Genomic DNA, 57,671 nt, shown 5'->3' with positions numbered 1-57,671 from the left:
CCCGGATCTGGGCTTTGTCGATAAGCTGGTGTTTGACCTGCAAAACAAGCTCGATCGCATCATCAGCTGGGGCCAGCAGGCTATCGATCTGTGGATCGGCTACGACCGCCATGTACACAAGTTTATTCGTACCGCCATCGACATGGATAAGAACCGCGTGTTTGCTCAGCGTTTACGCCTGTCGGTGCAAAACTATTTCGATCAGCCGTGGGCGCTGACCTACGCCAATGCCGATCGTCTCTACGATATGCGCGATGAAGAGATGACGCTGCGTAATGACGAGGTGATGGGCGAGCTGCCGCCGGAAATGGAATACGAAGAGTTTAATGAGATTCGCGAGCAGCTGGCCGCGATGATCGAAGAGGCGCTGCAGATTTATAAGCAGGAGCAGAAGCCGCTCCATCTGGCCACGGTGATGCGCGACTATCTGTCGCAGTATCCGCGCGCGCGCCACTTTGATCTGGCGCGTATCGTCATCGATCAAGCGGTGCGACTCGGCGTGGCCGAAGCTGATTTAGCCGGTCTGCCTGCGCAATGGCAGGCCATTAATGATTACGGAGCCAAGGTGCAGGCACATGTCATCGACAAATATTGAACAAGTGATGCCAGTCAAACTGGCATTGGCTCTGGCAAACCCGATTTTCCCGGCGCTCGATAGCCAGTTACGCGCGGGTCGCCACATTGGCATTGAAGAGCTGGATAATCACGCCTTCCTGATGGATTACCAGGAATATCTCGAAGAGTTTTACGCGCGCTACAACGTTGAGCTGATCCGCGCGCCGGAAGGCTTCTTCTATCTGCGTCCGCGTTCAACCACTTTGATTCCGCGCTCGGTGTTGTCCGAGCTGGATATGATGGTGGGCAAAATTCTTTGCTATCTCTATCTCAGCCCGGAACGTCTGGCGAATGAGGGGATTTTTACCCAGCAAGAGCTGTACGACGAACTGCTGTCGCTGGCCGATGAGAGCAAACTGCTCAAGCTGGTCAATCAGCGTTCTACCGGTTCCGATCTTGATCGCGCCAAGCTGCAGGAAAAAATGCGTGCGTCGCTGAGCCGCCTGCGTCGTCTCGGCATGGTGTGGTTTATGGGCAACGACAGCAGCAAATTCCGCATCACCGAATCAGTGTTCCGCTTTGGCGCCGACGTGCGCAGCGGTGACGATGCGCGTGAAGCGCAGCTGCGCCTGATACGTGACGGTGAAGCGATGACGCTGGAAAGTGCGCCGGCTGCGACTGAGAACGATGAAGCAGATAACGATATTGACGCTGAAAGCGACGCGAGTGATAACGCGGAGGATGAACAAGCATGATTGAACGCGGTAAATTTCGTTCGCTAACGCTGATCAACTGGAACGGCTTCTTTGCCCGTACTTTTGATCTTGATGAACTGGTCACCACGCTTTCGGGCGGTAACGGTGCGGGTAAATCCACCACCATGGCCGCCTTCGTGACGGCGATGATCCCTGACCTAACCTTGCTGCACTTCCGTAACACCACCGAAGCCGGTGCGACATCGGGTTCGCGCGATAAAGGCCTGCACGGTAAGCTGCGCGCTGGTGTCTGCTATTCGGTGCTGGATGTGGTCAACTCACGCCATCAACGCGTGATTGTTGGCGTACGTCTGCAGCAGGTAGCGGGACGCGATAAAAAGGTCGATATCAAACCATTCAGTATTCACGGCTTGCCGAGCGATTCACAGGCTACGGATATGCTGACCGAAATCCTTAATAACCGCCAGGCGCGCGTGTTGCCGCTGACGGAAGTAAAGGAGCGCGTGGAAGCACAGGAAGGCGTGCAGTTCAAACAGTACAACTCGGTCACCGATTACCATGCGGTGCTGTTCGAGCTCGGCGTGGTGCCGCGTCGTCTGCGTAACGCCAGCGATCGCAGTAAGTTTTATCGCCTGATTGAAGCTTCGCTGTACGGCGGTATCTCCAGCGCTATCACCCGTTCACTGCGCGATTACCTGCTGCCAGAAAATGGCGGCGTGCGTAAAGCCTTCCAGGATATGGAAGCTGCACTGCGGGAAAACCGCATGACGCTGGAAGCGATTCGCGTCACCCAATCCGATCGCGACCTGTTTAAGCATCTGATCTCGGAAGCCACCAACTACGTTTCCGCCGACTACATGCGCCACGCCAACGAGCGTCGAATTCACCTCGACGGCGCGCTGCAGCTGCGTAATGAGCTGTTTACCAGCCGCAACCAGCTGATTTCCGAGCAGTATCGCCACATTGAAATGGCGCGCGAGTTGGCCGAGCACAGCGGTGCTGAGAGCGATCTGGAAAGCGATTATCAGGGCGCTAGCGACCATCTGAATCTGGTGCAAACCGCCATGCGCCAGCAGGAAAAAATCGAGCGTTATGATGCCGATCTGGAAGAGCTGACCTATCGCCTCGAAGAGCAGAACGAAGTGGTTGCCGAAGCGCGCGAAGTGCAGGAAGAGAATGAAGCACGCGCCGAAGCGGCTGAAGTGGAAGTCGATGAGCTAAAAAGCCAACTCGCCGATTTCCAGCAGGCGCTCGACGTGCAACAGACGCGGGCAATCCAGTATCAGCAAGCTTTGCAAGCATTGGAAAAGGCGCGCACGCAGTGTCAGCTGCCTGATTTAACCATCGATAACGCGGCCGAATGGCAGGAAACCTTCCAGGCGCGTGAAGAAGAAGCCACCGAGCGCCTGCTGCGTCTGGAACAGAAACTGAGCGTCGCCGAAGCGGCACACAGCCAGTTTGAGCAAGCGTTAGCGTTAGTTACCAGCATCGCCGGTGACGTCAGTCGTCAGGATGCGTGGCAAGTGGGGCGCGAATTACTGCGCGACGCTGGCAATCAGCGCCACCAGGCCGAACAGCTTTCCTCGCTGCGTCTGCGCCTCAATGAATTAGAAACCCGTCTGCGTGAGCAGCATGATGCTGAGCGTTTGCTGGCGGATTTCTGCAAACGTCAGGGCCAGCAATACGATGCGGATGCGCTGGACGGCTTGCAGCGTGAACTCGAAGCGCAGATTGAGCAACTGAATAGCAGCGTTGCCGATGCCGGTGAACGCCGCATGTTGATGCGTCAGGAGCTGGAGCAGCTGCGTGAACGCATCACTGCGCTGACCGCGCGTGCGCCACACTGGCTGGCGGCGCAGGAAATCCTGACGCAGCTGAGCGAGCAAACCGGTCAGGAGCTGAGCAGCAGCCAGCAAATCACCGAATTTATGCAGCAACTGCTGGAGCGCGAGCGTGAAACCACGGTTGAGCGCGACGAGCTGGCCGCGCGTAAGCGCGAAGTTGAACAGCAGATTGAACGTCTGAGCCAACCGGGCGGTGCGGAAGATGCGCGACTGACGCAGCTGGCGGAACGTTTTGGCGGCGTGCTGCTGTCGGAAATTTATGATGACGTTACGCTGGATGATGCACCGTACTTCTCGGCGCTATACGGTCCATCGCGCCACGCCATCGTGGTGCCAGATCTGTCGCTGGTGCGCGACCTGCTCGACGGTTTAGACGAGTGCCCGGAAGATCTCTATCTGATTGAAGGCGATCCGCAAGCCTTTGACGACAGCGTATTTAGCGTCGAAGAGCTGGAAAAAGCGGTGGTGGTGAAAGTGGCTGAGCGTCAGTGGCGCTACTCCCGCTTCCCGAAAGTGCCGCTGTTTGGTCGCGCGGCGCGTGAAAACCAGCTTGAGTTGCTGAACAACGAACGTGAACAGCTGGCTGAACGTTATGCCACGCTGTCGTTTGATGTACAGAAAACCCAGCGTCTGCATCAATCCTTTAGCCGCTTCATCGGCAGCCATTTAGCGGTGGCGTTTGACGAAGATCCGGAAGCGCAGATTCGTCAGCTTAACAGCCGTCGTGGCGAGCTGGAGCGGGCGCTGGCGCAGCATGAAAATGACAATCAGCAGCAGCGCGCGCAGTTTGAGCAGGCAAAAGAGGGCGTCAGCCAGCTGAACCGCCTGTTGCCGCGCGTAAATCTGCTGCTCGACGACACGCTTGGCGATCGCTGTGAAGAGATCCGCGAGCGCGTTGAAGAAGCACAGGAAGCCGCGCGTTTCCTGCATCAGCACGGCAGCAAACTCAGCAAGCTGGAGCCGCTGATTGCGGTACTGCAAAGCGATCCGCAGCAGCACGATCAGCTGCAGCGCGACTATCAGCAGGCACAGCAGCAGCAGCGTGATGCGCGTCAGCAAGCCTTTGCGCTGACCGAAGTGGTGCAGCGCCGCGCGCACTTCAGCTATGAAAGTTCGGCTGGCATGTTGGGTGGCAACAGCGATCTCAACGAACAGTTGCGTCAGCGTCTGGAGCAGGCGGAAGGCGAGCGCAGCCGCGCACGCGAACGTCTGCGTGGACATCAGGCCCAGCTGACGCAGTATTCGCAGGTGCTGGCTTCGCTAAAAAGTTCATACGATGCCAAACGCGACATGCTGAAAGAGTTGCAGCAAGAGATGCAGGATATCGGCGTGCATGCCGATGCCAGTGCAGAAGAGCGCGCGCGCATTCGTCGTGATGAGCTGTATAGCGCGCTAAGCCACAACCGTGCGCGTCGCAACCAGCTGGAAAAACAGATCACCTTCTGTGAAGCCGAAATGGACAGCCTGCAGAAAAAACTGCGCAAGCTGGAACGCGATTATCATCAGATTCGTGAGCAGGTGGTCAGCGCGAAAGCGGGCTGGTGCACGGTATTGCGTCTGGTGAAAGAGAATGGCGTTGAACGTCGTCTGCATCGTCGCGAGCTCGCCTATCTCAGCGGTGATGAGCTGCGTTCCATGTCGGATAAGGCGCTGGGTGCGCTGCGTCTGGCGGTGGCGGATAACGAACATCTGCGCGATGTGCTGCGTATGTCTGAAGATCCGAAACGTCCGGAACGTAAGATTCAGTTCTTTATCGCGGTGTATCAGCATCTGCGCGAACGTATTCGCCAGGACATCATTCGTACCGACGATCCGGTTGAAGCCATCGAGCAGATGGAGATTGAGCTGAATCGTCTGACCGAAGAGCTGACGGCGCGTGAACAGACGCTGGCAATCAGCTCACGCAGTGCGGCGAACATCATTCGTAAAACCATCCAGCGCGAGCAAAACCGTATTCGCCAGCTGAACCAGGGGTTGCAGGCGGTAAGCTTTGGTCAGGTGCGCAGCGTGCGCCTCAACGTGAACGTGCGTGAAGCGCACTCAACGCTGCTGGATACGCTGTCGGAAGAGCATGAACAGCATCAGGATCTGTTTACCAGCAACCGCTTAACCTTCTCGGAAGCGCTGGCGAAACTTTATCAGCGCCTGAATCCGCAGATCGATATGGGCCAGCGCACGCCGCAAACCATTGGCGAAGAGCTGCTCGACTACCGCAACTATCTTGAGATGGAAGTGGAAGTGAACCGTGGTACTGACGGCTGGCTGCGTGCAGAAAGTGGCGCGCTCTCTACCGGTGAAGCGATCGGTACCGGGATGTCGATTCTGGTGATGGTGGTACAGAGCTGGGAAGAGGAATCACGTCGTCTGCGTGGCAAAGATATTTCCCCGTGTCGTCTGCTGTTCCTCGATGAAGCGGCACGTCTTGATGCGCGTTCGATCGCCACACTGTTTGAGCTGTGCGAACGTCTGGAGATGCAGCTGATCATCGCGGCGCCAGAGAACATCAGCCCGGAAAAAGGCACCACCTACAAACTGGTGCGTAAAATGTTCAATAACACCGAACATGTGCATGTGGTTGGGCTGCGCGGCTTCTCGGCAAATCCTGCAGCGAGCAAGGATCAAAGTCCTAAGGTCGGTCTTGAATATGAGAATTCATAGCGCTTAATCTGGTTAAAAAACAGCACTACGTTTAATCTGTATGCGGCATCTGCACTGAGAGGCAGATGCCGTTTTTTATTCGTATACTCAACATTATGAGTATGGCTGTACATGGCGATCACAGGGCGCTATGTCATTGGTGAGAAGGGGGCAGGGATGTTGCTAAACAATAAGAGCAAAATGAGTCGTGCTGCAGTAGCACTCGGTTTGTCACTGGTACTAACGCCGCAGGCTGTGAGCCATGCGGCCATCACCTCCACGCTACCCAATTTAACGCACCACAGTTCGATGTCGGTTGCTGCCAGCCAGCAGCAGATTCAGCAGGCGTTCAGCGCCACTGAACAACCTTTCTATTTGCCCGGTTTAGCCGGTATTTATGCGTCGCGCGATATGGCTCCGCTATGGCAAGACCCGCAAGCGGTGCAGGCTTTCCAGCAGCAATTGGCGGAAGTGGCGCTCTCTGGCGTGCAGCCGCAATTCACCCGCTGGGTTGAGCGTCTGACCAATCCGAACATCAAAGGCCTGGCGCGCGACATCGTGCTCAGTGATGCGATGCTTGGCTATCTGCAGTTTGTTGCCAATGTGCCGACACAGGGCGAAACCTGGCTCTACAGCAATGTGCCTTACAAGCTGACCATGCCATCTCTGGCGGCCATCAATCAATGGCAAAATGCGGTGAACGGCGGCGGCAGCCGGACTTTTGTGGTCTCGTTGCAACCGCAGCATCCGCAATATGCGCCGATGCATAATGCGCTGAAAACGCTACTCACCGACGATCGCCCATGGCCACAGCTGCGTGATACCGTTACGCTACGCCCAGGGCAGATCAGTAATGATGTGCCTGCGCTGCGTGAGATTCTGCAACGCACCGGCATGTTGACCGCCAGCCATAGTACTACGCCAACGCCGGCGGAAGACGCGGTGCCAACTGCGCCGGTTCCGGTGAGCCAAAGCAATCAGCCGGTGGCGGTGAGCCCGTCTGCGGCAAACTTTGATGATATTGATGCGGCTCCGGCACTCGCTGCGACGCCTGAAGTGGCCAATAATGTGGCTGCTAATCCGACGGCAACCGGACCCAACGTGTATGACGCTGCGCTGGTGGAGGGCGTTAAACGCTTCCAGCACTGGCAGGGACTGGCCGATGACGGCGCAATTGGTCCGCGTACCCGTGAATGGCTGAATGTGCCGCCGCAGATGCGTGCTTCGCTGCTGGCGCTCAACATACAGCGCCTGCGTCTGCTACCGGATGATATGCATAACGGCATCATGGTGAACATTCCCAACTATTCGCTGACCTACTACAACAACGGCGCCACCATTTTGTCATCACGCGTGATTGTGGGTCGTCCTGACCGCAAAACGCCGCTGATGCGTAGCGCGCTGAATAATGTGGTGCTCAATCCACCGTGGAACGTGCCAACCACGCTGGTGCGCCAGGATATTGTGCCGAAGGTGAAACAAGATCCGACTTATCTGTATAAGCACGGTTATACGCTGTTGTCGGGCTGGAGTGCGGATGCGGAAGTGATCGATCCTTCGATGATTGACTGGCGTATGGTGTCGGCTGCGAGCTTCCCGTATCGCATTCGACAGGCGCCGGGCGCAACCAACTCACTGGGTCGCTACAAATTCAACATGCCGAGTTCGGATGCGATTTATCTGCACGATACGCCGAACCATAACCTGTTCCAGCGCGATATTCGTGCGCTCAGTTCGGGCTGTGTGCGCGTGAATAAAGCCTCAGAACTGGCCGATCTGCTGTTGCAGGATGTGGGCTGGAACGACGGCCGTATCTCAGACACCTTGAAAGAGGGAAATACCCGTTACGTGCCGATTCGCCATCGTATTCCTGTGAACCTTTACTATTTAACCGCATGGGTCGCAGATGACGGCCAGCCGCAATATCGTACAGATATTTACAATTATGATAATCCCGCCCGTTCCGGTAGTCAGGTACTGCATAAAGCCGGTCAGTTGTTACTCTAGTAATTGATTTGGCTGTTTTCTCTTCACATGAATTTAACCAAGACCAGTCTCGAAAATTTGATTTTGAGCTGGTTTTGGTCTTCTGCAACATATTCTGGGTTGACTGAGTCTTAGGCGGACGTTAATGTTCGGCCTTGTGTACTTTTCGCACATATTTTATCCGCTTTAGATTAGGTAACCTCGCTTCATGGCTAATATTGATTCTCAACGTCGTCGATTACTCTTGATTGGAGGCGCAGCAGCAGGATTATCACTGCTTCCTGACTCCGCTCTGGCTTCGCTTTCCACCGCCCGCCCACGAGTATTGACGCTTAGTAACCTTCACACCGGTGAAACCCTTAAAACGGAGTTTTTTAACGGTAAGCGTTATGACAAGGATGAGTTAGCCCGCTTAAATCACTTCTTCCGTGATTACCGCGCCAATCAGGTGAAGACCATCGATCCCCATCTTTTTGACCAGCTTTACCGCCTGCAAACATTGCTGGATACGCGTAAGCCGGTGCAGTTGATCTCGGGTTACCGCACCTTAGCCACCAACACCATGCTGCGTGAATCGGGCCCGGGCGTGGCGAAAAAAAGCTATCACACTAAAGGACAAGCGATGGATTTCCACATTGAGGGAATTTCGTTGAGCAATGTTCGCAAAGCGGCGTTATCTATGCGCGCCGGTGGTGTAGGATATTACCCGCGCAGCAACTTCGTACACATAGATACCGGGCCCGCAAGGCACTGGTCCTGATACCGGCAGCGCTGCGTGTGTCGGTCATGGAGCGCTATGAACTACCAAATTATTCCGGTTACGGCTTTTTCCCAAAACTGTTCAGTTATATGGGATGACGAAACCCAACAAGCCGCACTGGTCGATCCCGGCGGCGATGCGGAAACCATCAAAGCCGTGCTGGCAGAACGTGGTTTAACGCCGTCGCAGATCCTGCTCACGCATGGACATCTTGATCACGTTGGTGCCGCTGCCGAGCTAGCGGCACATTATCAGGTGCCCATTGTCGGTCCGCATCCGCTCGATGCTTTCTGGTTAGATAATCTGCCCACACAAAGCCGCATGTTCGGTATGCCCGAGTGCGCGCCGCTCACGCCCGATCGCTGGCTGGAAGAGGGTGAAACTGTGCAGGTTGGCAATGTCACGCTGGAAGTGCTGCTTTGTCCGGGCCATACGCCGGGACATATTGTGTTCTTTGATCGTGTAGGGCGTCTTCTGATTTCGGGAGATGTGATTTTCAACGGTGGCGTTGGACGCACCGATTTCCCGCAGGGCAGCCACAGCGACCTGATCGATGCGATTAAAACCAAGCTGTTGCCGCTAGGCGATGATGTGACTTTCGTGCCGGGGCACGGGCCTATCTCGACGCTAGGCCGCGAACGCATCAGCAATCCGTTCCTGCAAGAATAAAAAAATGGGCCCTTTTGGCCCATTTGTCGTTATTTGCCGCCTGATTTATAAAACTGCGACAATCGCCTCACACAGCGCCGACATATTATCTGGCGTCATGCCTGCCACATTAACGCGACCCGAGTTCACCGCATACACGCCAAACTCCTCACGCAGACGCACTACCTGATCTTTGGTCAGGCCGCTGAATGAGAACATGCCGTTCTGCTTGATGATGAAGCTAAAGTCTTGATTAGCGCCTTTCTCCGCCAGTGTGTTCACAAACAGCTGACGCATGCGCTGGATGCGCTGACGCATATCGGCCAGCTCCTGAATCCAGATGGTGCGCAGCGCGTCATTGCTGAGGATGGTGGCGACGACCGCCGCGCCGTGTGACGGCGGGTTAGAGTAGTTGGCGCGAATGGTGTATTTCACCTGGCTAAACGCAGTTTTGGCCACGTCGCTGCTCGCTGCAACCAGCGTTAATGCACCTACACGCTCATTATACAAACCGAAGTTCTTCGAGTAAGAGCTGGCAACAATCAGTTCCTGATGTGATGCGGCAAAAATACGCAGCCCTTGCGCATCTTCATCCAGACCGCGAGCAAAGCCCTGATAGGCGAAATCAAACAGCGGCAACCATCCTTTCTCTAGCGACAGTTGCGCCAGCTGTTGCCATTGCTCTGCAGACGGATCAACGCCAGTTGGGTTGTGGCAGCAGCCGTGGAACAGCACTACATCGCCTGCTTTGGCTTCCTGCAGCGATGCCACCATGGCGTCGAAATCCAGGCTGTGGCTTGCGGCATCGTAATAATCGTAATCACACACTTCAAGGCCAGCAGCGTTGAAGACATTGTTATGGTTAGGCCAACTTGGGTTGCTCACCCAAACGCGCTTGACGCTGGTCTGGTTTGCCAGAAAATCTGCCGCTACGCGCAGGGCGCCGGTACCGCCTGGCGTTTGTGCGGTGCATGCGCGACCCGCAGAAATCAGCGCGCTCTCTTTGCCGAACAGCAACTCCTGCGTGCATCGTGCGAAATCCGCCAGACCATCAATGCTCAGGTAGTTCTTGGTGGTTTCATTTTCCAGCAAATACTGCTCAGCTTTTTTAACACTGGTGAGGACCGGCGTTTTACCGGTTTCATCTTTATAAACACCAATGCCAAGATTGATTTTATTCGGCCGGTCATCGGCACGAAAAAGGTCAGCCAGTCCCAGAATAGGATCGGCGGGTGCGGCAGAGATCGATTCAAACATGAGTCAGTTCCGTTTAGGTGAACTTTAGCGAAATGAGCTATCAGGTTAACGTCAGTCGGCACGCTTGCCAACCGCTGATATAAAAAAGAAATATGTCGGTGAGATAAAGTAGATAAGCTAATTGCGAAGCCGATCACTGAAATGCAAAACGGAGCCCGAGGGCTCCGTTTTTAGGTATTACGCAATGCTAATCGGGTGATTAGAACTGGTAAACCAGACCAACGCCAACGGTGTCATCAGTAGAGATGCCAGCCGCGCGGGTGAAGTCGTTTTCGTCCATCAGGTTGATTTGATAATCAACATAGGTAGACATGTTTTTGTTGAAATAGTAGTACGCACCAACAGAAACATATTTGTAGATGTCTTGATCACCCCAGGTCTCGATGTCCTTACCTTTAGACTGGACGTATGCCAGGGATGGACGCAGACCGAAGTCGAACTGGTACTGAGCAACTGCTTCGAACTTCTGCTCTTTATTGATTGCGCCGCCTCGGGCTGGAGCAATATCGGTAGCATCAGTTGAAATCCAGGTTGAATTACGGGTTTCACCGTACATTGCTGCCAGGTACAGGTTGTTCGCATCATATTTCAGAGCGGTTGACCATGCGTCAGCTTTTTTGCTGCCGTTGCCATAGAAGGACGCTTCCTGGCCATTGGTACGGTCTGAAGAGGTGTATGCAGCAGAAACGCCAACACCGATGTCAGAGGTATAGGTCAGAGAAGAACCCCAACCGTCGCCATTGGCGCGACTCAGGCTGCGGCTGTTAGCGTTAGTGCCTTCTTCATTTTTACCCTGATACTGAACAGCAAACGCCAGTCCATCAACCAGACCGAAGAAATCGTTGTTACGATAAGTCGCCAGACCATTCGAACGACCAACCATGAAGTTATCAGAGTAACCAGAGTCACCACCGAATACTGGCAGAACGTCGGTCCATGCCAGCGGATCGTAACCTACACCGTAGTTACGGCCGTAGTCGAACGAACCGACATTGGCAATTTTCAGACCGGCAAAGCCCAGACGGGTTTTGTTGCCATTTTGAGCATCGCTAGCGCCTTCAGAGTTGTTAGCCTGAATGTTGTATTCCCACTGGCCGTAACCGGTCAGTTGGTCATTAATCTGAGTTTCACCCTTGAAGCCGAAACGCACATAAGTCTGGTCGCCGTCTGAACCTGAGTTATCAGAGAACTGATGACGCGCATCGACTTTACCGTACAGGTCCAGCTTGTTGCCGTCTTTATTATAAATTTCTGCTGCGTTTGCTGCACCAGCAGCCAACAGAGCTGGGATAACCACTGCAAGAATGTTGCGCTTCATCATTTTTTATTACCCTCATTGGAGTTATTTGGACATCTGCCACTGCTGCCAAGAAATCTTTACAGAACCTTGAAAGAAGTTTGATGTCTCCTGTGTCTGCACGCATCTTTCCATCACAGGGTTGCTAATTCTAGCCCGAAGATGATTCAAATCTCGCAATTAAGTATCAAAAGGAAAAATTGTATGACAATTTGTAAAAATTCGGGAACTTTGTGAGAGAACTCTAAATTTACAAAAATAAAAAAAGGCCGGCTAGGCCGACCTCTTTATATATATGAATTACTTATAATTAATCGCTAAATTTAGAAATTCGCGTTGCGAGGGGTACGTGGGAAGGGGATAACATCCCTTACATTTTGTACGCCGGTGACATAGGCGATTAATCGTTCGAAACCTAATCCAAAGCCGGCATGTGGCACGGTGCCGTAACGGCGCAGGTCACGATACCACCAATAATCTTCTTTATTGAGGCCCATTTCTGCCAGACGTGCATCCAGCACATCCAGACGCTCTTCACGCTGTGAACCCCCGATGATTTCGCCGATGCCCGGCGCGAGAACATCCATCGCCGCTACGGTTTTGCCATCTTCGTTCATGCGCATATAGAAGGCTTTAATGTCTTTCGGGTAGTTTTTCACTACCACCGGTGCCTTGAAGTGCTGCTCGGCGAGATAACGCTCGTGTTCGGATGAGAGATCCACGCCCCAGGAGACCGGGTTCTCGAAGCTCTGGCCGCTTTTCAGCAGGATTTCAACCGCATCGGTGTAATCCACCTGAGCAAAGTCGGTCTGTACGAAACGCTCCAGTCGCGCAACCGCATCCTTGTCTACACGCTCAGCAAAGAACGCCATGTCGTCGGCGCGCTCATTCAGCACAGCCTGGAACACATACTTCAGCATGGATTCTGCCAATGCGGCCGCATCATCCAGCGTCGCGAACGCCACTTCCGGCTCCAGCATCCAGAATTCCGCCAGGTGACGGCTGGTGTTGGAGTTTTCGGCGCGGAAAGTCGGACCAAAGGTATACACCTTAGACAGCGCACAAGCGTAAGTCTCGGCGTTGAGCTGGCCCGATACGGTCAGGAACGCTTCTTTACCGAAGAAGTCTTTATCGAAATCGATTTTGCCCTGCGGATCGCGCGGCAGGTTTTCCAGGTCCAGCGTCGAAACGCGGAACATCTCGCCAGCACCTTCGGTATCCGAAGCGGTGATCAGCGGAGTCGAAACCCAGAAATAGCCGTTTTCGTGGAAGAAGCGATGCAGCGCCTGCGCCAGCGTATGACGCACGCGCGCCACGGCGCCTACAAGGTTGGTACGCGGACGCAGATGCGCCACTTCTCGCAAATATTCGATGCTGTGACGTTTCGCCGCCATCGGATAGGTATCCGGATCGTCAACCCAGCCGGTAACTTCAACGTTAGTCGCCTGCAGCTCGAAAGCCTGGCCTTCGCCCGGCGATTCGACCACTTTACCGGTAATGATTACCGAGCAGCCGGTGGTCAGACGCAGCACTTCATCCTGATAATTATTCAGAGAATTATTGACGACGGCCTGAACGGGATTAAAGCAGGAACCGTCGTAAACGGCGATAAAGGAAAGACCAGCTTTGGAATCTCTTCGGGTACGCACCCAACCACGTACGGTGACTTCACTGTCAACCGCGACACGGCCGTGCAGTACATCCGCTACAGGCACAACGCTCATAAAGTTCTCTCTATATATAAAAGAAGGTGGATAAAAGCCCTTTTTCAGGGTTTTGCTATGTTACTTGCGAGCCCACAGGAAACAAGCAAAATTGCCGGGTAAACAGGAGATTTGTTGCGTGAGAGCAGGGCGCAAGCGCCCTGCTATAAGAATCAGCTGGCTCTTTTAACCAGCGGCAGATCGAAGGCTTTGCGCAAGGCGCGCACGAAGGCTTTATCCTGGCAAATGGTTTTGCCGGGGCTGTCGGAGAGTTTTGCCACCGGTTTGCCATTGCAGCTCACCAGTTTGATCACGATATTCAGCGGCGTAACGCCCGGAATATCGCAGGACAAGCGCGTCCCGATACCGAACACCACGTTGGCACGTTGGCCGAAGTGACGATAGAGCGCCAGCGCTTTGTCCAGATTGAGGTTATCCGAGAACACCAGCGTTTTGCTTTTGGGATCGATATCCAGCCGCTGATAGTGCGCAATGGCTTTTTCACCCCATTCCAGCGGATCGCCGGAGTCATGGCGCAGGCCTTGATAACGATGCGCAAAGCCCGGGCCAAAATCGCGCAGGAAAGCATCCATGGTAATGCAGTCGGTTAAAGCAATACCTAACTGATCGTCATACTCATCCAGCCAGGATTGCAGCGCCGCACGTTGGCTGTTCGCCAATACCGGGCTGATTTGCTGGTGCGCCTGGAACCATTCATGCGCTTGTGTACCCACCGGATTAAGCTGCAGGCGACGTGCCAAATCGTAGTTGCTGGTGCCCACCAGCCACGGAAACTCCGCTTTAAGCGTAGCGACGATCGCTTCCTGTACCGCTTTGGAGTAGCGGCGACGGGTGCCGAAATCCATTAGCTGGAAGCGCGACATATCCCAATCGCCGACCTGCTGACGGAAATTCGTAAGCTTGTGCTGCAAGTGCGCAACCGCCTGATCCACCCCCATCTGCGGCGTGCGATGGCGATGCACCACCTCACTGATCAGCGCCAGCAACGGCACTTCCCACAAAATCACTTCACGCCACGGCCCGCTGATCTGAATGGTCAGATGGCCGTTGTTGTTACGTACGTTGACTTGTGAGGGATCGAGGCGGAACTGGCGTAGCCAGTCAAGGTAATCGCGTTGGAAGAAAGGCAGCCCGCTGAGGTAGTGATACTCATCGTCGCTCAGGGCGAGCGTTTGCAGGGTTTCAATTTGTGCGCGGATCTCGTCCGCATAAATACCGAGCAGTTCGTCGCCACGGCAGCGAAATTCCGCCGTAACCGGGACATCATAATAGCGATGATAGACGGCCTGCTGCATGTGAAGCTTATACGCATCGGTATCAAGCAGCGTGGTCAAAATCGGGGAAGCATGTCCAGTCATGGTGCGTTTCAGCATCCTCTTCCGCGGAGCAGAGCCCGGTGTTCAACAAAGTCATAAAGACGCAGGAGTATAAAACAGTAATGACCGCGATCACACCATAATTGCGGGTGGCAGGTCGAGGGTCATTTGTGCCATTGTTAATGAATTGTAGCCTTTTCAACGAACGCACGCATTGACCGTGGCAACAGAGGCACAACCCGCTTAGACTTTGACGGGTCAACATATTAACGATTTAACGATGCGAGAAGGACTCATGACGCAACAGCCGCAAATTAAATATCGCCACGATTACCGTGCGCCGGATTACACCATCACCGATATCGACCTGACTTTTGATCTTGATGCAGCTTCGACGCGCGTCACGGCGGTCAGTCAGGTGAAGCGTATTGGCGCTGCCGATGCGGAACTGCGTTTAGATGGCGAAGATCTCACGCTGGTATCGCTGGCGGTGGATGGCAATCCGTGGTCGCATTACCGCGAAGAAGAGGGCGCGTTGTTCATTAGCCAGTTACCGGACAACTTCACTCTGACCATCATTAATGACATTCATCCGGATAAAAACACCGCGCTGGAAGGGTTATACCAATCCGGCGATGCGCTTTGTACCCAATGTGAAGCCGAAGGTTTCCGCCATATTACGTGGTATCTCGATCGCCCAGACGTGCTGGCGCGCTTCACCACCACCATTATTGCCGATGCCGCGCGTTATCCTTATTTACTCTCCAACGGTAACAAGCTGGAGAGCGGTCGCCATGAAGATGGCCGCCATTGGGTGAAGTGGCAAGATCCGTTCCCGAAACCGTGCTACCTGTTTGCGCTGGTGGCGGGTGATTTCGACGTATTACGTGATAGCTTTACCACGCGTTCAGGCCGTGATGTGGCGCTGGAGATCTTTGTCGATCGCGGCAACTTTGATCGTGCTGATTGGGCGATGACCTCGCTGAAAGCCAGTATGAAGTGGGATGAAGAGCGCTTTAACCTTGAGTACGACCTCGACATCTTTATGATCGTCGCGGTGGATTTCTTCAATATGGGGGCGATGGAGAACAAAGGACTTAACGTCTTCAACTCTAAATATGTGCTGGCGAAAGCCGAAACTGCCACCGACAAAGATTACCTCGGCATTGAAGCGGTGATCGGTCACGAATATTTCCACAACTGGACCGGCAACCGCGTGACCTGCCGCGACTGGTTCCAGCTCAGCCTGAAAGAGGGGCTGACAGTATTCCGCGATCAGGAGTTCAGCTCCGATCTCGGTTCGCGCGCGGTGAACCGTATCGATAACGTACGTGTGATGCGCGGTGCGCAGTTCGCGGAAGACGCCAGCCCAATGGCGCATCCGATCCGTCCGGATCAGGTGATCGAAATGAACAACTTCTACACCTTAACGGTGTATGAGAAAGGGTCAGAAGTGATCCGCATGATGCACACCTTGCTGGGCGAAGAGAATTTCCAGAAAGGCATGCAACTCTATTTCGAGCGTCACGATGGCAGCGCCGCCACCTGCGATGATTTCGTGCAGGCGATGGAAGATGCCTCGAACGTCGATCTGTCGCAGTTCCGCCGCTGGTACAGCCAGGCGGGCACGCCAGTTCTGACGGTGCGCGATGACTACAATCCAGAGCTGGAACAGTACACGCTGCACGTCACCCAGCGCACGCCGGCCACCGCCGAGCAGAAAGAGAAGCTGCCGCTGCACATTCCGCTGGATATCGAACTGTACGATAACGAAGGCAAGGTGATCCCGCTGCAGCATAACGGTCATCCGGTGCATCACGTGCTGAACGTCACCGAAGAGTTCCAGACCTTTATTTTCGATAACGTTTACTTCCAGCCGGTGCCATCGCTGCTGCGTGAATTCTCTGCGCCCGTGAAGCTCGACTACAAATGGAGCGATGCGCAACTCACCTTCCTGATGCGCCACGCGCGTAATGACTTTGCGCGCTGGGATGCGGCGCAAAGCCTGCTGGCAACCTACATTCGCCTCAACGTCGCACGTCATCAGCAGGGCCAGCCGCTATCGCTGCCGCTGCATGTGGCAGATGCGTTCCGCGCTGTGCTGCTGGATGAGCAGGGCGATCCGGCGCTGAAAGCGTTGATTCTTTCGCTGCCGTCTGAGAATGAAATCGCTGAATTGTTTGATGTCATCGATCCGCTGGCGATCTCAGCAGTACGCGATGCGCTGGTGCGCACGCTGGCTAAAGAGCTGAGTGACGAATTCTTTGCGCTCTATCTGGCCAACCAAAGCAGCGAATACAAAATTGAGCACGCGGAGATTGGCAAGCGCACGCTGAAAAATGTCTGCCTCGGTTACCTGGCCTTCGCCGATGCGGCACAGGCGGACAAGCTGGTGCAGGCGCAATATCAGCAGGCAAACAACATGACCGATGCGTTAGCGGCGCTGTCTGCAGCGGTGGCGGCGAACCTGCCGTGCCGCGATACGCTGCTGGCGGCCTACGATGAGCGCTGGCATCAGGATGGTCTGGTGATGGATAAATGGTTTGTGCTGCAAGCCACCAGTCCAGCGGCGGACGTGCTGAGCAACGTGCGTGAGCTGCTGAATCACCGTTCGTTCACCATGGGCAACCCGAACCGTATCCGTTCACTGATTGGTGCGTTCGCGTCTGGTAATCCCGCGGCGTTCCACGCTAAAGATGGCAGCGGTTATCAGTTCCTGGTGGAGATGTTGACCGATCTCAACACGCGCAACCCGCAAGTGGCTGCACGCATGATCGAGCCGCTGATTCGCCTGAAACGCTACGATGCCGATCGTCAGGCGCTGATGCGTAAAGCGCTGGAAACGTTGCAAGGGCTGGATAAGCTGTCGGGCGATCTGTACGAGAAAATCACCAAGGCGTTAAACGCGTAAGAAAACCATGCGCAATAAATTGCGCCGCTACGAATAAATGTATGCATTTGTAGCGGCGCGATTTATCGCGCGTCTTTAATTAACTCTGCTGCGCAAACTTCAACGGCTGTTCTGACGAGCCGCGCTTCATCACCCGATCCAGCACTTCCGCTTCCAGCTCTGCCAGACGTGCCGATCCGCGACGGCGTGGGCGCGGTAAGTCGACGATCAAATCCAGGCCAATCTGGCCTTCCTCAATCAACAATACGCGATCGGCAATAGCCACCGCTTCGCTGACATCGTGCGTCACCAGCAGCACGGTGAAGTTATGCTGCTGCCACAGCGACTCAATCAATCCCTGCATTTCGATACGCGTCAACGCATCCAGCGCCCCGAGCGGCTCATCGAGCAGCAGCAAACCTGGGCGGTGAATCAGCGCACGCGCCAGCGCCACGCGCTGTTTCTGCCCGCCAGACAACGCGGCAGGCCACTCGTTGGCACGATCCGCCAATCCCACGGCTTCGAGTGCTTCCAGCGCGGCGGTGCGCCATTCGCGGCCTTTCAGTCCCAGTCCAACGTTATCAATCACCTTTTTCCACGGCAGTAAGCGTGAATCCTGGAACATCAAACGCGTATCTTCGCGTGCCTCGGATAACGGCGCATTACCCGCCAGCAACGCCCCGCGCGTGGTGGATTCCAGACCCGCCAGCAGACGCAGCAAGGTACTTTTCCCGCACCCACTGCGGCCGACGACGGCGACGAACTGCCCGGAGGGGATGTGCAGGTCGATATTATTCAGGATGGTACGATCGCCATATTGCTTGCTGACGCCATTCACGCCAACCGGTGTACCGCGATTTAAGCGCGCCGGATTTAGGGTTGCGTTGCTCATGCGTTCTCCTTCACTTGGTAAGCCGGATGCCAGCGCAGCCAGACGCGCTCCAGCAGTTGTGCCGCGACGTCGGCGAGTTTGCCGAGCAGGGCATAGAGAATGATGGCCACCACCACCACGTCGGTTTGCAGGAATTCACGGGCGTTCATCGCCAGATAACCAATGCCAGAGTTAGCGGAAATGGTTTCGGCGACAATCAGCGTAAGCCACATCAGGCCAAGGGCAAAACGTACGCCAACCATAATCGAAGGCAGCGCACCCGGCAGAATCACCTGAATGAACAGGCTCCAGCCAGACAAGCCGTAGCTGCGCGCCATCTCGACTAAACCCCGATCAATATTACGAATGCCGTGATAAGTATTCAGGTAAATCGGGAACAGCGTGCCCAGCGCCACGAGGAAAATCTTGGCGGATTCGTCGATGCCGAACCATAAAATCACCAGCGGAATCAGCGCCAGATGCGGCACGTTACGCAGCATCTGCACCGAGGTATCCAGCAAGCGTTCGCCGACGCGCGAGGTGCCGGTAATCAAACCCAGAATCAAACCAATCGAGCCACCAATAGAGAAACCGATGGCGGCACGCCAGCTGCTGATCGCCAGGTTTTGCCACAGTTCTCCGCTCACCGTCAGCTTCCAGAAGGTGATGAGGATGTTTTCCGGCGACGGCAAAATGCGCGTCGACAGCCAACCCACTTGCGATGCCAGTTGCCACAGCGCAATCAGCACCACCGGCAACACCCACGGCAATACAGCATTGGTCAGCCTGGTTTTAACGTTCGCCATCATCTGCTCCTTTAGCTCTGCGACACTTTTTGCGGCGTGAAATCGTTGGCCACCGCTTCACCGTGCGCTTGCACCACGCGCGGCTTCGGCACTTCCGGAATCGCCAAATCGAGGTGCGGGAACAGCAACTCACCTACGCGATAAGCCTCTTCCAGATGCGGATAGCCGGAGAGAATAAAGGTCTCGATGCCGAGATCCTGATACTCCTGCATGCGCGCCGCCACGGTTGGGCCATCGCCCACTAACGCGGTGCCTGCGCCGCCGCGCACCAGGCCGACACCGGCCCACAGATTCGGGCTGATCTCCAGCTTGTCGCGACGTCCACCGTGCAGTGCGGCCATGCGCTGCTGGCCTACCGAATCGGTGCGCGCAAACGCGGCCTGCGCTTTGGCAATGGTGGCATCGTCGAGATGGGCAATCAGGCGATCCGCCGCTTGCCACGCTTCTTCATTGGTTTCGCGCACAATCACGTGCAGACGAATCCCGAAGCGCACGGTGCGGCCTTGTGCCGCCGCTTTGGCGCGCACTTGCTCAATCTTCTCTTTAACTAACGCCGGCGGTTCGCCCCAGGTGAGATAGACATCGACCTGTTCAGCGGCCAGATCCTGTGCGGCATCTGATGATCCGCCAAACCACAGCGGCGGACGCGGTTCCTGCACCGCTTTAAACATCAGACGCGCACCGCGCACCTTCACATGCTTGCCTTCGTAATCGACGGTTTCGCCTTCGCTTACCCGCCGCCAGACGCGGGTAAACTCAGCGGACTCTTCATAGCGTTCACGGTGATCGAGGAACACGCCATCGCCGGCTAACTCTTCCGGATCGCCGCCGGTGACCAGATTAAACAGCGCGCGACCATTCGACAGACGATCCAGCGTGGCGGCCTGACGCGCCGCCTGCGTCGGTGAAATCACGCCCGGACGCAGTGCGACGAGGAAACGCAGACGCTGCGTAACCGGAATCAATGACGCCGCCACCAGCCAGGCATCTTCACAGGAGCGGCCGGTAGGGATCAGCACGCCGCCGAAGCCAAGGCGATCCGCTGCCTGCGCAATCTGTTGCAGGTAACCATGATCAACCGGGCGCGAACCTTCCGCGGTGCCAAGATAGTGGCCATCGCCGTGCGTCGGGAGAAACCAAAATACGGATACGCTCATGATTAATTTCCTTTAGGCTGGGCGGATTGTGGATGCCAGATGCGGTCAGCAATATTCACTTTTACCGGCATCAGATGATTGGCATAAAACAGATCGGCCGTTTGCTGTTGGGCCTGCGCGGTATGGGCGCTGACCGGCGTAATGGTGGTCGGTGGACGATGGTCGAGATAGCTGGCAATTACCGGTTTCGGTAAGCCCATCGCATTCGCCAGCAGATCGATACTCTGGTCGCGCTGGCTGCGCGTTAACGCATCGGCTTCGCTGAAGGTATTCAGGACCTGCTGCACAAAGGCGCCGTTCGCCTCGGTGTATTTGCGCGTGGCTAAATAGAAGGAGCCGGTTTGATTGAGTTTGCTGCCGTCGGCCAGCACGCGCACGTTGCCTTGCAGCAGCGCGGCAGAGTAGTAAGGATCCCAAATTGCCCAGGCATCAACATCACCTTGCTGAAACGCGGCGCGCGCATCGGCAGGCGTCAGATAGGTTGGCTGAATGTCTTTAAAGCTCAGTCCGGCCTGTTCCAGCGCACGCAGCAGCAGGTTGTGCGAGCTGGAGCCTTTCTGGAACGCCACTTTATGGCCTTTCAGTTCGGCCACGCTGTGAATTGGGCTGTCTTTCGGCACTAAAATCACTTCGGCTTGCGGCTTGGGTGGCTCCGAGCCGACATACAGCAGATCGGCACCTGCGGCCTGAGCAAACAGCGGCGGGATGTCGCCGGTGCTGCCCAAATCGATGCTATCGACGTTAAGCGCCTCGAGCATCTGCGGGCCCGCCGGGAATTCCACCCACTTTATGTTGGTGTGCGGGAAGCGCTGCTCCAGCAGCTTGTGGGTTTTCGCCAATACCATGCTCACCGAACCTTTCTGATAACCGATGCGCAACTGTTCAGGTGCGTCGGCGGCCTGCGCGCTCACGCTCAAGGTGAGCAGCGCCGCGACGGCTGGCATGAGTAAACCCGTCAATATCCTTTTCATCTCTCTTCCTTTATACCGCTTGTGCGTAAGGTGGGTGGCGACGATGCAGCGCGTGCCAGAAGGTATCCAGCGCTTCATCAATGCGTTGCGACAGCAGCGGATCGAGCAGCGGCTGGCGGTCGTAATCGGTAACCTGGCCGTCAGTGGCGAACACGCCGTGCAACACTTCCTGTGCCTTTAGCGCGTTGAGTACCGGCTTCAGCGCGTAGTCCACCGCCAGCAGATGTGAAGCACTGCCGCCGCTGGCCAGTGGCAACACCACTTTGTGTTCCAGCGCGCGCTCGGGCAGCAGATCGAGCAGGGTTTTCAGTGCGCCGGAAAACGAAGCCTTATAAATAGGCGTGGCGACAATTACGCCATCCGCCAGCGCCAAATCGGCTTTCAACGCGGCCAATGCGGGAGAATCGAAGCGTGCATAGAGCAAATCTTCAGGCTGGAAGTTGTGAATATTCCATGGAATCACTTCGACACCGCGTGCTTCCAGCGCGTGCTGGCACAGGCTCAGCAGCGCAGTAGAGCGTGAAGGGAAGCGAGGGCTGCCCGCCAGCGTAATAACCCGCATGGTCACTCCTTATAACTGAAAGTTATTGATTATCTGATATTCAGAACTGATGTGTTCAATACTGTCAGAGCAGGCAGCGAGGCTTAAATGATTTATCTGGTAATCCTAAGTCGCAAAATGGGATAGCCAGTGACATATAAATAGGGGATGAAAACGCAGGTTTCAGGCGCTTAGGTATAATCTGAAAAGCGAGGCTGCAAGGGTGCGGTTATATAAATCCTGCGGCCTCAGTGAATGACGTTAATGATTAAAGGGCGTAATGCATGGGTAAAACAGAGTAGTAACCAGAGAAATATATTTATACAGACCGCGCAGTTACCGATTGCATGCAGTGCTTGATATTGAAAGTTATGGAAAAAGATAAATAATTCTCCACTATTCACTCCCTCATGAATCGGATAAAACTGAGCATCAGTTGTTTATTTCCTAATTTACCGTGGTTTTTATTTCACGAAATTTATGTCTAAACGCGAATAAAGGTTAATAAAATACGCACTATTCAATCCGCTTGTTACAAGTCATGCAAATTTTCGCCGATCAACATCACACTTCATGTAGCCGCGCTGAACAATTAATTTCGTAAGTTACATGTTAATGCTAATCGTGGTTGGAATTACAATTCCAGGCCTGTTTATAATTGGTTGAGCTAATTTCCGCTAGAACACGATAACGATATTTCACTTATTTATTTACGCCCGCGTTTTGTGGCGTGAACTGCCGTTGCGGCAAACCAATTTATTTTTAGGGAGATATATATGGGTAGTTCTTCATTTGCTCAGGATTTAACTGAGCAGCGGGTCGCGCCTGCCACCTTCAATTGCATCTCACCTTCGCCTAACGCTGCAGAAGAGCTGGTATGTTACTGGCTGCAACCCGATGCTGCGGGATCGCATCTCACCTCGTCATTGCTGCCGACCTTTCCGCACAGCACGCCGGCTGAAGATGATTTCCTGCTGTTCAGCGCTGAGCGCAGCGCCTTGCCGGTCAGCCTGCTGCAGGACGTGGCAAAGCTCAGTGACCAGCGTCCCGAACTGAACTGTTTTGTGGTCTCACTGGCGAAGCGCGAGCTGGCGAACGGTTTACACTCTTCTCTGCAGCTGTTTCAGCAACTGCATGCGCAGCGCTGGTGGCAGCAGGGCGGCTTTGCGGTAATCTTGCGTGCTGGCCTGGCCCGCGCGGGAGGGCCGCTGACGCGTATTCAGGATGTGATGCTGGCCGGCTTACTGCATACGCAAACCGCGTGGGTGCTCGACTACGCCAGTGAAGCGTCGCTGACCACTAAAGCAGAGGCCTCGCCGCGCTTAACCTATCAGCAATTTATTACTGATTATGAAAAACTCACGCGTTTGTCACACTATATTCCGGAGCGAAACCGCTATCGGGAAAGTTATTTACGCAGCGGCTTATTACAATTAGTCCAGCACGAGTTAAGTGGTGCCGATAAATTCTCAGATAATACCCGCCATGCATTAACCTACTTTGCGGAAAACTTCCCGGCCAAGGGTGCAATGGAAAAACTTATGTTGAAACAACCTGACATCTATTTCTCTATGATGAAAATGAGAAAAAGGCTGGGCGCTTAGCACCAACGTTAATTTTAAGAATAACTCCGGTGTGCGCGTGAATACTTTTATGTCACGCTTAAGGCCACTGAGATAATCCCCAGATGCCAAAACACCTATGTCTATAAAACGTAACGCGATTGCCAACTATGTTGGTCAAATCTATCTGACGCTGTCAGGTATTTTGGTTGTACCACTTTATATTCAACACTTAGGAATGGAAGCCTACGGTTTAGTGGGCTTCTTTTCGATCTTATTAACCTGGCTGCAATTACTCGATGCCGGTGTTTCGACCACTTTGATGCGGGAAGCGGCGCGCTATCGTGCTAATCAGGCGGAATTTGTCTGGTTCCCGGCGCTGTTTGCCACGCTAACCAAATTCTTCCTGTTCTCCACGATTGTGCTGGTGGTATTGGGTTGGCTGGCGACGCCGTGGATTGCTACGCACTGGCTGGATGCGCGTCATCTTCCGGCGGGCGATGTGGTGATTGCCGTGGCGATTATGGTGATCACTGCCGCGATTCGCTGGCGCACCAGTCCGTATCGCAGCGTGATTGTGGGCTTCGAACATCAGGTGTGGCTGAACGGCGTCAACCTGATTATCACCACCTTGCGCACCTTTGGCGCGGTGCTGGTGATTCAATTCTTCTCTAATGCGGTATTGGCGTTCTTTGTCTGGCAGTTGCTGGTGTCGATTGCCGAAGCGGCCTGTTGTATCTACAAATCCTGCCAGCTGATCCCCAAAGCGGCGCGCAAAGAGAAGCGCGGCGATCTGAAAGAGGTGCTGAAACCTTTTATTCGTTTTGCGCTCAGCGCGGCATTTTCCAGTGCGGTGTGGACCTTTATTTCGCAAATTGACCGACTGGTGCTCTCCAAGACGCTGCCGCTAAGTGAATACGGTTCATTTACCGTGGTGGCTACCGCCGCGACCGGCATTCTGCTGCTGAGTAGCCCGATCATGCAGGCCATTGTGCCACGCATGACCGGCATGAAAACCCGCAAAGAGGGCGATGCGGAGTCCTTGAAACTTTACCGCTACACTACGCAGGCGGTGGCGATCTTTATGGCGCCGCTCAGTATCACCATCGCCTGTTACGCCGGCCCGCTGCTGTGGGCGTGGACGCAGAAAAGTCAGATTGTTGATGAGATGTCATTTGTCCTCAGCCTGTATGCGTTGGGCAGCGGCATTCAGGCCATCTGCGGTTTGCTCTATCACCTGCAATACATCAACGGCAACCTCAAGCTGCACATGAAAGGCTTCACCTGCTTTGCCGTGCTGCTGGTGCCGCTCAACATCTGGTGTGCCATTCACTACGGCGCACTCGGCACCGGTTGGCTGTGGCTGGGCCAAAACATCTTCTATCTGGTGGGCTGGGCGTGGCTGGTGCATCGCCGCTTTGCGCCGGGCATTCATTTCACCTGGTTAACCCGCGACGTGATGCTGATTTGGGCGGTTTCTGCCGTCGTCGCCTGGCTGAGCACCTTGCTGCCGATCGAGTGGAACCAAAATCGCTGGCTCAACCTGCTGTGGCTTGGCCTGATTGGCGCGTTCAACCTCGGCGTCTGCTGTCTGCTGCACAGTGTGGTGTTGAAGCGTCTTAGAATTCCGTTGTTTAACGTTGAGGAAAGAGGATGAGCATGATGTCATCTCACCGTATCCCTACGGTTTCGGTCATCATACCGAACTGGAATTGCGCGCCCTGGCTGCCAGAAGCGATGGGTTCATTGCTGCGTCAGTCATCGCCGCCGGAACAGATCATTGTTATCGACGATGGTTCCAGTGACAGCAGCGTAGCCTGGCTCACGGCGTTTGCGGCCCAGCATCCGCAGGTGATCCTGCTGAGCGGTGAGCGCGGCGGCGTCAGCGCCGCGCGTATGAAAGGGCTCTCTGTGGCAACCGGTGATTTTGTTTACTTCATGGATGCCGATGATTTTGTCTCCACCGATTTGTTCGCCGACTTCCGTCGCGTGCAGGCGCGCCATGAAGATATCGATCTGTTCTGCTTTGGCGCGAAAATGTTTTTTGATGTGCCTGCCGCGCAGCGCCACTATCAAACCATTCACCAGCGTCATGTCAGTGGATTGCTGCCCGGCGGCAGCACCAGTTTACGTACGCTGATGCAGCATCAGTCGGCGCATCGCGTCGTGTGGAGCAGCATTATTTCGCGTCGCTTGATTGATCAACTGGCGCTGCAGTTTCTGCCGATTCAAAACCATGAAGATGCGCCTTACATGTTTGCGCTCTATCTGCAGGCGCGTAACATTTATTGCACCAGCCAAAGCTACTACTACAAACGCTTTATGCTGACGTCGCTGTCGCAAAGCACGCGCGATTTTTCCTATGTGAAAAATTACTTTATTGCGCGTGAAAGCAGCGAACAGTTCCTGCGCGATCGGCATCTGCCGGTGGATGCAGCGTTGCTGGATAGCTATTACCAAACGGTGATGCACAGCTGCCTGGCGCAGATGCGCAAAAATCACATGGTGATCCCAACGGATTGGCAACCGCAGGTGAATCAGCTGGTGCGCAATGTATTGCAGCAAAGCGCGCGTCTGAAGCTGATGTGGTATTGCCCGACGATTTACAGTGGCTTGCAGGCGTGTCGCGAACAGCTTGGCCGCTATTCTGCACGACGCTGATAACGATCAAATTGTGATGCAGTAGAACAATTTACTTTTGCGCCAGCGCACCTTACCATTCTGGCGCACATTTTCCCGTGCACCCCGACTTCCCTGGTTTCCGTCATTGAGGAGAGTGCATGTTATATCCTATCGTCCGGCCAGCGCTGTTTAAGCTTGATCCTGAGCGTGCGCACGAACTCACCTTTCAACAACTGCGTTTTATTAGCGGCACCCCGCTGGAAGGGCTGATTCGCCAGTCGCTGCCATCACGTCCGGTTACCTGCATGGGATTAACCTTCCCGAACGCGCTCGGCTTAGCGGCCGGTCTCGATAAGAATGCCGAGTGCATTGATGCCTTCGGCGCGATGGGCTTTGGTTTTGTCGAAGTGGGAACGGTAACGCCGCTGGCGCAACCGGGAAATGATAAACCGCGTATGTTCCGCTTAGTGCCTGCCGAAGGGATTATTAACCGCATGGGGTTTAATAATCTCGGCGTTGATCATCTGATTGCCAACGTTAAAAAGTCGCGCTTTAAGGGCATTCTCGGCATCAATATTGGCAAAAATAAAGATACGCCGGTCGAGAAAGGCAAAGACGATTATCTGATCTGCATGGAAAAGGTATATGCCCACGCCGGTTATATCGCCATCAATATTTCGTCACCCAACACGCCAGGATTACGCACGCTGCAATATGGTGAAGCGCTGGACGATCTTCTTTCTGCCATCAAATTAAAACAGCAAGAACTACAAGCAAGGCACCTTAAATATGTGCCGGTGGCGGTAAAGATCGCGCCGGATCTGACTGAAGAAGAATTGATCCAGGTTGCCGACAGTTTGGTGCGCCACAATATTGATGGTGTGATTGCCACCAATACCACGCTTGATCGTTCGCTGGTGACCGGCCTTAAATACGCCGAAGAAATGGGCGGATTAAGTGGTCGTCCGGTGCAGTCACGCAGCACCGAAGTGATTCGCCGCCTGGCGCAAGAGCTGCAGGGCCGCTTACCTATTATCGGCGTCGGTGGTATTGATTCGCTGGTTTCTGCGCGTGAGAAAATTACCGCGGGTGCAACATTAGTGCAGATATACTCTGGATTTATTTATAAAGGCCCAGGCTTAATTAAAGATATCGTGACCCACCTCTAAGACATTTCCCACTTTACTGCGCCGAGGGGTTTATTTATCCCTTCGGCTCGTTTATATTTTGTCCTGCTGATGCATTTTTCAGCTTTTTCTCAGATTTATTTTTTTAATTAAGCGCCGTTTAGCGCAGCGATAAACCACAGGGCAGATCATGAAAATCAAACCTGATGACAACTGGCGTTGGTATTTCGACGCTGATCATGACCGCATGATGCTGGATTTAGCCGACGGCATGTTATTTCGCTCGCGCTTCTCGCGCAAAATGCTGACGCCTGATGCCTTTAATGTCAGCGGTTTTTGCGTTGATGACGCCGCGCTCTATTTTAGCTTTGAAGAACGTTGCCGTCAGAGTGGATTAAAAGGCGATCAGCGTGCGGAATTAGTGTTAAACGCGCTGGTGGCCAGTCGTTTTCTCAAACCCCTGATGCCAAAAAGCTGGCACTTCACGAATCATGCGCACAGCTGGCAGCCCGCTGCGGGCGATATGGTGGCGGTGACGCTGGCTGATAGCGGCGAACAGGCACAACTGTTTGTGGTTGAAAGCGGTGAAAATGCCGCGCTGTGCTTATTAGCGCAAAACGCGCTAACCGTGGCGGGTAAAGGTATGCAGTTGGGTGATGCGATTAAGATCATGAACGATCGTCTGCGTCCGCAGCAGCAGGAACAAACCGCCCACTTTGCGCGGGCGGTGTAATCGGCTTACGCCAGTTCGATATCGCCTGCCGGAATACAGCTGCAGCTTAAGATGGTACCATCCGCGCGCACCGCGCTTTTCTTCAGTGCTTTCACTTCACCCGCCACCAACGTCACTTTGCAGCTGCCACAAATCCCGGCGCGGCACGAGTAGGGAATGCGGAAACCCTGCATTTCCAGCTGTTCCAGCAGCACTTGCTGATTGTCGCCGCTAAAGCTCGAACCCTGATAATCGATGGTCACCGCGCTGCGGCTGCTGGCGGCTGGCGCCAGCGTTTCGACCACGACGCCCGCACCGTAAGCGCGTGGGGTTTGCTTCTCGATAATGGTCACCGCGTCGCCGACGCGAATAATGCCGCTATTAAGGGCGATCAAATTCAGGCCGAAATCGATATCGCCGCTGCCATCCTGCGCGCTGCGAAAACTCTGCAAGGTCGAGAGCGGTTCGCCATCAGGATGTTTACGGCCGCTTTCGGTACCGACGGTGGTAAACACGCAGCGGCTGCACGGTTTCGGCATCTCAAAGGTGATCTCGCCAATTTGCAGGCGTTTCCAGCTATCTTCTTCCCAGGCAGCCGCGCCGCTCACCACCAGATTGGGACGGAACTGCTCAACGCGCACGCTGGCCGGACAGCGCTGCTGCAGATCCTGCAACGAGGCCATATTCACCAGCAGGTAAGGAAAACCGTCGGCAAAGCTTAGCGGCACATGATCAAAACGCTTCACGCGGCGCGTCGGTTGCACGCCGGTCCAGCGCAGCTGCACCGGACGCGGGAAGAAGGTGCTTAACCAGCTGTTGATCGCGTCAGGTGCAACGCGCGCGGTGAAATGGTTGCCCCAGACTTCGGTGGGTGACTGCTCAGCGGTGAAATCAGCGAAGCGGATCAGCGCCTGCGAACCATCCGGTGCCTGCAGAAACAGCCCGTCCGGCAGCAGCGCCGGGGTAAAGCGCACCATTTCCGGAAACTGGCGGGCGGTCACGAACGTGCCGTCCCGTTCGGTCACCATAAAGATGCGATCAAAGCCCAGACCGCTTTCCAGCACCTGCGCATGTGACAGTTGCAGACCGCGCATAGATTTAACGGGATGGATGTAAAGGCGTGAAAGCGTAATCATCACCACTCCAAAAAAGGGGTCATAAGTTTTAAAGAAGCTAACTTTATGACATAGCACGCTGATTCGCTATAATGCGCAGCAATTTAAGCAAGAGTAAAAAGTGACGATATGAATTCTCTGTTTGCCAGTACGGCGCGTGGGCTCGAAGAGCTTTTGAAAAGTGAGCTAGACGCGCTGGGTGCGCAGGATTTGCAGGTGGTGCAGGGCGGCGTCCACTTCCAGGCCGACGACCATGTAATGTACCAAAGCCTGCTGTGGAGCCGTCTGGCTTCGCGCATTTTGCTGCCGCTGGGAGAATTTGGCGTCTGGAGCGATCTCGATCTTTACGTGGGTGCGCAAAGTATCCCGTGGACCGAGATGTTCGACAGCAACACCAGTTTTGCCATCCATTTTAGCGGCACCAACGAGGTGATCCGCAACAGCCAGTTCGGTGCGCTGCGCATTAAAGATGCCATCGTCGATAGTTTTACCCGCCAGAATCTGGAGCGCCCGAACGTTGATCGTGAACAACCGGGCATCCGCATCAATGCGTGGCTCAACAAAGATCGCGTCAGCATCGCGCTGGATCTAAGCGGTGATTCACTGCATCAGCGCGGCTATCGCCAGCAAACCGGCGCAGCGCCGCTAAAAGAAACCTTAGCGGCAGCCATCGTGATGCGTTCCGGTTGGCAGAGCAGCACGCCGTTGGTCGATCCGATGTGTGGTTCCGGTACGCTGCTGCTGGAAGCGGCGTTGATTGCCTGCGATCGCGCGCCTGGCCTGCTGCGTACCCATTGGGGCTTCAATCGCTGGAAGAAACACAATCAGGCTGCGTGGCAGGAAGTTCATGCTGCCGCGAAAGAGCGCGCACGCGTGGGTACCGCCGCTGCGACCGCCCGTTTCTTTGGCTACGATAATGACAGTCGCGTGCTGGAATCAGCGCGCGCCAACGCCCGTCGTGCAGGCGTGTTCGAGCTGTTCACCTTTGCGCAGCAGGATGTGATTAAGCTGAAGAATCCGCTGGCGGGCAAAGAGATTACCGGCACGGTATTGAGCAACCCGCCGTACGGTGAGCGTCTGGAAAGCGAACCGGCGCTGATTGCGCTGCACAGCCAGCTGGGCCGCATCATGAAGCAGCACTTCGGCGGCTGGAATCTGTCGCTGTTCAGCGCCTCGCCAGAGCTGCTGAGCTGCTTGCAATTGCGTGCCGATCGCCAGTTCAAAGCCAAAAATGGTCCGCTGGAGTGCGTGCAGAAAAACTATCAGCTGGCTGCGACCAGCGCAGAAGGCGGCGCGCAGATCGCTGAAGATTTTGCTAACCGCCTGCGCAAGAACCTGAAGAAGCTGGAGAAATGGGCGCGTCAGTCGAATATCGATTGCTATCGTCTGTATGACGCCGATCTGCCTGAGTACAACGTAGCGGTCGATCGTTACGCTGATTGGGTGGTGATTCAGGAGTATGCGCCGCCGAAAACCGTGGACGCCAACAAAGCGCGTCAGCGTCTGTTCGATGTGATCAGCGCTACGCTGAGCGTGCTGGAGATCCCGGCGAATCGTCTGGTAATGAAGACCCGCGAACGCCAGAAAGGCAAAAGCCAGTATCAAAAGCTGGGTGAGAAGGGCGATTTCTTCGAAGTGCAGGAATTTGATGCGCGCCTGCTGGTGAATCTCACCGATTATCTGGATACTGGTTTGTTCCTCGATCACCGTATCGCGCGCCAGATGCTGGGCAAAATGAGCGCAGGTAAAGATTTCCTCAATCTGTTTGCGTATACCGGCACCGCCAGCGTACACGCCGGTTTGGGTGGCGCGAAAACCACCACCACCGTGGATATGTCGCGTACTTATCTGGAGTGGGCCGAGCGCAACCTGCGCCTTAACGGTTTAACCGGCCGTAATCATCGCCTGTTGCACGCCGATTGCCTGAGCTGGTTGCGTGAGAGTGACGAACAGTTCGATTTGATCTTTATCGATCCGCCGACGTTTTCTAACTCTAAGCGCATGGAAGACGATTTCGACGTGCAGCGCGATCACATGATGCTGATGCAGAACCTGAAACGTTTGCTGCGTCGCGGTGGCACCATTATGTTCTCCAACAACAAGCGCGGCTTCAAAATGGATCTCGACGGCTTAGAACGTCTGGGTCTGCAGGCGCAGGAAATTACCCAAAAAACGCTGTCGCAGGATTTCGCGCGCAACCGTCAAATTCACAACTGCTGGCTGGTTAGCCACGCCGGTAAGGAATAAGTTTTATGTCACTGATCAGTATCCATGGCGCTTACCTCTCGTTCAGCGATGCGCCGCTGTTGGATAACACCGAACTGCATATCGAAGAGGGCGAACGCGTCTGTCTGGTTGGCCGTAACGGCGCCGGTAAATCGACGCTGATGAAAATCATCAACGGCGAACAGCCGCTGGATGACGGCCGCATCATTTATGAGCAGGATTTGGTGGTGGCGCGTCTGCAACAGGATCCGCCACGCAACATTACCGGTTCTGTTTATGACTTCGTTGCCGAAGGCGTGGCCGAGCAGGCGGAGCATCTCAAGGCTTATCACGCGATTTCCCATCTGGTGATGGAAGATCCGAGCGAGAAGAACCTGAACGAGATGGGTCGTTTGCAAACCATCCTTGACCATCAGAATCTGTGGCAGCTGGATAGCCGCATCAACGATGTGCTGCAGCAGATTGGTCTGGATGCGGATACCGAGTTGTCTTCGCTGTCTGGCGGCTGGCTGCGTAAAGCGGCGTTGGGCCGCGCGCTGGTGAGCAACCCGCGCGTACTGATGCTCGACGAACCGACCAACCACCTTGATATCGAAACCATTGATTGGCTGGAAACGTTCCTCAAGACATTCACCGGCAGCATCATCTTCATTTCGCATGACCGTTCGTTTATTCGCAACATGGCGACGCGCATTGTCGATCTTGATCGCGGCAAGCTGGTTTCCTGGCCGGGCAACTACGATCTGTTCCTGACCGGCAAAGAAGAAGCGCTGCGTGTCGAAGAGATGCAGAACGCCGAGTTTGACCGCAAGCTGGCGCAGGAAGAAGTGTGGATCCGTCAGGGCATCAAAGCGCGCCGCACGCGTAACGAAGGCCGTGTACGTGCCTTGAAAGCGCTGCGTAACGAGCGCTCTGCACGTCGTGAAGTGATGGGCAAAGCCAATATGCAAGTCGGCGAAGCGGCACGTTCAGGCAAAATCGTGTTTGAGATGGAAGATGTCAATTACAGCGTGGGTGGCAAAACCCTGGTGAAAGACTTCTCTACTCAGGTGCAGCGCGGCGACAAAATCGCCCTGATTGGCCCTAACGGTTGCGGTAAAACCACCTTGCTGCGTTTGATGCTGGATCAGCTGAAAGCCGACAGCGGCCGCGTGCATTGCGGTACCAAGCTGGAAATCGCTTACTTCGATCAGCACCGCGCTGAGCTGGATCCGGATCGTACCGTGATGGATAACCTCGCTGAAGGTAAGCAGGAAGTGATGGTTAACGGCAAACCGCGCCACGTGCTCGGTTACCTGCAGGACTTCCTGTTCCATCCGAAACGCGCCATGACGCCGGTGCGCGCCTTGTCCGGCGGTGAGCGTAACCGCCTGCTGCTGGCGCGTCTGTTCCTCAAGCCAAGCAACCTGCTGATTCTCGATGAACCGACCAACGACCTCGACGTCGAAACGCTGGAATTGCTGGAAGAGCTGGTGGATGGTTATCAGGGCACCGTGATGCTGGTGAGCCACGACCGTCAATTCGTCGACAACACCGTGACCGAGTGCTGGATCTTTGAAGGCAACGGCGAAATCGGCACCTTTGTCGGTGGCTATCACGATGCTCAGCAGCAGCGCGCAGCCTATAAGCAGGGCAAAGCCTCGCAGGCTAAACCGGCTACACCGGTGAAAACCGCTGAGAAAAGTGACTCCGCCAAACGTCCGGCCAACAAGCTAAGCTATAACCTGGCACGTGAGCTGGAACAGCTGCCACAAAAACTGGAGCAGCTGGAAACCCGCATCGGTGAGTTGCAGGCTAAAATGAGTCATCCAGATTTCTTCAGCCAGCCACACGATAAAACCCAGCCGGTTCTGGATGCGTTAGCGCAAACCGAGCAGGAGCTGGAAGTGGCGTTCGAACGCTGGGAAGAGCTGGAAGCACTGAAAAACGGCGCGTAATCGGAAGGAGTCAGCATGTGTGCAGCGGATCAAGCGCATCAGTGGAGTCTTTGTCCACAGTGTGATTTAACAGTAAAGCTGCCCGCTGTACCGGTTGGCAGCCGTGCGCGTTGCCCGCGTTGTCACACCACGCTGCAAGCCAACTGGCAGGAGCCGCGTCGACGTCCGACCGGCTACGCCTTTTCGGCGCTGTTTATGCTGGTGCTGGCCAATCTGTTTCCTTTCATCAATATGCACGTCGCGGGATTGAGCAGCCAGATATCGCTGCTGGAAATCCCCCAGGTGATGGATCGCGAAGATTACCGCAGCCTGGCAACGCTGTTTCTGCTGTTTGTGCAGGGCATTCCTGCCTTCTGCATGATCACCATTATTCTGCTGGTCAATAACGTCCGCATGCCGCACAACCTGCGGCTTGGGTTGGCGCGCGTGCTGTTTCAGCTGCGTAGCTGGGGCATGGCGGAAATTTTTATGGCTGGCGTGCTGGTCAGTTTCGTTAAGCTGATGGCGTATGGTGAGATTGGCCTCGGCAGCAGTTTTTGGCCGTGGTGTCTGTTCTGCGTGTTGCAATTGCGCGCTTTTCAATGTGTTGATCGCCGTTGGGTGTGGCACCGCATCAATCCGTTACCGCCGCTGCCGAAAACGCCGCTGGCCGGTGTTAGCGGCCTGAAGCAAGGTTTGCGTAGCTGTCCGTGTTGTACCGCGATTCTGCCCGCTGACCAACTGGCGTGCCCGCGTTGTGGTGTGAAGGCGCATGCGCGCCGCAAGCACAGTCTGCAGTGGACGCTGGCGCTGCTGATCACCTCGGTGATGCTCTATATTCCCTCGAATATTATGCCGATCATGGTGACCGAAACGCTCGGTTCGCAATATCCTTCGAACATTATGGCCGGGGTAATTTTGTTGTGGAGCGACGGTTCGTGGCCGGTGGCGCTGGTGATCTTCATCGCCAGTATCATGGTGCCTTCGCTGAAAATGCTGGCGATTGCCTGGCTGTGCTGGCACGGCAGCGGACGCGGTGGGCGCGATGATGAAAAGATGCACGTGGTTTATGAGGTGGTTGAATTCGTTGGCCGTTGGTCAATGATTGATGTGTTTGTAATCGCCGTTCTCTCTGCGCTGGTGCGGATGGGTCGGCTGATGAGCGTGTATCCTGCGCCGGGCGCGCTGCTGTTTGCCATGGTGGTCATCCTCACCATGTTTGCCGCAATGACCTTTGATCCGCGCCTGCTGTGGGATCGACAACGAGAAACTGAACGTAAGGAGCCGCGTCTTGACGGACAACCATCACGGGACTGCTAAGGTCGACCAGATTAAACGCTGGTCGCCGGTCTGGATTGTACCTATTGTCACGCTGTTAATCGGCGGATGGATTCTTTTTTATCACTTCAGCCATCAGGGCCCGGAAGTGACGCTGATTACCGAAAATGCGGAAGGCATCGAAGCCGGCAAAACCACCATTAAGAGCCGCAGCGTCAACGTCGGTGTGGTGGAAAGCGCGGTTCTGACCGACGATTTGCACCATGTAGAGATTAAAGCGCGTCTTAATTCGGGCATGGAAAAGTTGCTACAGGGCGACAGCGCATTTTGGGTGGTGAAACCGCAAATTGGTCGCGAAGGCATTACCGGATTGGGCACGCTGCTTTCCGGTGCCTATATCGAGCTGCAGCCGGGCGCGAAGGGCGATAAGCCGGAACGTTATCAACTGCTGGATGCACCGCCGCTGGCGCCGCCGGATGCCAAAGGCATTCGCATAACGCTCGACAGCAAAAAAGCCGGTCAGCTTAATGCGGGCGATCCGGTGCTGTTCCGCGGTTATCGCGTAGGTTCAGTGGAAACCAGCAACTTTGATACCGATAAACGCATGATGACTTATCAGCTGTTTATCTCGGCGCCTTACGATCGCCTGATCACCACCAACGTGCGTTTCTGGAAAGACAGCGGCATTGCCGTCGATATGTCTGCATCAGGCATGCGCGTAGAGATGGGATCGCTCACTACGCTATTCAGCGGCGGCGTCAGCTTTGATGTGCCGGACGGCGCTGAGCTGGGCCGGGCGGCGGAGAACAAGGCGGAATACCATCTGTACGACGATCAGCGCAGCATCCAGGATTCGCTCTACAGTGCTCATACCGATTTCCTGCTGTTCTTCACCGATTCAATTCGCGGCTTGCAGGTTGGCGCACCGGTTGAGTTCCGCGGCATTCGTTTGGGTACGGTGTCACAAGTGCCTTATATGATTCCGGGCGTGAATCAGGCGCTGAATACGGATTATCGTGTGCCGGTGCTGATTCGCATTGAGCCGGATCGGTTTGTTAATCGCCTGGGCGGAGATTTCAATCTTGAGCAGCATCTGCAGGATGGCAAAAAACGCGGTCTGCGTGCGACGCTGAAAACCGGCAACCTGCTGTCTGGCGCGCTATTTATCGACCTCGATTTCTACGATAACGCACCGGCGTATCAAGGCCCGAATCAGGTGGCTGGCCTGGAAGTGATTCCAACCGTCAGCGGCGGCCTGGCGCAGATTCAGCAGAAACTGATGGCGGCGCTGGATAAGATCAACGGCTTGCCACTTAATCCAGTACTGAATGAAGCCACAGGTACCTTGAAAGAGAGCCAGCGCACCCTGCAGCGGTTGCAGAAAACGCTGGATAACCTTAATCAGGTCACGGCGAATCCGGCGATGAAAACCCTGCCTTCAGACATGCAGCAAACCTTGCGCGAACTGAACCGCAGCATGAAAGGGCTGCAGCCAGGTTCACCGGCTTACAGCAAGCTGGTGGGCGATATGCAGCGGCTTGATCAGGTACTGCGAGAACTGCAGCCGGTGCTGAAAACGCTGAACAGCAAAAGTAACGCGCTGGTGTTTGAGGCCAAGCCGGGCCAGGATCCACAGCCAAAGAGGGCGAAACAGTGAAAAAAGGGCTAATTATCGGGGCGCTGTTGCTGCTGGCAGGCTGCAGCAGCACCATTGAAAATACCTATTATCAGCTGCCTGCGGGCAGCAATGTGGCGCGCGTTGAAAGTGCCGCGGGCACTGGCCAACCGATGATTTGGGTTGAGCAAGTAACTGTACCGGATTACATGGCGGGCAACGGCCTGGTCTATCAGACCAGCGATGTGAAGTACGTGATTGCAGCCAATAACCTGTGGGCCAGTCCGCTCGATCAACAGCTGCAGCAAACGTTGATCAGTAATCTCAGTAAAGCGCTACCTGGCCGCCTGGTTGCCGGTGCGCCGCTGGGCGATACGCACGATACGCTGTCGGTAAACGTTACCGGTTTCCAGGGACGCTACGATGGACAAGTGGTGGTGAGTGGCGAATGGTTACTGCAGCATCAAGGACGCCTAATCAAACATGGCTTTAATCTGACGCTGCCGCAAACCGAAGATGGCTATGATGCGCTGGTACGTACTCTGGCTCTCGGCTGGCAGCAAACCGCACAACAAATCGCAAATAGTGTCGTTTCGCTAAATTAAGATTTGTTCGATGCTTATGCTAAGTCCTTGATTTACTGTAGTGTGATCGCAGTCAAATCAGGGGCTTTTTTTATTGCCTAATCAGCCAGATAGACGATCAACTGACAATTCTACATGGCACTTTAACGTCAAAAACATGACATTGGCGTGAATTTTGCGCATTGACCTTTCTTCGGCATCGGGTTAGAACATTACTGTGGTTGAACATTATATCGCCACTCTTTCTTTCCACCCAGATTCCACCAGACCTGAAATGAGGGAAACGAGGCATGAAGAGACAGAAGAGAGACCGCCTGGAACGAGCACATTCACGAGGCTACCAAGCCGGTATTACGGGCCGCTCGAAAGAGATATGCCCTTATCAATTGATCGATGCACGGTCTCACTGGTTGGGAGGTTGGCGTCAAGCCATGGAGGACAGGTCAGCGGTGGCCTAGCACTGCTGGATGTCTAACATTATGGAAGAAACCTCCGCTGCGTGCGGAGGTTTTCATTTGGAAGGATTAGAAAGCTGAGGTGTCTTTGAACAGACCCACTTTCAAATCGGTCGCAGAGTAAATCAGGTTCCCGTCAACGAAGACTTCGCCATCTGCCACGCCCATCACCAGTTTACGGTTAATCACACGTTTGAAGTGAATTTTATAGGTCACTTTTTTGGCGGTAGGCAGGACTTGTCCAGTGAACTTCACTTCACCCACGCCCAACGCGCGGCCTTTACCTTCTGCGCCCAGCCAGCCGAGGTAGAAACCTACCAGCTGCCACATCGCATCGAGGCCGAGGCAACCCGGCATTACCGGATCGCCAATGAAGTGGCAGTCAAAGAACCACAGGTCAGGGCGGATATCCAGTTCGGCTTCGACGAAACCTTTATCGAATTTACCGCCGTCTTCGGTCATTTTGACCACGCGGTCCATCATCAACATGTTGTTGGATGGAAGCGGCGGTCCATTTTCGCCAAACAGTTCGCCGCGACCCGAGGCAATCAGGTCTTCTTTACTATAGGATTCGCGTTTATCTACCATGTTCTCAATATGCCTTCTTTTAGTGAAGCCCGAATATTAGCGAACAGTTGTACGCTGAGCAATGTTATCAGCTGTGGTTGAACCAGTTGAGCCAACGTAGTGGCCACGGACGCAGGCGAGCTTCCTGCTGGTTCAGCTGGGTAATACGTTCCTGAATGGTGCTAAGCAGAGATTCGCCGCTTTCACTCTGCCAGGCAATGCCGGTCAGCAGCGGCAACGCTTCATCTACGCTCTCAATGGCCCAAAGATGGAATTGTCCGGCCTTAACCGCTTCCACAACATCCTGATTCAGACTGAGATGGCGCGCGTTACTGGCAGGGAAAATGACACCTTGCTTGCCGGTCAATTCACGTGAATGACAGATTTGGAAGAAGCCTTCAATTTTTTCGTTCAGGCCGCCGACGGGCTGCACGTTACCAAACTGATCAACTGAGCCGGTCACCGCAATCTGCTGGTTAACCGGCTGATTAGCCAGCGCACTGATTAACGCACAGAGTTCGGCCAGCGAGGCGCTGTCGCCATCCACTTCGGAATAGGATTGTTCAAATACCAGTGAAGCGGAGAAGGGCAGCTGTTGCTCTAGTTCCAGCTCGGCAATCAGGTAGGCTTGCATAATCATCATGCCTTTCGCATGAATGTTGCCACCTAATTCGGCTTTGCGCTCCACATCGGTGAACTCGCCATCGCCCGGGTGTACCACACAGGTAATGCGCGAAGGTTCTCCCCACGGACGCGGATGGCCTGGGAACTCAACCACCGAAAGGCCGTTAATTTGCCCAACCACTTCGCCTTCGGTTTCAATCATGATCTGATTAAGCAGGATTTCATCACGCATGCGATCGGCGAGGAAGCCTTCACGCCATTGGCGCGCTTCCAGCGCTTCTTTCAACGCTTCGCCATTGATGCTGTCGCCATGCAGCGCCGCTTCTTGCAGCTGGCGACGCAGCCAGCGCGGGCAAAGCGGCAACGTGTCTTGATCACCGGTCATGCGTGCTGCTTCGGTGATCAACAATGGCCAGAAATCGGCTTCAGGCTGCGCTAATCCGGCTTGTTCGGCTTGCGTTAGCGTCCACTGGCACCATGACGTCATGTCATCTTCGTCGAGAATTTGTAAGCTCTCTTCGAATTCGCTATACAGCGCCATCTCATGAACTTCGACGTCCATTTCCTGGAAGGCGGCCAGTGCATCACGGTCGCCACACAGTACCAGACGCAGTTGCAACGGTAGCGGGGGAATGGCGACGGGCAATGGTTGACGCTCATCCTGTGAATACCAATCGAAGCGACCTTGCTCAATACACTTACGCAAACGCAGCCACAGCAGCGGCTGTGCCAGTAAAGTGTTGACCGCAAGAATCAACGTACCGCCATTGGCGCGATGCAGTAAGCCCGGTTCAGGCTGCACACGGTCTTTATATTGACGTACGCAACCGAACAACTGTTCAGCTTCAATCCAGTCGGCGAAATGCACGCCGCCCTGGCTGGTGAAGGGGCGATTGATATCGGTTGGCGGTAGAAGACTGACGGTATCGCCCATCACATGATAGTCGCCACCGTAAAGAGAAATTTCATCCGGCTGGAAACGTTGCGCCGCATCGGCGATGCAGGCCAGGTAATCGCTGTTTTCCTGACTGCGTAACAGCAGCAGCGGAAAACCCAGGGTTTGATGATGCAAATGCGCCAGCGCATTCAGCAGACGCGGCTGAACCGCGGCAAGACTATCGCAATCTTCCAGTGAGACGTTCGAGAAAATGGATTGGTAGCGGTCGCTATCCGGCTGCAGGGCTTGCCACGTAATTTGAGTGCTGGTCAAAATATTCGCATTAGTCTGATTTAGGAAAAGCGCGATTATACAGGAATCAACCTGGTTAATCACGGCGGAGTTCCGGCCCGGATTGTGACGGCTGCAACATGTTTTTCCTTGCTGCATCCAGGAAAAAAGCTGTTATTCTTAGTTTGTTACGTGATCACGATGAGATTCCGATGAAATACCAGCAACTCGAAAATCTTGAAAGTGGATGGAAGTGGAAATACCTGGTGAAAAAGCATCGGGAGGGTGAACTGATCACCCGTCATCTTGAGCTTAGTGCGGCGCAAGCTGCGGTCGATACGTTGTTGTCGATGGAAAACAGCCCGGTTGAGGTTAACGAGTGGATCGCCCAGCACATTCATCCAGATTTGGAGAATCGTCTCAAGCAGACAATACGTGCACGTCGTAAACGTCACTTTAATGCTGAGCATCAGCACACGCGTAAGAAATCGATCGATCTGGAATATCTGGTGTGGCAGCGTCTGGCAGGATTGGCGCAGCGTCGCAGTAATACGCTGTCAGAAACCATAGTTCAGTTAATTGAAGATGCTGAACGCAAAGAGAAGTACGCCAGCCAGATGTCTACGCTGAAGCAAGATCTGCAGGCGATCCTCGGAAATGGTGGCTCGGAAAAAGAGTAGAATCCTTTTCGTTCTCATTACATTCAGCCATAAAAAAACCCCGCCTTAGCGGGGTTTTTTACTGCGTGATAACTTAAGCCTGTGGCTGAGTTACAACGTCTTTGATACCTTTCACGTCGATTTCAACGCGACGATCTGGCGCCAGGCAGTCGATCAGGGCATTGCGGCCTTTCACGCTGTCACAGGTGTTGCCAGTAACTGGGTTGGATTCGCCCATACCGCGTGCAGAGATCTTGTTAGAAGGGATACCTTTAGATACCAGGTAATCAACTACAGATTGCGCGCGCTTCTCAGACAGTTTCTGGTTGTACTGCTCTGAACCGATGCGATCGGTGAAGCCCAGTACTACAACAGAGCCGTCTTTCGGATCCATTGAGCTCAGCTGGCTGTACAGCTGATCAAGAGCCTGCTGACCTTCTGGCTTCAGAGTAGATTTGTTGAAGGTGAACAGAACGTCAGACTTCAGGGTGAAACGCTTGGTTTCAACAACTGGCGCTGGAGCTGGAGCCGGAGCTACAACTGGCGCTGCATCTTCATCCTGACCGAAACGGTAAGAAACGCCTACGCTCAGCATGCTGTTGTCTGGACGTGCACCAACGGTACCTGCGTCACCGATGTTGTTAACCCACTGGTAGTCCAGGCGAGTTGCCCAGTTTTTGGTCAGTGCGTATTCAACACCAACAGCAGCCAGCGGAGAAACGCCGGTGTCGTGGTCGCTGATGCGGCCAGTAGTTGGGTTGGTCTGAGTAGAGTCAGCACGCCATACCATACCACCCAGACGGGTGTAGACATCGAAGTCTTCGGTAATTGGGTAGCTCAGTTTAGCAGCCAGCTGAACGCCTTGTGCTTTGAATGCGCCATTGGTCACGGTACCTTTGTTAGGCATACGGCCCAACCAGTCGTAGCCCAGCTCGAAGCCCAGGTACGGGTTCGCCTGATAACCCAGGAATGCACCAGCACCTAGCTGAGATTCATGAGTTGGACCGTTGTTGTTCTCATAACCGTTACCGTAGTAACCAGTATCGTGATACTGAGACCAGCCCAGTTTAGCACCGGTGTACCAGGTGTTATCTTTAGGTGCGGCCTGCGCTACGGTAGCGAAGCCAGCCAGTGCCACTGCAATTGCGATAGCTGTCTTTTTCATTTTTGCGCCTCGTTATCATCCAAATAGGCAATGAGCAAAAAGGTTGCTCTTTGTGTTAATCCTTCGCCGGGTCTAAACGCTCGCTTTTGACTCTACCGAAAAAACGGAGGTTATTGAGCACCCTGGCGAGCTAAAGTCTACAACGAGATTGGAAACTTACAAGTATGATGTGACGCCGGGCAGCAAAAAAACAGCGATTTATACACACATTTTAACAAAACATATGGCTAAATCTTCGGTCTTAGAAAACAAAAAAGCGTCTAAGCCATTGTCATAGCTGGCGGGAAAAGAATCAGTAGCTTAGATGCAACTTTTGCAAAAAAAATGCTGAGAAAATTCCTGGATTTACTTAATGAAACAAATCTGAGGGAATTTTTGACGCATTAGGTTGTCTGGAATGAGCATATTGACGTCCCTGTGGACGCAAAATCAGACCGAGTGCTTCACCTTCCGCCGCTGCTTGTTCCAATTCTAAACGCTCTTCATCACTTAATTCGTACGGAATCCAGGCAAGCACGACGCTGTAGTTACCCGTACGTAATGCCTTCACCATACTTTCAACGGTGTTAAAACGCTCAGATTCGGTGATATGCATACTCTTTTCTAACGGCAATCCCGACTGCTGCATCCAGCTACGATTTAGCTTATGAGCCGGAGTGAGCCACAGCTGCCAGCGCGATTGCTCGCTCAACTGTTTTAGTACCGGAAGCAGCATAAGTTGCATCATTTCAGGTTGTTCGCTGGAGCGCAGTTCAGTAATTCCACCCAGCGAAGGTTGCGCTAAGCCAGGTGAAGCGAAACGATGTGAACGATCATCAGGGCCAGAGAAATGAGTACGCATAATTTAATCACTCAGTAATGAACTGTATGGATGTACAGTAATGACTTCCTGGATAAAGATCAACCTCAATTTCTGAAAACGCCTCGCAATTTCTGCACAAGATCCCGCACTCCTGCTTTTATTCATTGAACAGCTAAATCGTTTTTTTTATCTTCTAACCAGATGAATCTGCGAGCTTTTATAGGAAATTTCCCGCGCATGGAATCCATTGAAGGGGGCGTTATGAAGAGATATAACCCGGTAGTTGAGCAATCGAAAGCGCAGTTGGCGGCATTAGGTAAAATTGAATCGCGTACGCAATTTGGGGGGTATGCGCTGACTATTGAGAAGGTGATTTTCGCTTATATCAATGAAGATGCGCTTTATCTCCGAGCCAGCGAGGCGCTTCACGTCTATAACGCACAGCGTTCACTCGAACCGCTGATTTACCGCAAGCGTGGCGTGCCGGTGACCTTAAGCTACTTCAAAGTAGATACACAGTTATGGCAAAACCCCGAACAATTATTGCAGTTATCGGCTAGCTCATTGCGCGCCGCACAGGAGGAAGCGGCTACCAGACTTGTCTCGCTGCGATTGAAAGATCTGCCGAATTTAAGCCTGCGACTGGAGCTGATGCTGCATAAGGTGGGGATCAGTTCGGTGCGGTTGCTGTGTGAAACAGGATCGCGACAAAGCTGGCTGAAACTACGCGCGGTGAATAAGCACATTGGGTTAAAAACGCTGCTGGCGCTGGAAGGTGCAATATCAGGACATCATGAGGCGGCGTTACCCAGCGCCATCCGGCAAGAGCTCTATGCCTGGTATTTAAAAATGCTCCGCCAGCATGCGGCGGCGGAGCATCAGCAGCCTTAATCGTTGAGGAGGGTGCGGCGTAGACGGGCAATTTCGGGCAGCAGCGCGACCAACAATCCCAATTGCTGAATCACTAATGGTGCGCGTGTATCCGGGCTGTTTTTCATCTCGCTCATGCGCTGCATTAGCGCCTGCTGCATCTCTGTGGCTTGCGCATCCGTAACCCGATCGATCTGCAGCACATCTTCTATGAAGCAGACCGCGTCATCCAGCAAGGTCAGTAAGGTACTATCTGCCAGCTGTTCGCGATGCGCTCCCAGCGCCGAGATATAGCTGAGGAAGGAGTGGTTCAGACACAGCAGTCGAAACGCGTTCTCACGTAGCGGTTGTTGTAGCTTAAGTTCACCACTGATGTTTGACACCACTGACGCTAGCTCAGCATCGGCGTTATGCGCATCGCGACGTGCCACGCGATAAGCCAGACGATTGTCCTTGCCTTGATGATATTGCTCCATAATCGCATCCAGATAGCGGCAGTTGGCATCCAATGTTCGATCGGCAACGGCGGTGATTTTGCGAAAACGCCAGTCGGGCCAGACAAAAGCCACGGCTAGCCATGCCAGGCCGCAGCCAAGCAAGGTATCCACCACGCGCGGCAGCGCCACTTCAAAGCCTTCGCCGAGCAAATTGAAGCACAGCAGAACCAGCAAGGTGATAAACAACGTGGCTTGCGCATATTGAATCTGGCGGAATGCGAAGAACAGCACGCCGCTCAGCACGATCAGCACCAGCTGACCTTCAATCGAGGGCACCAGCCACAAGACCGGCAGGCCGATGGCGATGCCGGCTAAGGTACCGCCAATACGCAAGGCGAGGCGTCGTCGGGTGGCGTTGTAATTGGGCTGGCAGACGAACAGGCTGGTCAGCAAGATCCAGTAACCGCGATCGACGCCGGTGATTTGAATAAAGGCGTAGCCAACACACAGCACTAGCGACATACGCACTGCATGGCGGAACAGGGCCGATTGTGGGCTGAGATGGCGACTCAGGCGTAAGCGGATATCCGCCCAGCCGCTGAGCCCTTCCCGTGACAGATGGTGATCGCTCTGCGGGGACGGTTCGGCCAGCATCTGCTCTGACTCAATCGATGCCAGTTGCGCATCAATGGCACGCAGATTACGCAGCAGCCAGAACAGTGCGTGAATGTGTGGATCCTGCGGCTCGTTCTGCTGAAGTCGTTGCAGCGCGGTTTCCAGCCGTTCAAAGGTGCGTTCAAAATGGCTGTCGTGATGCCACGGCTGACGCAGCAAAATGGTCTCCGCCAGTTGCCGACACGCGCGCGCTTGCATGTTCATCAGGCGCTGGAAACGGAACAGCACTTCGTTGTAACGCCAGTTATCACGCAGCAAATGATATTGCAGATGCGAGGAGCTGGCGCGTTCATGGATATCCTGCGCGACAAAATAGTAGTGCAGGCTGCGACGCGTGCTGCGTGAACCGCGGTCGCCACGCAAACGACTTTGAATGGTGCTTTTAGTGAGATTGAGCTGGGCCACCAACTGGCTGTTGACCATCGCCGTGGCAACCAGCGTAGCGTCATCCTGATCGCCGCCATCGGGATCAAACAGGTTTGCTTTGGCTTCAAGATAGCGCGCCAGCTGGGAAAAACTGCCTGCCAGCTGTTCCTGCACCGGGCGCACCGGAAACATCAAATGACCAACAAAGGTCAGCAAGTTGTACCAAAGGGCACCGATCAACAGCAGCGCTGGCTGCATCCACCACTGCGGGAACAAGCCGATGCCCAGCATGGTATAAACCGCAATCAGCAGCGCACCAAAGGCGATGGTGGCATAACGCTGTCCCAGCGCACCGAGCAAAATAAAGCCCCAGCTGGAAAGCGCCAGACCCAGAGCAAACGCCCACGGATGGGGGAACAGCAGTTCCACCGACACCGAAGCAATACAGAAACACACCAGGGTGATCAAAAGATTGCGTACACGCCCAATCCAGCGATCGTCGAGATCCGCCAGCGCCGCGGCGACCACGCCCAGCGTCAGCGGAATGGTCCACTCGATTTGGTGCAGCCACCACGGTACCGCCGCGCATCCGGTTAAGGCAAAGAAGATGCGCAGCAAATAGCGTAGGCTGCTGTTAAACAGATAACGTCGCCAGCCTGGCAAGGCGTCATGAATCATTGAACGGCCTCAGTAGCGGCGACGCGCATTGGCTTCACGCGCAGCCTGCGCTTCTTCAACGGAGACCACGCGACGGCCAACCGGCCACAGCGCAATCGCGGCAATTTTGAAGTTGGCGATGCCAACAGGAATGCCGATGATGGTCAGACACTGCACGATACCGGCCGAGATATGCGCCAGACATAGCCACCAGCCAAACAGTATCAGCCAGAAAATGTTAAGGAAGGTACCGCCGGTATTCATCACATGGCTTTTACTGTCGGGGCGCAGCACATCGACATGCACCGCTTCGTTGCCAAAGGGCAGCAGAGACAGTTTGGTGATTTCCCAGCAGGAGCGCGTCAACGGCAGCGTAAAAATCAGCACGATGCTCATCAGGGTGGCAAACAGCCAGCTGAGGGTGGTGAAAAAGCCGCCGAGAATGAAATTAAGAATATTAAGTACGGTACGCATAAACGTGTTTTTCCTTTTGTAATCCGCAATATGTGGCGCCAAGTTTAGCCTGTTTTAAGGCTGGAGCGCCAAGAGTCTGACAGGTAAACTGCGCGATATCGAATTCCACATGACGGTGCGGACATGGAACTGAAAGCAACATCAATGGGTAAACGTCTGGCACAGCATCCCTATAATCGGGTGCGCTTGCTGGCCGCCGGCGTGGAAGTCAGTGGCGATCGCCATGAATATCTGATCCCGTTTAACCAGTTGCTCAACATTGCCTGTAAACGCGGCATGGTATGGGGCGAACTGGAGTTTCTGCTGCCAGATGAGAAAGTGGTGCGCCTGCATGGTACCGAATGGCAGGAAACGCAGCGCTTTTTCCACTACTTGCAGCACGCCTGGCAGCAGTGGAGCCAGGAGATGAGCGAGGTGAGCGCGGAGGTGTTGGTCGCGCTGGAGCAGGAAATCCTCGCCTTCACCCAACAGGATCGCTGGTTGAAACGCAGTGAGCTGAGCGCGGTAAAAGAGAGCATTACACGCCAGTTTTCTGCCTTGCCGTTGCCTCTCGCACGTATTGCCGAGTTTGATAACTGTCGTGAGCGCTGGGAATTCTGCCAGCAATGGCTGGAGCAGGGTGAAGCGGCGATCCGCCAACGCAATCGCCAATGGACCAGTAAGATCCTCAGCGACTATCACGAATTCTTTTCCACGGTTGAAACCACGCCGCTCAATCCATCGCAATGCGAAGCTGTAGTGAATGGCGAAGACGCGCTGCTGGTGCTGGCGGGGGCGGGCAGTGGCAAAACCTCGGTGCTGGTGGCGCGCGCCGGTTGGCTACTGAAACGCAAGCTGGCGCAAGCGGATCAAATTCTGTTGCTGGCGTTTGGTCGTCAGGCGGCAGAAGAGATGAATGACCGTATTCAAACGCGCCTTGGTGAAAGCGCGATTCAGGCGCGTACCTTCCATGCGTTGGCGCTGCATATCATCCGCGAAGGCAGTAACAAACAACCGGTGATTAGCAAGCTGGAAAGCGACAGCAAGGCGCGGCGACAGTTGCTGATAGAGACCTGGCGCGAGCAGTGCAACAGCAAAAAAGCGCAGGCCAGCGGCTGGCGTCAGTGGTTGCAGGATGAGCTGGAGTGGGAGATTCCCGAAGGTCCCTTTTGGCAAGATGACAAACTGGCGCAGCGCATCGCATCGCGCATGGAGCGCTGGCTGGGCTTGATGCGCATGCACGGCGGCGCGCAGGCGGCAATGATCGCGGATGTGGCAGAAGCGCAGCGCGATAATTTCAGCAAGCGTGTCAAACTGATGGCGCCACTGTTAAAGGCATGGAAAAGCGCGCTGAAAGAGGAGGGCGCGGTCGATTTCTCCGGGCTGATTCATCAGGCGATTGCCATTCTGGAGAAAGGGCGTTTTATCAGCCCGTGGAAGCATATTCTGGTCGATGAGTTTCAGGACATCTCACCGCAGCGAGCCGCACTGCTGACGGCGCTGCGTCAGCAAAACAAGCGAACCAGCCTGTACGCGGTGGGCGATGACTGGCAGGCAATCTATCGCTTTAGCGGTGCCGAAATGAGTTTGACCACCGCGTTCCATCACTATTTCGGCGATGGCGATCGCTGCGTGCTGGATACCACCTATCGCTTTAACGATCGTATTGGTGAGATAGCCAATCGCTTTGTACAACAGAACCCGCATCAGCTGCGCAAGCCGCTGAACAGCTTGAGCAAAGGTAATAAAAAATCGGTGACTTTGCTGCCGCAGGATCAACTGGAAGCGCTGTTCGATAAACTGAGCGGTTATGCCAAACCCGAAGAGCGCGTACTGCTGCTAGCGCGTTACCACCATTTGCGGCCGGCAATCCTCGATAAAGCTAAAACGCGCTGGCCAAAGTTAAAGCTGGATTTCATGACGATCCATGCCAGCAAAGGACAACAGGCGGATTTTGTTATTGTATTGGGGCTGCATCAGGGACGCGACGGTTTCCCGGCACAAGCGCGGGAATCCATCATGGAAGAGGGTTTGCTGCCGCAGCCGGAAGATTTCCCGGATGCGGAGGAGCGACGGCTGGCGTATGTGGCGATGACGCGTGCGCGCCAGCAGGTGTGGCTGATGTTCGATAAAGATCGGCCTTCGGTATTTGTCGAGCACCTGCGCGAATTAGGTGTGCCACAAAGCCGTAAGGCCTGATGATTAGGGTTTCAGGCGTTCGGCGAGATAACGCTGATAGTCTGGAATCTGAATCTCAATCTGTTGGGCAAACTTCGGTGACTGGATAATAAAATCTGCGGTGGTGCGGTTATTGGCCACCGGGATATTCCACACCGTGGCGAGGCGCAGCAGCGCTTTGACATCTGGATCGTGCGGCACCGCATTCAGCGGATCCCAGAAGAAAATCAGCACATCAATTTTACCTTCCGAAATCAACGCACCCACTTGCTGATCGCCGCCCATCGGGCCGCTTAGCATGGCGTTAACATCCAATCCGGTATGACGATTAATCAGATTGCCGGTGGTGCCGGTAGCGTACAACACATGCTGTTGCAGCGTGCTTTGGTTGGTTTGCACCCACTCCAGCAGCGAGGCTTTACAGTGATCGTGTGCAACGAGGGCGATATGTTTCTGAACCTGAAGGGTACGAACGGTCTGCTCCATAGGGCTTCCTGTTTCTTCTCATGCATTATGTGTTAATGCAGGAGTTTACCCCTGGCGTTTCATCACTATCAACTTGCGCGTAAGGTTTTCATCCAGCTAATAAAACGCAGACGTGTGGCGGCATCAAAACGCTTGAACCAGCCATGCAAAGAGGGAAGATCGCTAACGTCTTGCCAGGCGTAATCCAGATTCAACTGCGCCTCGCTGGCGCTCAGCGAATGTAAGGCAAAACGCGGAACCGAAGCGGCGTGGGCATCACGATTATAATTCACCATCGCCTTTTCGAAATCGTTATCACCTGGCTTCGGCAAATGGTCGCGCAGGCTGGTGATTTCTATGCCGCGTTCATCAATCAGTTGAAAGTTGAGGGTTTTGTCGAAGGTGCTACGTTCACGACGATTAGTGAGCGCAGGCAAGCGAATTGCCACCGAATGGGCATTGGCGCTGAAAGTGACAATCATCGGCACGGATTGAAAGTGCGCGGCGTCAGTGCCCGGTTTTTCCACACGAAACAGAAACTGATGCTGCCCACGATCCAGCTCAAGGCTGCCTGCGCCTTTCAGCAGCGAACCAGAAATTTTACGCCCGTCCAGCACCAGCAGTTCGATCTCGGGATCGAGCTTGAGAGTGATGGCCTGGCATGAGGCTGATACGAGCAACAGCAGTAAACCCGTAGCAGTTAAAGACAGCTTCATTTCAACTCCCGGCAGAAGGGGGTAAATCGATTATGTGTAGCAAAGTATTACATTATGGCAGTAAATTTACATTTTTACATATTTATTCGTGCTGCTGCGCAAAGTTCTGGTGACCAACAGTTGCAGCCTGATGCGCAATGCCATCTACACTTAAGCGAATGAACCAGGAGAAAAAAGATGAATGATCAAACGATTCGCGATGTGCTGACTAAAACCAAACGTATCGCGTTAGTGGGCGCCAGCGACCGCCCCGATCGCCCGAGCTATGGCGTGATGAAATATTTGCTCGATCAGGGATACGAGGTGATTCCGGTGAGTCCTAAATTGGCGGGACAGCAACTTCTTGGTCAAACCGCCTATGCCACGCTGGCGGATGTACCCGGAAAAGTGGATATGGTAGATGTGTTTCGCAATGCCGAAGCGGCATGGGGCGTAGCGCAGGAAGCGATCGCCATTGGTGCGGATACGTTGTGGTTACAGCTGGGCGTGATTAATGAGCAGGCGGCGGTGCTGGCGCAAGATGCGGGTATGACCGTGATAATGGATCGCTGTCCAAAAATTGAAATTCCTCGGCTGGGGATTAGGCACTAAAACAGAAACGGCGACCGGAGTCGCCGTTTGATTAATGTCTCAGGCTGGGTGCCTGCAGCTGTTGCCGAATTGACGCGGCCAGCTCATCCATTGAAGGTTGTTCGGGATGTTCGAAGGAGGTTTCCCCCGCCAGCTGAACTTCAGCGACATAGGTATGCACCTGATCGCCTTCTTCATCTTCCATCACCACATGATACCAGGGCGCGGCGCGCAGCGTTTCGCTGGCAGCGACATCATCAACTTCTGGCTCATCAAGCGAAAACTCCGGATCGACATCCACGATAACGCCGAGCACCCCGGAGAGACGATGTCGGACCTGCTGTCCAATTCCAAATTTAGTCGTAATCATTGTGACCTCCCAAAAGACTGCCCTGTAACCAATATGGAGGCAGGGACAGCGTTTTCAAGTCACAGCACGCGGCAGGCAAAACCTTTCAGATAAAGCCCTTCAGGATAGCTGGCGATCACTGGATGGTCGGCTGCCTGACGGAACTGCTCTATAAATTGTACATCACGACCGGCATCAACGGCGGCATCAGCGATGATTTTCTGGAACAAATCGGTTGGCATCAGGCCAGAACAGGAGAAGGTCAGCAATACGCCACCAGGATTCAACAGCTGAATGGCCAGCATATTGATATCTTTATAGCCGCGACACGCGCCCATCAACTGGTTCTTGTTCTCTACGAATTTCGGCGGATCCATGACGATCAGGTCGAACTTTTCGCCGCTGTCGCGATAACGACGCAGCAGTTTGAACACATCGTCACGCACAAACTGGGCACGCGACACATCCAGACCATTGAGTTCAACGTTCTGTTTCGCCACGTCGAGTGCGTCTTGCGAAGTATCAACGCTAATCACTTCACGACAGCCGCCCATCAAGGCAGAAACCGCAAAACCACCGGTGTAAGAGAAGCAGTTCAGCACGCGTGCATTATCTGAGTAGCCACGCGTGGCAAAACGGCTGTCACGCTGATCAAGGTAGTAGCCGGTTTTATGACCGCCCTGAATATCCACCAGCAGCTTCATGCCGTGTTCAGTAATCGGCAGCAGCGGTGGCGGCAGTTCACCCGAAACCGGCCCTTGCGCCAGCTCCAGTCCCTCTTTTTTACGCACCGCCACGTCTGAGCGATCGTAAATAGCGCAATCCGGGAAACACTGCTGTAAGGCGGAGACGATGGCCGGACGCTGATACTCGGCACCCGCAGACAACAGCTGCATCACCAGGAAGTTGCCGAAGCGATCGATGGTTACGCCCGGCATGCCATCAGACTCACCGGCAATCAGACGATAGCTGTCCAGCCCATCACGTTTCGCCAGCCAGTCACGCCACAGCTGGGCTTGCTCAAAGCGGCGCACGAAGAAGGTGATGTCGATTGACTCATCCTGTTGCCAACTCCAGACGCGTGCGCGAATTTGTGATTGCGGAGAATACGCGGCGCGAGCCAGCCATTTGCCATTGCAGTCACAGATATCAATGGTTTCACCAGACTGGGCTTTACCTTCCATACGTGCAACGGCACCAGAGAACACCCACGGATGGCGGCGGAGCAGGGATTTTTCACGTCCCTTTGTGAGAATCAATCGAACGGTCATAGTTTGCTATGCTTACCTGAAAAAATGAGGCGCCATTTTCCGGCGGATGGCGGCAAATTGCAACGCAAGACGATGGGAGAACGCAATGGCTACCACATGCTGCAAAATTTGGGTGCACGGCATCGTGCAGGGCGTGGGGTTTCGCTACCACACCCAAGCGCAGGCCAGAGAGTTGAATCTTAACGGTTATGCGCACAATCTGGCGGACGGCAGCGTTGAAGTGCTGGCGTCCGGTGAGGCGCAGCAGGTCGATGCATTGATCAGTTGGCTCAAAGCGGGTGGGCCGCGTAGCGCGCGGGTAGATAAAGTGCTGGTGGAGCCGCATCAGCCCAGGGAGATGCCTACGCGATTCACCACCGGCTGATTACAGGCATTTGGCTGGTTTCGGCAATCCGGCAATTTTGGTCGCCTGCTTGGCCGGGCCTTCCGGGAAAAGACGGAACAGATAGCGGCTGTTGCCTTTCTCCTCGCCATACTTTTGCGCCATGGCTTTCACCAGCATGCGCACCGCCGGCGACGTATTAAATTCCTGGTAAAAGTTGCGCACAAAGTGCACTACTTCCCAATGCGCGTCACTCATCACGATCGCTTCTTGCTCCGCGATGGCAGCAGCCAGCGGCTCGCTCCAGTCCGCGCTATTTTTCAGATAGCCTTCCGCATCGGTGGCAATCTCTTTACCAGCAAAATTCACAGTCATTCCTCATGGCGTTAATCGACACATTGTAAATTCGCCCGGCCATAAAAAGCAAAAACCCCGCCGAAGCGGGGTTTGACAACTCTTGCGGCAGCTTAATCGCGGTTAGCGAAGCCCAGCAGGCTCAACAGGCTAACAAAAATGTTATACAGCGAAACATACAGGCTTACGGTGGCGCGAATATAGTTGGTTTCACCACCGTGAATGATGTTGCTGGTTTCCCACAGGATGGCACCGGCAGAGAAAAGGATGAACAGGGCGCTAATCGCCAGATGCAGCGCAGGCAGTTGCAGGAAGATATTAGCAACCACCGCCACCAGCAGCACGACAAAGCCCGCCATCATCATGCCACTCAGGAATGACATATCGCGGCGCGTGGTCAATACGTAGGCCGAGCAACCGAAGAACACCAGCGCGGTGCCGCCCAGCGCCATGGCGATCACATCACCCATGCCTGCAGTGAGGAACGAGCTCAGGATTGGACCAAGGCAGTAACCGAGGAAGCCGGTGAAAGCGAAGGCCGCCAGAATACCTGCCGGGCTGTTAGCCAGTTTATGCGTCAGGAACATCAAGCCATAAAAGCCGACCAGCATCAGAATCAGGCCCGGTGAAGGCAAGGCAAACACGGTGCTGAGTGTGGCGGTGACGGCCGAGAAGGCCAGCGTAAAGCCAAGTAACAGATAAGTATTGCGCAGCACCTTGTGGGTGCTGACTAACGATTGCTGCGACGAGCTAAAAATTCTTTCCATCATGCGCTCCTTAAAGAGAGAAACACCAAATATGGCACGAGGATACGCAGCGCCTGAAAGACAGAAAAGGCGTTTTACCCATCTTTACGCGATAAATTGCTGTTTCGCTGAGCAGAATGGCGAAATTGACGCCGAAAAAATAGAATTTGGCTGTTTTTCAGCCGAACGATTCATTGCAGGCTTTACATCGTTATGGGGGATGTTTATAGTGCGCCTCATTGCGGAGGGGTGGCCGAGTGGCTTAAGGCAACGGTCTTGAAAACCGTCGATGGGAAACCATCCGAGAGTTCGAATCTCTCCTCCTCCGCCATTCACTCTTGCAGAGTGACGCAACAAAAAAATCCCCGGAGGGATGGCCGAGTGGCTTAAGGCAACGGTCTTGAAAACCGTCGATGGGAAACCATCCCAGAGTTCGAATCTCTGTTCCTCCGCCATATTAAAGAAGCCCGCAGAAATGCGGGCTTTTTGCTTTTCTGCGTTCACAAATTCCGAAAAACATCGCGTGGCTTTTCCATCTGCTGCCGTTCCCCGACGCCACGCGCGTTAACTGCTATATTCCATGCACGGTTTTTTGCAAACATCTGGCGATTTTCCGATGCAAGCTGAGTTACACTGTGCGGTAATTCGCTCTTTGGCGGGCTAATCGTTTGAAAGCCAGAGTGTTTCACTGATGAATTATGGAATAGGCACAATGATCAAGAAACTGAGTCTTTGCGCGTTGTCAGTCATCGCTGCGCTCCCGATGGGCATGTCCGCCTATGCTGCGGATGGAGATATGCAACTCCAGCAGGTGCTGATGTTAAGCCGTCATAACCTGCGTGCGCCGCTCGCCAACAACGGCAGCGTACTGGAACAATCCACCAAAAAGAGCTGGCCGCAGTGGGATGTCGCGGGCGGTGAGCTCACCACCAAAGGTGGCGTGCTGGAAGTCTACATGGGGAATTATACCCGTCAGTGGCTGGCACAGCAGGGCTTAGTCCAGAACGGGACTTGCCCGGACAGCAGCAACATCTTTGTCTACGCCAACAGCCTTCAGCGCACCGTGGCGACCGCGCAGTACTTTATCACTGGCGCCTTCCCTGGCTGTGATATCGCGGTCACGCATCAGGATGCGATGGGCACCATGGATCCGATCTTCAATCCGGTCGTCACCGACGGCAGCGATGAATTCAACAAGAAAGCCCTGGCTGCTATGACCGCCGCCAATGAAAAGCTGGCACTGAAGCCTGCCTTCCAGCAGCTGGAAAAAATCGTCGATTACAAATCTGCCCCGGCCTGTAACGGCAAAAAGCAGTGTGATTTGAGCAGCGGCGATAACACTTTCAGCGCGGATAACGGTAAAGAGCCGAACGTAAGCGGTCCGCTGAAAATCGGCAACTCGCTGGTGGATGCGTTTACGCTGCAATATTACGAAGGTTTCCCGGCCGATCAGGTTGCCTGGGGCCAGATCAAAACGCCTGAACAGTGGAAAGAGCTGGCGTCGATCAAAAACGGTTATCAGGATGCGCTGTTTGCCTCTCCTGAAGTGGCGCGCGAAGTGGCCGCACCGCTGGTGGATTACATCCGCAGCCAGTTAGTCGATCAGGATAAAGCCAACGCGCCAAAAGTGACGCTGATGGTTGGTCATGATTCCAACATCGCCTCCTTACTCAGCGCGCTGCAGGTTAAGCCTTATGAACTGCCGGGCAACGATGAGAAAACGCCGATTGGCGGCCAGGTAGTATTCGAACGCTGGCACGATGTGAAGAACAACAAAGATCTGCTGAAAATTGAGTACGTCTATCAAACGGCCGATCAGCTGCGCGATGCCGATGTGCTGAGCCTGAAAAATCCACCGAAGCGCGTCACGCTGCAACTGGCGGGCTGTGAAACGGATGCCAACGGCTACTGCAGTTGGGATCAATTCACCGGCGCATTGAACGGTGCTCTGCAAGGTACGCCACTGCAGCCTGCTGCGGCATCGGCTGCGGCAGAACAGCCAGCACCTGCGGCCGCAGCACCAGCCGCAGATGACGCTAAGCAGAAAGCCGATCAGACTGCTGCGGATAAAGCAGCCGCAGACAAAGCAGCAGCGGATAAAGCCGCAGCACAGAAGGCTGCAGACGCGAAAGCGGCTGAAGAGAAAGTGAAGGCGGATAAAGCGGCAGACGAGAAAGCCAAAGCGGAGAAAGCCACTGCCCAGAAAGCAGCGGATGACAAAGCCAAGGCTGATGCGGCAGCGGCACAGAAAGCGCAAGCCGATGCAACGCCGGCCAAATCAGAAGAACCGGCCAAAGCAGCGACCAGTAACTGAGTTTGCTGCTTAAAGAAAACCCCGCCGCGGCGGGGTTTTTTGTGCCTGTTAACCGGCGATGACCACTAATTTTTGGTTGGCGAACTCTTTAATCCCCAGATCCGATAACTCACGTCCGTATCCGGAACGTTTCACGCCACCAAACGGCAGCTCTGCGGAGGTATCGCTCTGCGAATTGATAAACACCATGCCGGTTTCAATCTGCGATGCCATCTTACGGCCGCGCGCAATGTCTTTGGTCCAGACTGAACCGCCCAGGCCGTAATTTGAATCATTCGCCAGTGCCACAGCGGCACGATCGTCCGCCACCACATACACCTGTGCTACCGGGCCAAAGAACTCCTGATAGTAAGCAGGATTGTCTGGCGTCAGACCGGTGAGCACCGTTGGCTGGTAATAGCAGCCGACGCCATCAATGGCGCGTCCACCAAACTCCACGCGCGCGCCATTTTGCACCGCTTCCTCAACCTGCTTCACTAAACGATCGCGCGCATCTTTTGAAGAGAGCGGACCAAGCGTGGTTTTCTCATCAAGCGGATCGCCCGGCGTGGCCGATTGCAGAGCCGCGCTAAATTTGGCCATAAACGTATCGGCAATTTTCTCATGCAAAATAAAGCGCTTGGCGGCGGTACAGACCTGGCCGCAGTTACTGAGGCGAGCTTGCGCACCCTGACGTACCGCTTCATCGATATCGGCATCGTCCAGCACCACAAACACATCGTTACCGCCCAGCTCCAGCGTCGATTTCTTCAAGTGTTTACCGGCCTGTTCCGCCACGGCACTACCGGCGCGTTCGGAACCCGTCAGCGCCACGCCTTGCACGCGCGGATCGGCAATCAAATCCGCGACTTGATCGGTGGAGATAAACAGGTTGGTCCATGCGCCTTTTGGCGCACCGGCTTCTTCTACCAGCTTTTCAAACACATCGGCGCAGTGCGGCACGATATTGGCGTGTTTCGCCAGCACCGGATTGCCGAGCGCCAGGTTTGGCGCCAGCACACGCATCAGCTGATAGTAAGGGAAGTTCCACGGCTCGACCGCGACGATCACGCCAATCGGATGGTACTCAAGCCAGGCATCGCCCACATCGCTGGCGTAGGGTTGCGGCTGTAAAAATGTCGCGGCATGTTCAGCGTAGTAGCGGGCGATCTGCGAACAGATTTTTACTTCACCACGGCTCTGGCCAATCAGTTTGCCCATCTCTTTACTGGCGATGGTCGCCAGCTCTTCGGCCCGTTGGTCAATCAAATCGGCTAAACGGTGTAGCACCTGCAGACGCGGTTGAATATCGCCTTTACTCCACGCGGAATGATAAAGCGCATCTGCGGTTTCCAGCGCCTGTTGTGCATAGGAATCATCGTGCTCGTTCCACGCTTTTAGCAGTTGGTTATTGGCTGGATTGATACTTTGATAGGCTGACATACAAGGCTCCTTGGTGATGTAAAGGTAACAAAGGCGGGACAATGCCCGCCTGCAATTCAAACGTTTTTGCGCTCGACCGTTTTATCGTCCCAGGTCAGAACATCCTGGTCGGTCTTTTTGAAGGCGCGAATCAGCACTTCATCGCTGCCTTGCTGGCTCCAGATCTGCTCGGCTAAACGTTCGTCGTAGTTGGCTACCTCAAAAATGGCTTCAGCGATTTCGCGTGAAGTGTGGCGCAGTGATGCCCATTCGCCTACGTGATGCTCTTTCGACTGTTCTGTTGTCATGAAGGTCTCCTGTTGTGGATTTTATCCCTGTAGCTTTACCGCCAGTCCGGCGACGTGTTGGCCCTGAAAACGGGCAATATCCAGTTCTTCCGCCGAAGGTTGACGTGATCCATCTCCGCCCGCCAGGGTGGTGGCGCCGTAGGGCGTTCCGCCGCGTACGTGGGAGATGTCGAAGAGTTCTTTAGTGCCATAACCGATGGGAACAATCACCATGCCGTGGTGGGCGAGGGTGGTCCAGACGGAAGTGATGGTTTGCTCCTGGCCGCCGCCGGTACCGGTGGAAGCAAAGACGCTGGCGATTTTGCCGTACAGCGCGCCCGAAGCCCACAGGCCGCCAGTGCGATCCCAGAAGTTACGCATCTGCCCCGCCATGTTGCCGAAGCGCGTGGGCGTGCCAACGATGATGGCATCGTATTGCGGCAAATCTTCCGGTTTCGCTTCAGGCGCGGCTTGGTTCACTTTGCCGCCAACCTGGGCGAAACGTTCGGCATCCATGCTTTCCGGCACGCGCAATATCGTAACTTCCGCGCCGCTCACGCTCTTTGCACCTTCTGCCACGGCTTGCGCCATGGTTTCAATATGTCCGTACATCGAATAATAGAGCACCAAAATCTTTGCCATGGTTTTCATCCTGCTGGGTGGTGAGTATTCAAAAGTATAGAAGAGCCTGCGCAGGCTGCTGTACAGAGGTTAAGCAGGTGCCAATAAGTGTCGGCTAACTGCTTGTAACGCGGCGGTAAATTTGCTTTTTCGCAGTGAAATGAGTGAATTATCTGTTTCAAATTGTGAATATCAGGCCGATCTCACCGCTACGGTGTCTATTATTTAATCAGGTGTGCGGAATATCCGCCGCCAGGCTTTTCACGGCAGCATCGTGATAAGCCCCTAATCTGGATGCTCAATCCGTGGAGGAAATGATGGCCGAACATCGTGGAGGATCAGGCAATTTCGCAGAGGACCGTGAAAGGGCCGCAGAAGCGGGTCGCAAAGGCGGCAAAAACAGCGGGGGTAATTTTAGAAACGACCCACAGCGCGCGTCTGTAGCC

At 54.4% G+C, this 57,671-nt stretch carries 50 protein-coding genes and 2 tRNA genes (2 of these 52 cut by a window edge); 27 read left to right on the top strand and 25 right to left on the bottom strand.

The annotated features are described in order from the left end of the window. The 6 genes from mukF to KVT28_RS05150 form a co-directional block, all read left to right on the top strand. Positions 1–595, top strand: the 3' portion of a protein-coding gene (gene mukF, locus KVT28_RS05175; RefSeq protein WP_192413854.1) for a chromosome partition protein MukF. It extends 728 nt beyond the left edge of the window; the window shows 595 of its 1,323 coding nt (coding positions 729–1,323); its start codon lies off the left edge, out of view; the stop codon is at positions 593–595. Beyond that, the gene (mukE, locus tag KVT28_RS05170; RefSeq protein ID WP_101760949.1) at positions 576–1,310 is read left to right on the top strand and encodes a chromosome partition protein MukE; all 735 of its coding nucleotides are present in this window, start codon (positions 576–578) and stop codon (positions 1,308–1,310) included. Before mukF ends, mukE begins: the two co-directional genes overlap by 20 nt. Then, positions 1,307–5,773, top strand: coding sequence for a chromosome partition protein MukB (mukB, locus tag KVT28_RS05165; RefSeq protein ID WP_217547068.1), 4,467 nt, complete (start codon positions 1,307–1,309; stop codon positions 5,771–5,773). The genes mukE and mukB overlap by 4 nt, the downstream gene beginning before the upstream one ends. A gap of 156 nt (positions 5,774–5,929) precedes the next feature. Then, positions 5,930–7,759, top strand: coding sequence for a L,D-transpeptidase (ldtD, locus tag KVT28_RS05160; protein ID WP_217547067.1), 1,830 nt, complete (start codon positions 5,930–5,932; stop codon positions 7,757–7,759). A gap of 187 nt (positions 7,760–7,946) precedes the next feature. Then, positions 7,947–8,498, top strand: coding sequence for a YcbK family protein (locus KVT28_RS05155; RefSeq protein WP_217547064.1), 552 nt, complete (start codon positions 7,947–7,949; stop codon positions 8,496–8,498). Between the two features lie 36 nt (positions 8,499–8,534). Further along, positions 8,535–9,167, top strand: coding sequence for an MBL fold metallo-hydrolase (locus KVT28_RS05150; protein ID WP_217547061.1), 633 nt, complete (start codon positions 8,535–8,537; stop codon positions 9,165–9,167). 45 nt (positions 9,168–9,212) lie between these two features. Here the strand turns inward: KVT28_RS05150 and KVT28_RS05145 are convergent, their stop codons facing one another. From KVT28_RS05145 to pncB, 4 genes are all read right to left on the bottom strand, one after another. Further along, positions 9,213–10,403, bottom strand: a complete 1,191-nt coding sequence (locus KVT28_RS05145) for an amino acid aminotransferase (RefSeq protein WP_192413848.1) — start codon at positions 10,401–10,403, stop codon at positions 9,213–9,215. A gap of 199 nt (positions 10,404–10,602) precedes the next feature. Further along, positions 10,603–11,724, bottom strand: coding sequence for a porin OmpC (gene ompC, locus KVT28_RS05140; protein WP_271459973.1), 1,122 nt, complete (start codon positions 11,722–11,724; stop codon positions 10,603–10,605). Between the two features lie 299 nt (positions 11,725–12,023). Beyond that, positions 12,024–13,424: an asparagine--tRNA ligase gene (asnS, locus tag KVT28_RS05135; protein ID WP_101760942.1), complete on the bottom strand. Its 1,401-nt coding sequence runs from the start codon at positions 13,422–13,424 to the stop codon at positions 12,024–12,026. A gap of 152 nt (positions 13,425–13,576) precedes the next feature. Beyond that, complete coding sequence (gene pncB / locus KVT28_RS05130; protein ID WP_254633439.1) at positions 13,577–14,797, bottom strand: nicotinate phosphoribosyltransferase; 1,221 nt, start codon at positions 14,795–14,797, stop codon at positions 13,577–13,579. Positions 14,798–15,035: 238 nt separating this feature from the next. Here pncB and pepN point away from each other — a divergent pair, with 238 nt between their 5' ends. After that, the gene (gene pepN / locus KVT28_RS05125; RefSeq protein ID WP_217547059.1) at positions 15,036–17,651 is read left to right on the top strand and encodes an aminopeptidase N; all 2,616 of its coding nucleotides are present in this window, start codon (positions 15,036–15,038) and stop codon (positions 17,649–17,651) included. Between the two features lie 79 nt (positions 17,652–17,730). Here the strand turns inward: pepN and ssuB are convergent, their stop codons facing one another. The 5 genes from ssuB to ssuE are packed head-to-tail and all read right to left on the bottom strand — an operon-like array spanning position 17,731 to position 21,997. Continuing rightward, entirely contained in the window at positions 17,731–18,522 is a 792-nt protein-coding gene (ssuB, locus tag KVT28_RS05120; RefSeq protein WP_192234391.1) for an aliphatic sulfonates ABC transporter ATP-binding protein, read from the bottom strand. Further along, positions 18,519–19,307 (bottom strand): aliphatic sulfonate ABC transporter permease SsuC, encoded by a 789-nt coding sequence (gene ssuC / locus KVT28_RS05115; RefSeq protein ID WP_101760938.1) that lies wholly within the window; start codon positions 19,305–19,307, stop codon positions 18,519–18,521. The genes ssuB and ssuC overlap by 4 nt, the downstream gene beginning before the upstream one ends. Positions 19,308–19,318: 11 nt before the next feature. Further along, positions 19,319–20,464 (bottom strand): FMNH2-dependent alkanesulfonate monooxygenase, encoded by a 1,146-nt coding sequence (gene ssuD / locus KVT28_RS05110; RefSeq protein ID WP_008102354.1) that lies wholly within the window; start codon positions 20,462–20,464, stop codon positions 19,319–19,321. 2 nt (positions 20,465–20,466) lie between these two features. Next, positions 20,467–21,435 (bottom strand): sulfonate ABC transporter substrate-binding protein, encoded by a 969-nt coding sequence (locus KVT28_RS05105; protein WP_137385505.1) that lies wholly within the window; start codon positions 21,433–21,435, stop codon positions 20,467–20,469. Positions 21,436–21,445: 10 nt separating this feature from the next. After that, entirely contained in the window at positions 21,446–21,997 is a 552-nt protein-coding gene (gene ssuE / locus KVT28_RS05100) for an NADPH-dependent FMN reductase (RefSeq protein WP_101760936.1), read from the bottom strand. 755 nt (positions 21,998–22,752) lie between these two features. Between ssuE and KVT28_RS05095 the strand changes: the two genes are divergently transcribed. The 5 genes from KVT28_RS05095 to KVT28_RS05075 all read left to right on the top strand — a co-directional run bounded on the left by KVT28_RS05095 (position 22,753) and on the right by KVT28_RS05075 (position 28,020). Continuing rightward, on the top strand, positions 22,753–23,580 hold the full coding sequence (locus tag KVT28_RS05095; protein WP_217547056.1) for a hypothetical protein: 828 nt from the start codon (positions 22,753–22,755) through the stop codon (positions 23,578–23,580). A gap of 97 nt (positions 23,581–23,677) precedes the next feature. Continuing rightward, positions 23,678–25,195, top strand: a complete 1,518-nt coding sequence (locus tag KVT28_RS05090) for a lipopolysaccharide biosynthesis protein (RefSeq protein WP_217547054.1) — start codon at positions 23,678–23,680, stop codon at positions 25,193–25,195. Positions 25,196–25,197: 2 nt separating this feature from the next. Further along, positions 25,198–26,199: a glycosyltransferase gene (locus tag KVT28_RS05085; protein WP_254633438.1), complete on the top strand. Its 1,002-nt coding sequence runs from the start codon at positions 25,198–25,200 to the stop codon at positions 26,197–26,199. 119 nt (positions 26,200–26,318) lie between these two features. Beyond that, on the top strand, positions 26,319–27,329 hold the full coding sequence (gene pyrD / locus KVT28_RS05080; protein ID WP_210080565.1) for a quinone-dependent dihydroorotate dehydrogenase: 1,011 nt from the start codon (positions 26,319–26,321) through the stop codon (positions 27,327–27,329). 148 nt (positions 27,330–27,477) lie between these two features. Beyond that, positions 27,478–28,020 (top strand): cell division protein ZapC, encoded by a 543-nt coding sequence (locus KVT28_RS05075; RefSeq protein ID WP_101760931.1) that lies wholly within the window; start codon positions 27,478–27,480, stop codon positions 28,018–28,020. Positions 28,021–28,025: 5 nt separating this feature from the next. Here KVT28_RS05075 and KVT28_RS05070 read toward each other — a convergent pair whose 3' ends face one another. Continuing rightward, positions 28,026–29,135 (bottom strand): YcbX family protein, encoded by a 1,110-nt coding sequence (locus tag KVT28_RS05070; RefSeq protein ID WP_217547049.1) that lies wholly within the window; start codon positions 29,133–29,135, stop codon positions 28,026–28,028. Between the two features lie 108 nt (positions 29,136–29,243). Here KVT28_RS05070 and rlmKL point away from each other — a divergent pair, with 108 nt between their 5' ends. From rlmKL to rmf, 6 genes are all read left to right on the top strand, one after another. Continuing rightward, the gene (gene rlmKL / locus KVT28_RS05065; protein ID WP_217547046.1) at positions 29,244–31,361 is read left to right on the top strand and encodes a bifunctional 23S rRNA (guanine(2069)-N(7))-methyltransferase RlmK/23S rRNA (guanine(2445)-N(2))-methyltransferase RlmL; all 2,118 of its coding nucleotides are present in this window, start codon (positions 29,244–29,246) and stop codon (positions 31,359–31,361) included. A gap of 5 nt (positions 31,362–31,366) precedes the next feature. Continuing rightward, positions 31,367–33,277 (top strand): ABC transporter ATP-binding protein, encoded by a 1,911-nt coding sequence (locus KVT28_RS05060; protein ID WP_217547044.1) that lies wholly within the window; start codon positions 31,367–31,369, stop codon positions 33,275–33,277. A 15-nt stretch (positions 33,278–33,292) separates the two neighbouring features. Continuing rightward, entirely contained in the window at positions 33,293–34,576 is a 1,284-nt protein-coding gene (pqiA, locus tag KVT28_RS05055; RefSeq protein WP_110865866.1) for a membrane integrity-associated transporter subunit PqiA, read from the top strand. Beyond that, a complete protein-coding gene (pqiB, locus tag KVT28_RS05050; protein ID WP_101760926.1) occupies positions 34,548–36,191 on the top strand; it encodes an intermembrane transport protein PqiB in 1,644 nt (547 codons plus the stop codon). The genes pqiA and pqiB overlap by 29 nt, the downstream gene beginning before the upstream one ends. Next, a complete protein-coding gene (gene pqiC, locus KVT28_RS05045; protein WP_101760925.1) occupies positions 36,188–36,754 on the top strand; it encodes a membrane integrity-associated transporter subunit PqiC in 567 nt (188 codons plus the stop codon). Before pqiB ends, pqiC begins: the two co-directional genes overlap by 4 nt. 269 nt (positions 36,755–37,023) lie before the next feature. Beyond that, positions 37,024–37,191 carry a ribosome modulation factor gene (rmf, locus tag KVT28_RS05040; protein ID WP_071531634.1) on the top strand — a complete coding sequence of 56 codons (168 nt, stop codon included), beginning with the start codon at positions 37,024–37,026 and terminating at the stop codon, positions 37,189–37,191. A gap of 66 nt (positions 37,192–37,257) precedes the next feature. Here the strand turns inward: rmf and fabA are convergent, their stop codons facing one another. Next, positions 37,258–37,776 carry a bifunctional 3-hydroxydecanoyl-ACP dehydratase/trans-2-decenoyl-ACP isomerase gene (gene fabA, locus KVT28_RS05035; protein WP_101760924.1) on the bottom strand — a complete coding sequence of 173 codons (519 nt, stop codon included), beginning with the start codon at positions 37,774–37,776 and terminating at the stop codon, positions 37,258–37,260. A gap of 67 nt (positions 37,777–37,843) precedes the next feature. Beyond that, positions 37,844–39,706 (bottom strand): Lon protease family protein, encoded by a 1,863-nt coding sequence (locus KVT28_RS05030; RefSeq protein WP_137385516.1) that lies wholly within the window; start codon positions 39,704–39,706, stop codon positions 37,844–37,846. A gap of 53 nt (positions 39,707–39,759) precedes the next feature. Here KVT28_RS05030 and matP point away from each other — a divergent pair, with 53 nt between their 5' ends. Next, positions 39,760–40,227, top strand: a complete 468-nt coding sequence (gene matP / locus KVT28_RS05025) for a macrodomain Ter protein MatP (protein ID WP_008101445.1) — start codon at positions 39,760–39,762, stop codon at positions 40,225–40,227. 73 nt (positions 40,228–40,300) lie between these two features. Here matP and ompA read toward each other — a convergent pair whose 3' ends face one another. After that, on the bottom strand, positions 40,301–41,371 hold the full coding sequence (gene ompA, locus KVT28_RS05020) for a porin OmpA (RefSeq protein WP_101760922.1): 1,071 nt from the start codon (positions 41,369–41,371) through the stop codon (positions 40,301–40,303). A gap of 349 nt (positions 41,372–41,720) precedes the next feature. Continuing rightward, the gene (sulA, locus tag KVT28_RS05015) at positions 41,721–42,212 is read right to left on the bottom strand and encodes an SOS-induced cell division inhibitor SulA (RefSeq protein WP_217547041.1); all 492 of its coding nucleotides are present in this window, start codon (positions 42,210–42,212) and stop codon (positions 41,721–41,723) included. Positions 42,213–42,434: 222 nt separating this feature from the next. On the opposite strand from sulA, the gene KVT28_RS05010 reads away from it, so the two are divergent. Beyond that, a complete protein-coding gene (locus tag KVT28_RS05010; protein ID WP_101760920.1) occupies positions 42,435–43,064 on the top strand; it encodes a TfoX/Sxy family DNA transformation protein in 630 nt (209 codons plus the stop codon). Here the strand turns inward: KVT28_RS05010 and yccS are convergent. After that, positions 43,061–45,199 carry a YccS family putative transporter gene (gene yccS, locus KVT28_RS05005; protein ID WP_217547039.1) on the bottom strand — a complete coding sequence of 713 codons (2,139 nt, stop codon included), beginning with the start codon at positions 45,197–45,199 and terminating at the stop codon, positions 43,061–43,063. The two genes, KVT28_RS05010 and yccS, sit on opposite strands and share 4 nt — an antisense overlap. Positions 45,200–45,208: 9 nt before the next feature. Further along, positions 45,209–45,652 (bottom strand): YccF domain-containing protein, encoded by a 444-nt coding sequence (locus KVT28_RS05000; RefSeq protein ID WP_137385518.1) that lies wholly within the window; start codon positions 45,650–45,652, stop codon positions 45,209–45,211. Between the two features lie 123 nt (positions 45,653–45,775). Between KVT28_RS05000 and helD the strand changes: the two genes are divergently transcribed. Next, a complete protein-coding gene (gene helD, locus KVT28_RS04995) occupies positions 45,776–47,830 on the top strand; it encodes a DNA helicase IV (protein ID WP_217547037.1) in 2,055 nt (684 codons plus the stop codon). 3 nt (positions 47,831–47,833) lie between these two features. Here the strand turns inward: helD and KVT28_RS04990 are convergent, their stop codons facing one another. Further along, the gene (locus KVT28_RS04990; protein ID WP_101760917.1) at positions 47,834–48,295 is read right to left on the bottom strand and encodes a methylglyoxal synthase; all 462 of its coding nucleotides are present in this window, start codon (positions 48,293–48,295) and stop codon (positions 47,834–47,836) included. Between the two features lie 68 nt (positions 48,296–48,363). Further along, on the bottom strand, positions 48,364–48,990 hold the full coding sequence (locus tag KVT28_RS04985; protein ID WP_217547035.1) for a DUF2057 family protein: 627 nt from the start codon (positions 48,988–48,990) through the stop codon (positions 48,364–48,366). Between the two features lie 177 nt (positions 48,991–49,167). Here KVT28_RS04985 and KVT28_RS04980 point away from each other — a divergent pair, with 177 nt between their 5' ends. Continuing rightward, complete coding sequence (locus KVT28_RS04980) at positions 49,168–49,581, top strand: CoA-binding protein (protein ID WP_101760915.1); 414 nt, start codon at positions 49,168–49,170, stop codon at positions 49,579–49,581. A 31-nt stretch (positions 49,582–49,612) separates the two neighbouring features. Here the strand turns inward: KVT28_RS04980 and hspQ are convergent, their stop codons facing one another. Further along, positions 49,613–49,930, bottom strand: a complete 318-nt coding sequence (gene hspQ, locus KVT28_RS04975) for a heat shock protein HspQ (protein WP_008101422.1) — start codon at positions 49,928–49,930, stop codon at positions 49,613–49,615. A 59-nt stretch (positions 49,931–49,989) separates the two neighbouring features. Continuing rightward, positions 49,990–51,180, bottom strand: coding sequence for a 23S rRNA (cytosine(1962)-C(5))-methyltransferase RlmI (gene rlmI, locus KVT28_RS04970; protein WP_110865872.1), 1,191 nt, complete (start codon positions 51,178–51,180; stop codon positions 49,990–49,992). Between the two features lie 85 nt (positions 51,181–51,265). Between rlmI and yccX the strand changes: the two genes are divergently transcribed. Then, entirely contained in the window at positions 51,266–51,544 is a 279-nt protein-coding gene (gene yccX, locus KVT28_RS04965; protein ID WP_101760913.1) for an acylphosphatase, read from the top strand. Here yccX and tusE read toward each other — a convergent pair whose 3' ends face one another. Then, entirely contained in the window at positions 51,545–51,871 is a 327-nt protein-coding gene (tusE, locus tag KVT28_RS04960; protein ID WP_101761038.1) for a sulfurtransferase TusE, read from the bottom strand. Between the two features lie 98 nt (positions 51,872–51,969). After that, on the bottom strand, positions 51,970–52,623 hold the full coding sequence (gene yccA / locus KVT28_RS04955) for an FtsH protease modulator YccA (RefSeq protein WP_007887332.1): 654 nt from the start codon (positions 52,621–52,623) through the stop codon (positions 51,970–51,972). Positions 52,624–52,845: 222 nt separating this feature from the next. On the opposite strand from yccA, the gene KVT28_RS04950 reads away from it, so the two are divergent. From KVT28_RS04950 to agp, 3 genes are all read left to right on the top strand, one after another. Beyond that, positions 52,846–52,933 (top strand) — tRNA-Ser (locus tag KVT28_RS04950). Between the two features lie 36 nt (positions 52,934–52,969). After that, positions 52,970–53,057, top strand: a tRNA-Ser gene (locus tag KVT28_RS04945). A 257-nt stretch (positions 53,058–53,314) separates the two neighbouring features. After that, positions 53,315–54,916, top strand: a complete 1,602-nt coding sequence (gene agp / locus KVT28_RS04940; protein ID WP_217547032.1) for a bifunctional glucose-1-phosphatase/inositol phosphatase — start codon at positions 53,315–53,317, stop codon at positions 54,914–54,916. 48 nt (positions 54,917–54,964) lie between these two features. Here agp and KVT28_RS04935 read toward each other — a convergent pair whose 3' ends face one another. Genes KVT28_RS04935 through wrbA form a run of 3 tightly spaced genes read right to left on the bottom strand, consistent with a single transcriptional unit; the run spans position 54,965 to position 57,246 of the window. Continuing rightward, on the bottom strand, positions 54,965–56,338 hold the full coding sequence (locus tag KVT28_RS04935) for an NAD-dependent succinate-semialdehyde dehydrogenase (RefSeq protein ID WP_217547030.1): 1,374 nt from the start codon (positions 56,336–56,338) through the stop codon (positions 54,965–54,967). 56 nt (positions 56,339–56,394) lie between these two features. Further along, positions 56,395–56,625: a YccJ family protein gene (locus tag KVT28_RS04930; protein WP_007887329.1), complete on the bottom strand. Its 231-nt coding sequence runs from the start codon at positions 56,623–56,625 to the stop codon at positions 56,395–56,397. 21 nt (positions 56,626–56,646) lie between these two features. Further along, entirely contained in the window at positions 56,647–57,246 is a 600-nt protein-coding gene (wrbA, locus tag KVT28_RS04925; RefSeq protein WP_217547028.1) for an NAD(P)H:quinone oxidoreductase, read from the bottom strand. 296 nt (positions 57,247–57,542) lie between these two features. On the opposite strand from wrbA, the gene KVT28_RS04920 reads away from it, so the two are divergent. Then, positions 57,543–57,671, top strand: the 5' portion of a protein-coding gene (locus tag KVT28_RS04920; protein WP_061717065.1) for a general stress protein. 36 nt of this gene lie beyond the right edge of the window; only the first 129 of its 165 coding nucleotides appear in the window; the start codon lies at positions 57,543–57,545; its stop codon lies off the right edge, out of view.

This window comes from Pantoea sp. GbtcB22 (genome assembly GCF_019091025.1).
Taxonomy (GTDB): domain Bacteria; phylum Pseudomonadota; class Gammaproteobacteria; order Enterobacterales; family Enterobacteriaceae; genus Pantoea; species Pantoea leporis.
Note: the sequence above shows the minus strand (reverse complement) of the source record. Positions and strands in the feature narration are given on the sequence as shown.

Excerpts from the sequence above, each read along its gene's own strand:
- mukE (WP_101760949.1), top strand. The coding sequence starts at position 576 with ATGTCATCGACAAATATTGAACAAGTGATGCCAGTCAAACTGGCATTG.
- mukB (WP_217547068.1), top strand. The coding sequence starts at position 1,307 with ATGATTGAACGCGGTAAATTTCGTTCGCTAACGCTGATCAACTGGAAC.
- ldtD (WP_217547067.1), top strand. The coding sequence starts at position 5,930 with ATGTTGCTAAACAATAAGAGCAAAATGAGTCGTGCTGCAGTAGCACTC.
- KVT28_RS05155 (WP_217547064.1), top strand. The coding sequence starts at position 7,947 with ATGGCTAATATTGATTCTCAACGTCGTCGATTACTCTTGATTGGAGGC.
- KVT28_RS05150 (WP_217547061.1), top strand. The coding sequence starts at position 8,535 with ATGAACTACCAAATTATTCCGGTTACGGCTTTTTCCCAAAACTGTTCA.
- KVT28_RS05145 (WP_192413848.1), bottom strand. The coding sequence starts at position 10,403 with ATGTTTGAATCGATCTCTGCCGCACCCGCCGATCCTATTCTGGGACTG.
- ompC (WP_271459973.1), bottom strand. The coding sequence starts at position 11,724 with ATGATGAAGCGCAACATTCTTGCAGTGGTTATCCCAGCTCTGTTGGCT.
- asnS (WP_101760942.1), bottom strand. The coding sequence starts at position 13,424 with ATGAGCGTTGTGCCTGTAGCGGATGTACTGCACGGCCGTGTCGCGGTT.
- pncB (WP_254633439.1), bottom strand. The coding sequence starts at position 14,797 with ATGCTGAAACGCACCATGACTGGACATGCTTCCCCGATTTTGACCACG.
- pepN (WP_217547059.1), top strand. The coding sequence starts at position 15,036 with ATGACGCAACAGCCGCAAATTAAATATCGCCACGATTACCGTGCGCCG.
- ssuB (WP_192234391.1), bottom strand. The coding sequence starts at position 18,522 with ATGAGCAACGCAACCCTAAATCCGGCGCGCTTAAATCGCGGTACACCG.
- ssuC (WP_101760938.1), bottom strand. The coding sequence starts at position 19,307 with ATGGCGAACGTTAAAACCAGGCTGACCAATGCTGTATTGCCGTGGGTG.
- ssuD (WP_008102354.1), bottom strand. The coding sequence starts at position 20,464 with ATGAGCGTATCCGTATTTTGGTTTCTCCCGACGCACGGCGATGGCCAC.
- KVT28_RS05105 (WP_137385505.1), bottom strand. The coding sequence starts at position 21,435 with ATGAAAAGGATATTGACGGGTTTACTCATGCCAGCCGTCGCGGCGCTG.
- ssuE (WP_101760936.1), bottom strand. The coding sequence starts at position 21,997 with ATGCGGGTTATTACGCTGGCGGGCAGCCCTCGCTTCCCTTCACGCTCT.
- KVT28_RS05095 (WP_217547056.1), top strand. The coding sequence starts at position 22,753 with ATGGGTAGTTCTTCATTTGCTCAGGATTTAACTGAGCAGCGGGTCGCG.
- KVT28_RS05090 (WP_217547054.1), top strand. The coding sequence starts at position 23,678 with ATGTCTATAAAACGTAACGCGATTGCCAACTATGTTGGTCAAATCTAT.
- KVT28_RS05085 (WP_254633438.1), top strand. The coding sequence starts at position 25,198 with ATGATGTCATCTCACCGTATCCCTACGGTTTCGGTCATCATACCGAAC.
- pyrD (WP_210080565.1), top strand. The coding sequence starts at position 26,319 with ATGTTATATCCTATCGTCCGGCCAGCGCTGTTTAAGCTTGATCCTGAG.
- KVT28_RS05075 (WP_101760931.1), top strand. The coding sequence starts at position 27,478 with ATGAAAATCAAACCTGATGACAACTGGCGTTGGTATTTCGACGCTGAT.
- KVT28_RS05070 (WP_217547049.1), bottom strand. The coding sequence starts at position 29,135 with ATGATTACGCTTTCACGCCTTTACATCCATCCCGTTAAATCTATGCGC.
- rlmKL (WP_217547046.1), top strand. The coding sequence starts at position 29,244 with ATGAATTCTCTGTTTGCCAGTACGGCGCGTGGGCTCGAAGAGCTTTTG.
- KVT28_RS05060 (WP_217547044.1), top strand. The coding sequence starts at position 31,367 with ATGTCACTGATCAGTATCCATGGCGCTTACCTCTCGTTCAGCGATGCG.
- pqiA (WP_110865866.1), top strand. The coding sequence starts at position 33,293 with ATGTGTGCAGCGGATCAAGCGCATCAGTGGAGTCTTTGTCCACAGTGT.
- rmf (WP_071531634.1), top strand. The coding sequence starts at position 37,024 with ATGAAGAGACAGAAGAGAGACCGCCTGGAACGAGCACATTCACGAGGC.
- fabA (WP_101760924.1), bottom strand. The coding sequence starts at position 37,776 with ATGGTAGATAAACGCGAATCCTATAGTAAAGAAGACCTGATTGCCTCG.
- KVT28_RS05030 (WP_137385516.1), bottom strand. The coding sequence starts at position 39,706 with ATGCAGCAAGGAAAAACATGTTGCAGCCGTCACAATCCGGGCCGGAAC.
- matP (WP_008101445.1), top strand. The coding sequence starts at position 39,760 with ATGAAATACCAGCAACTCGAAAATCTTGAAAGTGGATGGAAGTGGAAA.
- ompA (WP_101760922.1), bottom strand. The coding sequence starts at position 41,371 with ATGAAAAAGACAGCTATCGCAATTGCAGTGGCACTGGCTGGCTTCGCT.
- sulA (WP_217547041.1), bottom strand. The coding sequence starts at position 42,212 with ATGCGTACTCATTTCTCTGGCCCTGATGATCGTTCACATCGTTTCGCT.
- KVT28_RS05010 (WP_101760920.1), top strand. The coding sequence starts at position 42,435 with ATGAAGAGATATAACCCGGTAGTTGAGCAATCGAAAGCGCAGTTGGCG.
- yccS (WP_217547039.1), bottom strand. The coding sequence starts at position 45,199 with ATGATTCATGACGCCTTGCCAGGCTGGCGACGTTATCTGTTTAACAGC.
- KVT28_RS05000 (WP_137385518.1), bottom strand. The coding sequence starts at position 45,652 with ATGCGTACCGTACTTAATATTCTTAATTTCATTCTCGGCGGCTTTTTC.
- helD (WP_217547037.1), top strand. The coding sequence starts at position 45,776 with ATGGAACTGAAAGCAACATCAATGGGTAAACGTCTGGCACAGCATCCC.
- KVT28_RS04990 (WP_101760917.1), bottom strand. The coding sequence starts at position 48,295 with ATGGAGCAGACCGTTCGTACCCTTCAGGTTCAGAAACATATCGCCCTC.
- KVT28_RS04985 (WP_217547035.1), bottom strand. The coding sequence starts at position 48,990 with ATGAAGCTGTCTTTAACTGCTACGGGTTTACTGCTGTTGCTCGTATCA.
- KVT28_RS04980 (WP_101760915.1), top strand. The coding sequence starts at position 49,168 with ATGAATGATCAAACGATTCGCGATGTGCTGACTAAAACCAAACGTATC.
- hspQ (WP_008101422.1), bottom strand. The coding sequence starts at position 49,930 with ATGATTACGACTAAATTTGGAATTGGACAGCAGGTCCGACATCGTCTC.
- rlmI (WP_110865872.1), bottom strand. The coding sequence starts at position 51,180 with ATGACCGTTCGATTGATTCTCACAAAGGGACGTGAAAAATCCCTGCTC.
- yccX (WP_101760913.1), top strand. The coding sequence starts at position 51,266 with ATGGCTACCACATGCTGCAAAATTTGGGTGCACGGCATCGTGCAGGGC.
- yccA (WP_007887332.1), bottom strand. The coding sequence starts at position 52,623 with ATGGAAAGAATTTTTAGCTCGTCGCAGCAATCGTTAGTCAGCACCCAC.
- agp (WP_217547032.1), top strand. The coding sequence starts at position 53,315 with ATGATCAAGAAACTGAGTCTTTGCGCGTTGTCAGTCATCGCTGCGCTC.
- KVT28_RS04935 (WP_217547030.1), bottom strand. The coding sequence starts at position 56,338 with ATGTCAGCCTATCAAAGTATCAATCCAGCCAATAACCAACTGCTAAAA.
- KVT28_RS04930 (WP_007887329.1), bottom strand. The coding sequence starts at position 56,625 with ATGACAACAGAACAGTCGAAAGAGCATCACGTAGGCGAATGGGCATCA.
- wrbA (WP_217547028.1), bottom strand. The coding sequence starts at position 57,246 with ATGGCAAAGATTTTGGTGCTCTATTATTCGATGTACGGACATATTGAA.